General features: G+C 68.2%; 38 protein-coding genes, 5 tRNA genes and 1 pseudogene. 29 read left to right on the forward strand and 15 right to left on the reverse strand.

The annotated features are described in order from the left end of the window. The first annotated feature begins 115 nt into the window (after positions 1 to 115). Positions 116 to 901, forward strand: coding sequence for an alpha/beta fold hydrolase (locus ACWGE0_RS42375; RefSeq protein ID WP_452266529.1), 786 nt, complete (start codon positions 116 to 118; stop codon positions 899 to 901). On the opposite strand, the gene ACWGE0_RS42380 is transcribed toward ACWGE0_RS42375, so the two are convergent. Both ACWGE0_RS42380 and ACWGE0_RS42385 read right to left on the reverse strand, forming a co-directional pair. Beyond that, complete coding sequence (locus ACWGE0_RS42380; protein ID WP_452266530.1) at positions 887 to 2464, reverse strand: solute symporter family protein; 1578 nt, start codon at positions 2462 to 2464, stop codon at positions 887 to 889. The two genes, ACWGE0_RS42375 and ACWGE0_RS42380, sit on opposite strands and share 15 nt — an antisense overlap. Then, positions 2461 to 2871, reverse strand: a complete 411-nt coding sequence (locus tag ACWGE0_RS42385; RefSeq protein WP_452266531.1) for a DUF485 domain-containing protein — start codon at positions 2869 to 2871, stop codon at positions 2461 to 2463. Before ACWGE0_RS42385 ends, ACWGE0_RS42380 begins: the two co-directional genes overlap by 4 nt. Before the next feature lie 333 nt (positions 2872 to 3204). Here ACWGE0_RS42385 and ACWGE0_RS42390 point away from each other — a divergent pair, with 333 nt between their 5' ends. The 5 genes from ACWGE0_RS42390 to ACWGE0_RS42410 all read left to right on the forward strand — a co-directional run bounded on the left by ACWGE0_RS42390 (position 3205) and on the right by ACWGE0_RS42410 (position 8061). Next, entirely contained in the window at positions 3205 to 5808 is a 2604-nt protein-coding gene (locus ACWGE0_RS42390) for a nitrate- and nitrite sensing domain-containing protein (protein WP_452266532.1), read from the forward strand. After that, positions 5805 to 6224, forward strand: coding sequence for a roadblock/LC7 domain-containing protein (locus ACWGE0_RS42395; RefSeq protein WP_093601335.1), 420 nt, complete (start codon positions 5805 to 5807; stop codon positions 6222 to 6224). The genes ACWGE0_RS42390 and ACWGE0_RS42395 overlap by 4 nt, the downstream gene beginning before the upstream one ends. A gap of 79 nt (positions 6225 to 6303) precedes the next feature. Further along, complete coding sequence (locus ACWGE0_RS42400) at positions 6304 to 6777, forward strand: DUF742 domain-containing protein (RefSeq protein WP_452266561.1); 474 nt, start codon at positions 6304 to 6306, stop codon at positions 6775 to 6777. A gap of 130 nt (positions 6778 to 6907) precedes the next feature. Continuing rightward, the gene (locus tag ACWGE0_RS42405; RefSeq protein WP_452266533.1) at positions 6908 to 7375 is read left to right on the forward strand and encodes an ATP-binding protein; all 468 of its coding nucleotides are present in this window, start codon (positions 6908 to 6910) and stop codon (positions 7373 to 7375) included. A 119-nt stretch (positions 7376 to 7494) separates the two neighbouring features. Next, entirely contained in the window at positions 7495 to 8061 is a 567-nt protein-coding gene (locus tag ACWGE0_RS42410) for a Uma2 family endonuclease (RefSeq protein WP_452266534.1), read from the forward strand. Between the two features lie 5 nt (positions 8062 to 8066). Here ACWGE0_RS42410 and ACWGE0_RS42415 read toward each other — a convergent pair whose 3' ends face one another. Then, complete coding sequence (locus ACWGE0_RS42415; RefSeq protein ID WP_452266535.1) at positions 8067 to 8543, reverse strand: hypothetical protein; 477 nt, start codon at positions 8541 to 8543, stop codon at positions 8067 to 8069. Positions 8544 to 8697: 154 nt separating this feature from the next. On the opposite strand from ACWGE0_RS42415, the gene ACWGE0_RS42420 reads away from it, so the two are divergent. Further along, the gene (locus tag ACWGE0_RS42420; protein ID WP_319971145.1) at positions 8698 to 9162 is read left to right on the forward strand and encodes a GbsR/MarR family transcriptional regulator; all 465 of its coding nucleotides are present in this window, start codon (positions 8698 to 8700) and stop codon (positions 9160 to 9162) included. 9 nt (positions 9163 to 9171) lie between these two features. Beyond that, positions 9172 to 10275 (forward strand): ankyrin repeat domain-containing protein, encoded by a 1104-nt coding sequence (locus ACWGE0_RS42425; RefSeq protein WP_452266536.1) that lies wholly within the window; start codon positions 9172 to 9174, stop codon positions 10273 to 10275. Here the strand turns inward: ACWGE0_RS42425 and ACWGE0_RS42430 are convergent. From ACWGE0_RS42430 to ACWGE0_RS42440, 3 genes are read right to left on the reverse strand one after another with little or no spacing between them, the layout of a single operon-like run. Next, positions 10254 to 11171 (reverse strand): COX15/CtaA family protein, encoded by a 918-nt coding sequence (locus ACWGE0_RS42430; RefSeq protein ID WP_452266537.1) that lies wholly within the window; start codon positions 11169 to 11171, stop codon positions 10254 to 10256. The two genes, ACWGE0_RS42425 and ACWGE0_RS42430, sit on opposite strands and share 22 nt — an antisense overlap. A 19-nt stretch (positions 11172 to 11190) precedes the next feature. Then, a complete protein-coding gene (locus tag ACWGE0_RS42435; RefSeq protein WP_452266538.1) occupies positions 11191 to 11949 on the reverse strand; it encodes an ABC transporter permease in 759 nt (252 codons plus the stop codon). Then, complete coding sequence (locus tag ACWGE0_RS42440; protein ID WP_452266539.1) at positions 11946 to 12875, reverse strand: ABC transporter ATP-binding protein; 930 nt, start codon at positions 12873 to 12875, stop codon at positions 11946 to 11948. Before ACWGE0_RS42440 ends, ACWGE0_RS42435 begins: the two co-directional genes overlap by 4 nt. A 177-nt stretch (positions 12876 to 13052) precedes the next feature. On the opposite strand from ACWGE0_RS42440, the gene ACWGE0_RS42445 reads away from it, so the two are divergent. Continuing rightward, on the forward strand, positions 13053 to 13628 hold the full coding sequence (locus tag ACWGE0_RS42445) for a DUF998 domain-containing protein (RefSeq protein WP_452266540.1): 576 nt from the start codon (positions 13053 to 13055) through the stop codon (positions 13626 to 13628). Beyond that, positions 13625 to 15610, forward strand: coding sequence for a glycosyltransferase (locus ACWGE0_RS42450; protein WP_452266541.1), 1986 nt, complete (start codon positions 13625 to 13627; stop codon positions 15608 to 15610). The genes ACWGE0_RS42445 and ACWGE0_RS42450 overlap by 4 nt, the downstream gene beginning before the upstream one ends. A 4-nt stretch (positions 15611 to 15614) precedes the next feature. Here ACWGE0_RS42450 and ACWGE0_RS42455 read toward each other — a convergent pair whose 3' ends face one another. Next, a complete protein-coding gene (locus ACWGE0_RS42455; RefSeq protein WP_452266542.1) occupies positions 15615 to 19271 on the reverse strand; it encodes a patatin-like protein in 3657 nt (1218 codons plus the stop codon). An 88-nt stretch (positions 19272 to 19359) separates the two neighbouring features. Continuing rightward, complete coding sequence (gene mptB / locus ACWGE0_RS42460; RefSeq protein WP_452266543.1) at positions 19360 to 20892, reverse strand: polyprenol phosphomannose-dependent alpha 1,6 mannosyltransferase MptB; 1533 nt, start codon at positions 20890 to 20892, stop codon at positions 19360 to 19362. Between the two features lie 94 nt (positions 20893 to 20986). Between mptB and ACWGE0_RS42465 the strand changes: the two genes are divergently transcribed. From ACWGE0_RS42465 to ACWGE0_RS42530, 14 genes are all read left to right on the forward strand, one after another. Continuing rightward, the gene (locus ACWGE0_RS42465) at positions 20987 to 21706 is read left to right on the forward strand and encodes a helix-turn-helix transcriptional regulator (protein WP_452266544.1); all 720 of its coding nucleotides are present in this window, start codon (positions 20987 to 20989) and stop codon (positions 21704 to 21706) included. Continuing rightward, complete coding sequence (sufB, locus tag ACWGE0_RS42470) at positions 21703 to 23157, forward strand: Fe-S cluster assembly protein SufB (protein ID WP_402912694.1); 1455 nt, start codon at positions 21703 to 21705, stop codon at positions 23155 to 23157. Before ACWGE0_RS42465 ends, sufB begins: the two co-directional genes overlap by 4 nt. Before the next feature lies 1 nt (position 23158). Beyond that, entirely contained in the window at positions 23159 to 24316 is a 1158-nt protein-coding gene (sufD, locus tag ACWGE0_RS42475; protein WP_452266545.1) for a Fe-S cluster assembly protein SufD, read from the forward strand. Then, positions 24313 to 24627 (forward strand): non-heme iron oxygenase ferredoxin subunit, encoded by a 315-nt coding sequence (locus ACWGE0_RS42480; protein WP_319971158.1) that lies wholly within the window; start codon positions 24313 to 24315, stop codon positions 24625 to 24627. Before sufD ends, ACWGE0_RS42480 begins: the two co-directional genes overlap by 4 nt. Before the next feature lie 33 nt (positions 24628 to 24660). After that, complete coding sequence (gene sufC / locus ACWGE0_RS42485; protein WP_452266546.1) at positions 24661 to 25434, forward strand: Fe-S cluster assembly ATPase SufC; 774 nt, start codon at positions 24661 to 24663, stop codon at positions 25432 to 25434. Between the two features lie 26 nt (positions 25435 to 25460). Next, positions 25461 to 26738: a cysteine desulfurase gene (locus ACWGE0_RS42490; RefSeq protein WP_452266547.1), complete on the forward strand. Its 1278-nt coding sequence runs from the start codon at positions 25461 to 25463 to the stop codon at positions 26736 to 26738. A gap of 1 nt (position 26739) precedes the next feature. Beyond that, positions 26740 to 27180, forward strand: coding sequence for a Fe-S cluster assembly sulfur transfer protein SufU (gene sufU / locus ACWGE0_RS42495; RefSeq protein ID WP_452266548.1), 441 nt, complete (start codon positions 26740 to 26742; stop codon positions 27178 to 27180). After that, positions 27177 to 27563 carry a metal-sulfur cluster assembly factor gene (locus ACWGE0_RS42500; RefSeq protein WP_093601376.1) on the forward strand — a complete coding sequence of 129 codons (387 nt, stop codon included), beginning with the start codon at positions 27177 to 27179 and terminating at the stop codon, positions 27561 to 27563. The genes sufU and ACWGE0_RS42500 overlap by 4 nt, the downstream gene beginning before the upstream one ends. 260 nt (positions 27564 to 27823) lie before the next feature. Next, the gene (locus ACWGE0_RS42505; RefSeq protein WP_452266549.1) at positions 27824 to 28351 is read left to right on the forward strand and encodes a hypothetical protein; all 528 of its coding nucleotides are present in this window, start codon (positions 27824 to 27826) and stop codon (positions 28349 to 28351) included. 408 nt (positions 28352 to 28759) lie between these two features. Further along, a tRNA-Gly gene (locus tag ACWGE0_RS42510) sits at positions 28760 to 28832 on the forward strand. Positions 28833 to 28836: 4 nt separating this feature from the next. After that, a tRNA-Leu gene (locus tag ACWGE0_RS42515) sits at positions 28837 to 28910 on the forward strand. 1 nt (position 28911) lies between these two features. Beyond that, a tRNA-Leu gene (locus ACWGE0_RS42520) sits at positions 28912 to 28984 on the forward strand. 86 nt (positions 28985 to 29070) lie between these two features. Further along, positions 29071 to 29148: transfer RNA gene (locus ACWGE0_RS42525), tRNA-Ile, on the forward strand. Position 29149: 1 nt separating this feature from the next. Further along, positions 29150 to 29224: transfer RNA gene (locus ACWGE0_RS42530), tRNA-Val, on the forward strand. 395 nt (positions 29225 to 29619) lie between these two features. Here the strand turns inward: ACWGE0_RS42530 and ACWGE0_RS42535 are convergent. The 3 genes and pseudogenes from ACWGE0_RS42535 to ACWGE0_RS42545 all read right to left on the reverse strand — a co-directional run. Further along, positions 29620 to 30282 (reverse strand): annotated as a pseudogene (locus tag ACWGE0_RS42535) (NAD-dependent epimerase/dehydratase family protein); the annotation flags it as partial. After that, positions 30279 to 31001, reverse strand: coding sequence for a DUF998 domain-containing protein (locus ACWGE0_RS42540; protein WP_452266550.1), 723 nt, complete (start codon positions 30999 to 31001; stop codon positions 30279 to 30281). The pseudogene ACWGE0_RS42535 and the gene ACWGE0_RS42540, both read right to left, overlap by 4 nt. Continuing rightward, complete coding sequence (locus ACWGE0_RS42545; RefSeq protein WP_452266551.1) at positions 30998 to 32047, reverse strand: aldo/keto reductase; 1050 nt, start codon at positions 32045 to 32047, stop codon at positions 30998 to 31000. The genes ACWGE0_RS42540 and ACWGE0_RS42545 overlap by 4 nt, the downstream gene beginning before the upstream one ends. A gap of 104 nt (positions 32048 to 32151) precedes the next feature. On the opposite strand from ACWGE0_RS42545, the gene ACWGE0_RS42550 reads away from it, so the two are divergent. The 4 genes from ACWGE0_RS42550 (at position 32152) to ACWGE0_RS42565 (ending at position 36084) form a co-directional block, all read left to right on the forward strand. Next, positions 32152 to 32736 (forward strand): TetR/AcrR family transcriptional regulator, encoded by a 585-nt coding sequence (locus ACWGE0_RS42550; protein ID WP_452266552.1) that lies wholly within the window; start codon positions 32152 to 32154, stop codon positions 32734 to 32736. Between the two features lie 155 nt (positions 32737 to 32891). Next, on the forward strand, positions 32892 to 34169 hold the full coding sequence (locus ACWGE0_RS42555) for a hypothetical protein (RefSeq protein WP_452266553.1): 1278 nt from the start codon (positions 32892 to 32894) through the stop codon (positions 34167 to 34169). Beyond that, positions 34166 to 35266 (forward strand): cytochrome P450, encoded by a 1101-nt coding sequence (locus tag ACWGE0_RS42560; protein WP_452266554.1) that lies wholly within the window; start codon positions 34166 to 34168, stop codon positions 35264 to 35266. The genes ACWGE0_RS42555 and ACWGE0_RS42560 overlap by 4 nt, the downstream gene beginning before the upstream one ends. Continuing rightward, positions 35254 to 36084: a UbiA prenyltransferase family protein gene (locus tag ACWGE0_RS42565; RefSeq protein ID WP_452266555.1), complete on the forward strand. Its 831-nt coding sequence runs from the start codon at positions 35254 to 35256 to the stop codon at positions 36082 to 36084. The genes ACWGE0_RS42560 and ACWGE0_RS42565 overlap by 13 nt, the downstream gene beginning before the upstream one ends. Here ACWGE0_RS42565 and ACWGE0_RS42570 read toward each other — a convergent pair. The 4 genes from ACWGE0_RS42570 to ACWGE0_RS42585 all read right to left on the reverse strand — a co-directional run bounded on the left by ACWGE0_RS42570 (position 36081) and on the right by ACWGE0_RS42585 (position 41159). Next, a complete protein-coding gene (locus tag ACWGE0_RS42570; RefSeq protein ID WP_452266556.1) occupies positions 36081 to 36881 on the reverse strand; it encodes an SAM-dependent methyltransferase in 801 nt (266 codons plus the stop codon). The two genes, ACWGE0_RS42565 and ACWGE0_RS42570, sit on opposite strands and share 4 nt — an antisense overlap. An 81-nt stretch (positions 36882 to 36962) precedes the next feature. Then, positions 36963 to 38051 carry a carboxylate-amine ligase gene (locus ACWGE0_RS42575; protein ID WP_452266557.1) on the reverse strand — a complete coding sequence of 363 codons (1089 nt, stop codon included), beginning with the start codon at positions 38049 to 38051 and terminating at the stop codon, positions 36963 to 36965. Between the two features lie 130 nt (positions 38052 to 38181). Next, the gene (locus ACWGE0_RS42580) at positions 38182 to 39858 is read right to left on the reverse strand and encodes a GGDEF domain-containing protein (protein WP_452266558.1); all 1677 of its coding nucleotides are present in this window, start codon (positions 39856 to 39858) and stop codon (positions 38182 to 38184) included. Between the two features lie 326 nt (positions 39859 to 40184). Beyond that, positions 40185 to 41159, reverse strand: a complete 975-nt coding sequence (locus ACWGE0_RS42585; protein WP_452266559.1) for a lycopene cyclase family protein — start codon at positions 41157 to 41159, stop codon at positions 40185 to 40187. Between ACWGE0_RS42585 and ACWGE0_RS42590 the strand changes: the two genes are divergently transcribed. Beyond that, complete coding sequence (locus tag ACWGE0_RS42590; protein WP_452266560.1) at positions 41158 to 41628, forward strand: nitroreductase/quinone reductase family protein; 471 nt, start codon at positions 41158 to 41160, stop codon at positions 41626 to 41628. The genes ACWGE0_RS42585 and ACWGE0_RS42590 overlap by 2 nt on opposite strands. The last annotated feature ends 246 nt before the right edge of the window (positions 41629 to 41874 follow it).

Consider the following 41874-nt stretch of genomic DNA (forward strand, 5'->3'; position numbering starts at 1 on the left):
CCCCCATACGATCTAGTATGAGGACGCGGGGGCGGCACCACGATGCGCCCGTCTGACCGCGAATTCCCACGGCAACGTTTCGAGCCACGCCACTAGCCGGCGCTACGGTCAGATCATGACCACAGCGAACGTCAACGGCATCACCATCGGCTACGACGACGAAGGCACCGGCGCCGACGTGCTGGTGCTGGTGCACGGACACCCGTTCGACCGCACGATGTGGCGCCCGCAGGTCGAGCACTTCGCCGCCGCAGGATGGCGAGTGATCGCCGCGGACCTGCGCGGCTACGGCGAGAGCACCGTCATCCCCGGCATCACGCCGTTGCCGGTGTTCGCCAACGACATCGCCGCGCTGCTCGACCACCTCGGCGTCGAGAGGTTCGTGCTCGGCGGCCTGTCGATGGGCGGGCAGATCGTGATGGAGTGCGCACGCCAGTTCCCGCAACGGATTCGCGGCCTGATCCTCGCCGACACGTTCGCGCAGCCGGAAACCCCGCAGGGCCACCAGAACCGCAACGACATGGCGGATCGGCTGTTGCGCGAGGGCATGGCCGGCTACGCGGACGAGGTGCTCTGGAAGATGGTGGCACCGCACAACGTCGCGGCCGGCGAGCACGTCGCGAGGATGATGCACAACGCACCGCCGGAAGGTGCCGCGGCGGCGCTGAGGGGCCGTGCGGAGCGACCGGACTACACCCCGGTGCTCGGCACCATCACCGTGCCGACCCTCGTGGTGGTGGGCAGCGATGACGAGTACACACCGGTCGACGACGCGAAGTACATGCACGAGCGTGTTCCAGGCTCGACGCTGGTCGTGGTCGACGGCGCCGCGCACATGCCGAACCTGGAACGCCCTGAGGTGTTCAACAAGGCTGTAGCTGAACTTCTAGCGCAGACCTGAGCCGATCCCGGTCAGGCCGCGGACCTCCATCTCCGACTGCTTCGCGGGGTCCGCGGGCTCGCCGCCCAGGATCGTGCCCAGGAACCCGGCCAGGAACGACAGCGGGATCGACACGATGCCGGGGTTGGAGAGCGGGAAGAACGCGAAGTCGGCGTCCGGGAACACCGACGACTTCGACCCCGAGATGGCGGGGGAGAAGACGATGAGCAGCACGCACGACGTGAGACCGCCGTAGATGCTCCACAACGTGCCGCGCGTGTTGAACCGCTTCCAGAACATCGAGTACAGCAGCGTCGGCAGGTTCGCGGACGCCGCCAGCGCGAACGCCAGCGCGACCAGGAAGGCGACGTTCTGACCGTTCGCCGCGATACCACCGACGATCGCGAGCACGCCGACGCAGACCGCGGTGATGCGGGCGACCCGCACCTCGTCGCGCGGGTCCGTCTCGCCGTGCTTGATGACGTTCGCGTAGACGTCGTGCGCGAACGAGGCCGAGGCGGTCAGCGTCAGACCGGCGACCACGGCGAGGATCGTCGCGAACGCCACCGCGCACACGATGCCGAGCAGCACCGTGCCGCCGATCTGGAACGCGAGCAGCGGGGCAGCCGAATTTTCGCCTCCGGGAGCACCGGTGATCTTGTCCGTGCCGACCAGCGCCATCGCGCCGAAGCCGATGACCAGCGTGCACGAGTAGAAGATCGCCATCATCCAGGTGGCCCACACGACGGACTTACGGGCTTCCTTCGCGTTCGGCACCGTGTAGAAGCGCATCAGCACGTGCGGCAGGGAGGCCGTACCGAGCACCAGAGCGAGCGCCAGGGACAGGAAGTCGATTTTCGAAAGTCCCGTGGCGCCGTACTTCACGCCCGGCGCCAGCACCGCTTCGCCCAGCGGTGACTGCTGCGTCGCGCGGTCGAGCATCGAGGAGAAGTCGAAGCCGAACTTGCCGATCAGGAAGATCGTCAGCAGCGACACCGACAGGATCAGCAGGACGGCCTTGATGATCTGCACCCACGTGGTGCCCTTCATGCCGCCGACCAGCACGTACAGCACCATGACGATGCCGACGACCGCGATGATGATGGCCTGGCCGATCTTGCTGTGCACGTCCAGCAGCAACGCCATCAGGCCGCCGGCGCCCGCCATCTGCGCGATCATGTAGAACAGCGAGATCACCAGGGTCGCGTTCGCCGCGGCCGCGCGCACGGGGCGCTGGCGCATGCGGAACGCCATGACGTCGCCCATGGTGAAGCGGCCGGTGTTGCGCAGCCGCTCCGAGATGAGCATCAGGCCGATCAGCCAGGCGACGACCCACCCGATCGAGTACATGAAGCCGTCGTAACCGTTCACGGCGATCGCACCGGAGATGCCCAGGAACGACGCCGCGGACAGGAAGTCACCCGAGAGTGCGATTCCGTTCTGCGTGCCCGTGAAACTGCTGCCTGCCGCGTAATAGTCCGACGCGCTGACGTTGCGCGTCGACGCCCGGTACACGATGTACAGCGTCAGCAGCACGAAGATGCCGAAGACGGACAGGTTGATCGCGGTGTTCGCCCCGGTCACGCGAGCTCCTCATCGGTTTCCACGAGCGCGCGCACCTTCTCGACCTGGGGGTCGAGACTCTTCTTGGAGTAACGGGCGTACGCCATTGTGATGATGATGGTGGTGACGAACTGGAGGAATCCCATCGTCAGGCCGACGTTCACCGTTCCGAACAGCGGAGTGCTCATGAAGTCGGCGGCGTAAGCCGAAAGCAATACGAACGTCACATACCAAGCGAGGAACAGCAGCGTCGCGGGAAGAATGAATCGCGTCACCCGCCGCTTCAGCGCGAGGAAATCCTCACTCGTTTGGATGGCACCGAAATCAGGCTCACCGTCACCATCTATGAGCAATGAGTGAGCAGGCTCGTCAAAGGTCGCGAATCCGGGCGTGGCCGGGCGTGACACGGAGGGCAACGCCTTCGTCATCAACCGCTCGCATTCGTTACGGGGAGTACCCGGCGCGGCTCTGTCGAGAGGGCGCGGCTGAACCGGGGGTGGAGGGCGCCAGCGTAACCACGCGTGGCGACGAGTCAATCCCCTGAACTCGCAGGACCACCCCATGAGGTGGGCTGTCACTGTGGGTGATCAATCGTACACGCCCCAGGTCGTTGTCGCGTCACGCTCTCTGGCCTACTATCCGCTCACACCCGATACCGCTGATCTCGATATCTTGCGGCGGGTGTCTCGACTCGCGGGGATTCACCAGGCCAGGAGGTAGCCGATAGTGGGGCACTTCGAGCGCGCCTTGGGGATCATTTCGTGAATGTCGAGTGGAGAAAGATCAGCGACTGGCGCAACTGGCGCCTGCCGGTCAAGCTCGGCGTCGTGCTGCTCGTCCCGGTGGCCGTCGCCGTCGGCGCGGGCGCACTGCAGATCTCCGGTTACGTCGACCGGTCGAACAACTACGTGCAGATGCAGGGCCTGGTTCGGTTGCGGGCGGATCTCGCGCCATTGATCTCCAGCGTCCAGCAGGAACGCACGCTCGCCGCCCAGAGCGCGACCAGCGGTTCCGGCGTCGGCGCCTACCAGAACCAGATCAGCGCCACCGACAACGCCGCCGCGACCGTGCGCCGCCGCGTCGACCGCACCGACGGGCTGGGCGACGTCGCGCGCAACCGCTTCTCCGAGCTCGGCGGTCAGCTGGAGACGTTGAAGAACCTGCGGGAGAAGGTGGCCCAGGGCGGCGACGGCGGCGACCCGTCCGGCGGCACCACCGGCTACACCTCGGTCGTGAAGGCGTTGCTGGACTTCGAACAGGCGCTCATCGGCCAGTTCGGCGACGAGGCCATCTCCGGTACCGCGATGGCGCTGCACAACATGGTCATCGCGCAGGAGCAGGTCTCGCTGCAGCACGCGGTCGTCTTAGCCGGGATCGGCCGGGGCAAGCTGCTCGGCCCCGAGGTCCGCACGCTGGAGCAGTCCGACATCCGCCTCCAGGACCGCCTCAACGACTTCCAGGCCATCGGCACGACAGAACAGCGCCGCGCCTACGACCAGACCGTCACCGGTGCCGCCGTCGCGAGCCGGACCGCTCTGGTGGAACGCGCGCTGACCCAGCCCGACGGCACCCCGGTGACGACGCGTCCCGGCCAGCCGAAGCCGCCGCCGTCGTTCGGCATCGCCGTCGAGGACTGGAACAAGGCCTCCGGCACCACCGGCCGTTTCATGGAGCAGGTCGTCCGCGAACTGCAGGACGAGCTCGCGAACTCCGCCGCCCGGCTGCAGGACGACACGTCCAACAAGGCGGGCGCCGCCGCGGTCATCCTGCTCGCGATGCTGATCGTCGCCGGCACGCTCGGCTTCGTCATCGGCCGCTACCTGCTGCGCTCGCTGTCCGAGCTGCGGCGGTCCGCGCTCGACGTGGCGCACCACCACCTGCCGGAGGTCGTCGCCGCGATCCGCGCCGACCGCAAGCCGGACACCGAGATCGAGCCGGTGCCCGTGCACACCAGCGAGGAGTTCGGCCAGCTGGCGCGCGCGTTCGACGCCGTGCACGAGCAGGCGATCCGGTCCGCCGTCGAGCAGTCGTCGCTGCGGTCGGGCATGAAGAACATCTTCGTCAACCTGTCGCGCCGCTCGCAGGGCCTCGTCGAACGCCAGCTCAAGCTCATGGAGGAGCTCGAGCGGCACGAGGAGAACCCCGAGCAGCTCGCCAACCTCTTCAAGCTCGACCACCTCGCGACGCGCATGCGCCGCAACAACGAGAACCTGATGGTGCTGTCCGGCACCGACGTCGCCCGCCGGTTCCACCAGCCCGTGCCACTGGCCGACGTGCTGCGCGCCGCCGCGTCGGAGATCGAGCACTACCAACGCGTCGTGGTGAAGTCGACGCCGTCGGTCGAGATCGTCGGCTACGCGGCCAGCGACCTCGTGCGCCTCGTCGCGGAGCTGCTGGACAACGCCACCGCGTTCTCCGCGCCCACCACCCAGGTCATGATCGGCTCCCGGATCGACCAGCAGGGCTCGGTGCTCGTCGAGGTCGCCGACCAGGGCATCGGGATGGGCCCGGCCGAGCTGACCGAGGCCAACGAACGGCTTTCCTCCGGTACCGAGGAAGACGTGCCGGTGTCCCGCCAGATGGGCCTGTTCGTCGTCGGCCGGCTCGCGGCCCGCCACGGCATCACCGTCCGGCTGCGCGGAGCGGGGGAGAGCAGGGAAGGCCTGCGCGCCTTCGTGCTCGTGCCGTCGGAGCTCGTCCGTTCCCACGAGGAAGCCCCCGCGGCCGCCCAGCCGCGCCACGCCGCGCTGCCCCAGCCGAAGCAGATCGCCAACGCCAGGCAGCCGCACCTGGTTGTGAAGACCCCCAACCTCGCCCCACCACCCGCGCCCGCACCGGCCATCGAGCACCCTCGTGAGTCGGGCGAGTGGACCTCGTTCCGCGGCGCCGCGATCGACGAGTCGCTGCCGCAGCGCACCCCGCGCCCGGCGCCCGTCGTGGAAAACCCCGTGCCGGTCGAGACACCAAATGAGACGACGTCTTCCTGGTTTTCCGGGAGCGGAGCCTCCAGCGAAACGGTCAACGGTGACCATTCGCCCCCACCTGCGTCGTCACCGTCCGTAGTGGCGTCCTGGTTCGGCAAGAAGCCCGGCGGGACGGTCTGGGAACAGGCCGGCGACCCCGCCACGGACGCCGGCGAGACGGATGCCGGGTTGCCGAAACGCGCGCCGCGTAAGAATCTGCTTCCCGACCTCGCGGAACGTCCCGAGAACGGCACACGGCCCGCCGTGGCCCAGAAGCGCGATCCGGAACGAGCACGAGGGTTTCTCGCGAGCTACCAGACGGGCCTGCGCCAAGCCCCGCTGGGCAGCGGCGGGAACGGAAACGGCCAGGGGAACGGCCTGTGGAACGGGGAGAAGGCATGAGCACGCCTCAGTCGCGCCAGGTGGACCAGTTCGGCTGGTTGATCACGAACTTCACCGATCGCGTGGCCGGAGTAGCCCACGCGATCGTCATCTCGGTGGACGGCCTTCTGCTCACCAAGTCGACAGGCCTGCCGCCGGACCGCGCCGAGCAGCTCGCGGCCATCTCGTCGGGCGTCACAGCGCTCACGATGAGCGCGTCGCGTTGTTTCGAGGGCGGCGGAGTGTTGCGCACCGTGATCGAGATGGACTACGGGATCATGCTTCTCATGTCCATTCGAGACGGGTCTTGTTTGGCGGTTCTCGCCGCGCCCGACAGCGACGTCGGCCAAGTCGCCTACGAGATGACCGTGGTCGTCGACCAGGTTGGCCAGATCCTCACCCCCGAACTGCGAGCGCAGCTGCACAGCGTGAGGTGAATCCATGAGTTCGGCCGCTGACGCGCACCGACGACGCAGGCGGGCTGAGACGCCCGCCGAGCAGACGTTCGCCGACCTGATGAACGGGTTTTCCCTGGACTCGGGCCGGAAGCGACCACGCACGCCGTCGTCCCCGGTGCCCGAGCGGGAAGCGACTCCCGTTGTACCGCAAGAAGAATTGCTTGCGTATGAGTCTCCGGCACTGGAGCCTCAGGACGCCTCGATCGTGCGTGCATATGCCTGGACGGGCGGGCGCACTCGGTCGAACATCAGCCTCGAGATCGAGACACTTGTCTCCGCCAATGATCAGACTCGGCAGTCTGCAGGTATCTTGCAGGCTGAGCACCAACACGTCGTCGAGTTGTGCCGCTCACCGCGATCCGTCGCGGAGGTGGCCGCACTGATGCGCCTCCCACTGGGAGTCGTCAAGGTGTTGCTCGGCGACATGGCGGAACGAGGTCTGGTGGACGTGCACCAGACCGCTTCCGCGGGCGGTGACACGCCGGACCTCGGGTTGATGGAGAGAGTGCTTAGTGGACTACGTCGGCTCTAGATTTCCCGAATTCGGGCCCCCCGGGCCGCCCGGACGGGAGCTGACCTCGGCCAAAGTCGTCGTCGCCGGTGGATTTGGCGTCGGTAAGAGCACTTTCATCAGGACGATCATCGAAAACGATCTGCTGACGATGACCGCGCTCCCGCCGGAACGCGCCGGCCTGGTGACCGAACTGGTGCGCATCCAGTTCGGCCGGGTGTGGCTGGACTCCGGTCTGGCCCTGCACCTGTTCGTGGCCCCGCAGTGGCAGGACCCGCGCGCGGGCTGGAACGACGTGGTGCGCGGCGCCGTGGGTGCCGTGGTGCTCTTCGACGTGATGCGCCCCGCGGACTCCGTGGACGCCATGCGGTACTTCGAGGACCACCGGATTCCTTACGTGCTGGCGTTGAACAACGTGCACGACTCCGTCCGGTCGGACGTGAAGGCCATCATTCGCGGGATGGGCATCGATCCCGCGGTGCCGGTCGTGAACTGCGACCCGCGCGTGCGCTTTTCCGTGCGGGAGGCGCTGATCTCGCTGGCCGAGCACGCGAAGCTGGACCGGTGGCGGCGGAGGCCGGGGCCTGACGAAACGACCCCGCTCGCGCCTGTTTGCTGACTTGGAGCTTCTCCAAGCGCTCACACTTTCTGGTTGACGTACTGACGAAACTCGGGCTGGGAGACATTTGTCTTCTAGCCTGAGTTTCGTTGGGGCGTGCTTCGGGGCAAGGGGGTGAGATGACCACCGCGCGGCGTCTGGAGAGTTACACGCTGAACGACTGGGAGAGTCTCGACCCTCAGCCCGGCCGTCGGGTCGAGCTCCACCACGGACGTTTCGTCGTCACCGGTGTACCGGCGGTGAAACATCAGCGAGCAGGCGACAGGCTGGCGACAATTCTCGACGATGCTGTTTTCTCGGACGGGATGGAAGCCGTCACAGCTGTTGGCGTCCGCGTCGGCGAGCACTTCGGCTACATCCCGGACATCGTCGTGACGACCGAGCGCGTCGAGACCGTGTCCGTCGACGTCGCGAACGTCGCGCTGGTGGTCGAGATCGTCAGCCCGTCCACGAAGAAGAGCGATCGCCTGGAGAAGCCCGCTGCTCTCGCCGCAGCCGGCGTGCCCGCGTACTGGCGAGTCGAACTCGATGGCGCGGACGGTCCGGTCATCTACTGCCATCGGCTGAACGGTGACGTGTACTCGGACGTCGTGACGCTGACGCCGGGCAGTCAGGTGCCGGTGCACGTCGCGGGCACGATCTCCGTCACCTTCGACCCGGCCGATCTCCACAAGCCTCGTCGCTGACGGAATCACCTTCCGCGAGCCGGCCCCAGGTCGAGAAGCTGCTGCGTGTGCCCCGGCACGTGGCTCTCCGCGAGCCCGTTGACGAGATCGGCGAGCGAGACCGGCTGGTCCAGCACGAGCTCGTCGTTGGACATCAGGAACGACGGCACCAGGACCGCGGCCGCCTGCTCGGTCAGCTGGTCGGCGACGTCGCAGAGGACGGCCGCCTGCCAGCGGACGCGAGTGATCAGGCCGGCCCGCCCAGGGTGCTCGGCGATGATCCGGTCCAGGTTCCAGCTGTCGAGGCAGGGCCGGTTGTCGAAGGTGGGGCGTGAGCCGGACACGACGCCGAGCGCGACGGCGGCGGTCGCGGCGTCGACGCTGAGGACGTGGGCCAGCACCTGGTCCGCGTTCCACCCTCCGTCGGCGGCGTCGCCGAGGTCGGGTGCCGCTGCCGCGTCGAGGAACTTCTCGTAAGCGCTGCGAAGTGCGGTCGTGTCCATTGGTACGTCCTTGGAAGTCGTCGGGAGGTTGACGTGCAACCAATGGTTGCACGTCGCACACCTGAGTCGCAACCATGAAGTTGCACATCGAATGTTGACAAGATCGCTACGATGACTTCAGTGTTGACCGAAGGGAATCTTCGAGAGGAACGCTGTGAGCGTCGGTAGGGAAACCAGGCTGTCCGCCTGGATCGAGCGGTTCGCTGCCCACTTCGCCGAGGAGGGCATTCCGCTGATCGGCGGCCGCATCCTCGGCTACCTGCTGATCTGCCAGCCGGTCGAGCGCACCGCCGCCGAGCTGTCCCAGGAGCTGGAAGCCAGCAGTGGGTCGATCAGCACGAACCTCAAGTACCTCGTCAACGTCGGCCTGGTGACCAAGCGGACCCGGCGCGGCAGGCAGGCCGCCGAGTACCGGATCAACGAGAAGGCCTGGTCGGAGTTCGTGCAGCGCAAGCTCAACGCGATCGCCAGCGTCCAGATCCTGACCGACGACGGCATGCGGTTGCTCAGCGGCGACCCGGAGCGTTCGATGCGGCTCAAGACCGTCGACCACCTCTACGGTTGGCTCTCAGAGGAACTTCCCGCTTTGTGGGAGCGCAGGCCCGCTTCGCCGAAGTAGCGTGGTGCCATGTGGCACCCGTTTCGCGATGACATCGAGTACTACGAGGAGCGAGCCAGAGGTCTGCTCGCTTCCGCGTGGGACGGCGTGCCCGGTGCGCTCGAGGTCTTCGACGACGTGCCGCTGACGGACGAGGGCGCGCACAGCGTGCTCGCCCAGGCCCACGGCTGCGAGGACTGGAAGGCGCTCAAGGCCAACATTCGCAAGCCGCGGCCGTTCGCGCGTGCCTACCAGGCCATCGAGATGCAGAACCCCGGTGAGCTCAAGGCGATCATCACGCGCGACCCGTGGCTGGTGAAAGCCAGCGGTACCAACGGGAACGACCTGCTCGGGCTCGCCACGGCCAAGTGCGACGAACGGCTGGTCGAGGTGCTGCTCAACGACGGCGCGGACATCGACCACCAGAACGTGCACGGCTGGACCGCGTTGCACCAGACGGCCTACGCGAACCTCCCCGGCCTGGCCCAGTTGCTGCTCGGCAAAGGTGCCCGGATCGACCTGGACGCGCGCGGCGAGGGCGGCACGCCGCTCACCGTCGCGTTGTTCTGGGGCAACAGGGAAACAGCCGAACTCCTGGCACAGCACGGAGTTCACCCGCCGAACCTGCGCACCGCCGCCGGCCTGGGCGACCTCGACCTCGCCACCGAACCCGAGGCGAAGCGCGGCTATTACCGGCCGCACAGCGGTTTCCCGCGCTGGTGGCCCACGAACGACCCGCAGGAAGTACTCGACGAGGCGCTGTCCTGGGCCGCCCGCAACGACCGCACCGAGGTGTTCGGCGATCTGCTCAAGCGCGGGGCCAGGATCGACGCGGACGTCTACCGCGGCACGGCGCTCGCGTGGGCGGCGTGGTGCGGGCTGGAGAACGCCACCCGCACGTTGCTCGACCTGGGCGCGAATCCCAACCAGCGCACGGGTTTCGGCGGCCCGATGCACGGCGAGGGCGTGACGGCGCTGCACCTCGCGGCCGAACGCGGCCACCTGCCGGTCATCCGGATCCTGCTCGACGCGGGCGCCGACCGGACCATCACGGACGCGAACTTCGATTCAACGCCCGCGAACTGGGCCGGGCACAACTCGCAGGACGACGCTCAGGCCTTGCTGAGCGCCTGATCGTCCGAAGCAGGCAGCTCGACCTCGTGCGTGCGCTCCCGTGAAGACGTCCAGAGTGCCGCCGTGGCAACGACAACCGCGCCTGCACCCAGCACGTGGATCGACACGAGCACCTCGGGCACACCGGTCCAGTACTGCACCATCCCGAGAGCGCCCTGGGCCAGCACGACGCCGACGAGCGTCCAGTACGCGCGGGTCCGGGTGAAGAACCCGACCGCGATCAGCAGACCGAGGAACAGGAACAGAAGGTCCGCGTGGATCTGCGCGAGCGTCGCCACCTCGATGCCCAGGCGCGGAGTCGAGGCGTCACCGGCGTGCGGCCCGGCGGCCGTCACCCAGGTGCCCGCGAGCAGCAGCGCGCTCAGCACGGCGGCCATGACGACCTGGAGCTTCATCAGCGGGGCCGGCACCAGCAGGCGCGCCGGGCCGTCGCCTTCGGAGAGCGAGCTGACCAGCAGCACGGCCATCCACACGAGGGCCATCGAGATCATGAAGTGGATCGACACGGTGTACCAGGCCAGACCGGTCAGCACCGTGATGCCGCCGACGACTGCCTGCACGGCCACGCCGACGAGCTGGACGAGCGACAGCTTCAGCACCCGCTTGCGTCGCGGCAGGTTGAACCACGCCGCCAGCACGCACAGACCCGCGATGACACCGACGACACCCGTCAGCGTCCTGTTGCCGAACTCGACCCACTGGTGCAGTGCCGCGACCTCGGGGTGCTGCACCGGGACGACACTGCCCTCGACGCATTGCGGCCACGTCGGGCAGCCGAGCCCCGACCCGGTCACGCGGACGATCGAGCCGGTGACCGCGATTCCGGCCTGCGCGATGACGACGGCAATCGCGAACACGCGCTGCCAGGACACGAGGAAGGCGGTCAGCTTCGACACGCCTTGATGGTAGGTCCCGTCAGGTAAGACGAGTCGTCCGGGTCGCCAGTGCGCCCGCGACAACGCCCCAGGCCACGAGCACTGCGACGGGGCCCACACCGGGCGCGGTGCCGTGCACCACAGCGGTTTCCAGCGCCTGGGCCAGCGCGGCGGACGGCAGCAGGTGCACGAACCCGACGGGCACGCTCAACGCCACACCGCCGACCATCAGCAGCACGAACCAGATGATGTTGGCCAGCGCCAGCACGATGTCCGCGCGCAGGGCCCCGCCCAGCAGCACGCCCAGCGCGCCGAACGTCAGCGTGCCCAGGACGATCAGCAGCACCACCCACGGCAGTCCGCTCAAGGGGAAGCGCCAGCCCAGGACCAACGCCGTGACAGCCAGCATCGCGATCTGGAGCGCGACCACGACCAGCGCTCCGCAGACCCGTCCGGCGACCAGCAGCCACCGGGGCAGCGCGGAGGCCGAAAGCCGTTTCAGCACGCCATAACGCCGGTCGAAGCCCAACGCGATGGCCTGCCCGGTGAACGCCGAGGAGATGATCGCCAGCGCGAAGATCCGGGCGGTCGCGGAACCCACGCGCGGTTCCGGCATCGGGATCACCGACATCAGCGACAGCGCCACCAGCAGTGCCAGCGGGATGATCACCGTCAGCAGGATCTGCTCACCGTTGCGAAGGGTCAGCGTCGCCTCGGTGCGGGCGTGCACGAACAGCATGCGCGGCAACGAACCGCGGCCGGGCGCGGGCTTGAACGTGCCGGGAGCGAAGGTCTTCACGAACGCAGCTCCCTGCCGGTCAGCTCCAGAAAAACGTCTTCGAGGCTGCGCCTGGCCACGGTCAGTTCCTCAGCCAGCACACCCTGCTGCGCGCACCACGACGTCACGGTCGACACGACCTGCGGGTCGATCAGACCTTCCACGACGTACGCGCCCCGCGTCGCCTCACGCACCTTCAAGCCCTCGGGCAGCGCGGCGGACAGCAACGACGTGTCCAGGCCCGGCCGGGCGCGGAACCGCAGCTGCTGGTCGTCCGGGCGTTTCGCGGTCAGCTCGGCGGGCGAGCCCTGGGCGACCACGCGGCCCTCGTCGATGATCACGACGTTGTCGGCCAGCGCCTCGGCCTCGTCCATGAGGTGCGTCGTCAGCAGCACGGACACACCGTCGTCCTTGAGCGCGTTCACGAGGTCCCACACCAGATGGCGTGCCTGCGGGTCCATGCCCGCGGTCGGCTCGTCCAGGAACACCAGCTCCGGCCGTCCGATCAGCGCGCAGGCCAGCGAGAGCCGCTGCTGCTGACCACCGGACAGTCGCTTGTACGGAGTGCGTACGGCGCCGGACAGCCCGAGGATCTCGATCAGCCACTTCGGATCGAGCGGGTGAGCCGCGCACGCCGCCACGAGGTTCAGCATCTCCTCGGCGCGGATGCCCGGATAGCCGCCACCGCCCTGCGGCATCACGCCGATGCGCGGCCGCAACGCCTCGGAGCCGGGTTCGAGACCGAGGACGCGCACCGAGCCGTCGTCGGCGGTGCGGAAGCCCTCGCAGATCTCGACGGTCGTCGTCTTGCCCGCACCGTTGGGCCCGAGCAGGGCGAGAACGGTGCCGGGCTGCTGGACGAGGTCGAGGCCGTCGACGGCGGTCTTCGAGCCGTACCTCTTGACCAGCCCCGACACTTCCACCGCAGGCTGGGGATTCGGGCTCACGGACAGGAAGCCTAGGCGGTCCTGGCAATCCGCCAGAAGGCAGGGCTCACCGTCGTTTCCTGAAGGACGGCTGAAAAAGGTGGGGCTGGCCCTACCCCGGGTACTCAGGGACACCTCAGGGTTTGCTCGGGGGAGTTCCCCATTGGTTGATCGCCGAGTTCGCAAGAGACTTTTGTCGTGATCGTGGTGGGGGAGAAAAGACGGGGCTTGGTGGTCGGGGGACTGGTGTTCTCACTGGTTCCGATTTTCTACCTGCATGTGATGTCGGCAGGTCAGCTCAACCCGGTCACGGACGTGATCAGCGACTACGTGTTCGTGCGCAACGGCACGGGCTGGCTCGCGGCGACTTCTCTTAGCCTCGCGGCCGTTTCCGCGTTGCTCGCCGTCAACCTGCGGGGTGTAGGCAGGTCAGCGCAGTGGCTGATCGGCATCTGGTCGGCAGGTCTGACCGTGTCGACGATCTTTCCGACCGACCCCACGGGAGCGCCAACCTCTGTGTCCGGCTACGTCCACCGGTACGCCGGCGCGGTGATGTTCGTGGCGTTGCCCGCCGCCGGAGTGCTCATCGCCCGCAAATTTCCGGCTCTGCTCGGTATCGCAATAACGGCGAGCGTGTCGAGCGCGGCGTTTCTGGTCAGCCACGTTTCCTTCGCCGGTTTCGAGGCGCGCGGGCTGACCGAACGCGTTTTGTTCGCATCGCTTTACGGACTCCTTTTCGCCATCGCGGCACTACAGGTGAGGCGCACGTCATGACCATGCTCGCCATCACGCTCGCCGTGTTCGGTGCCGTGTGCTTCGCGCTCGCGGCACGCCTGCAGCACGACGCGGTCGCCGAGACCGGTGCCCGCGTCGGTGTCCTCAAGCAGCCGCGCTGGCTGGGCGGGCTCGCCCTGCTCATCGCCGGTGCGGGGGTGCACGCGGCCGCGCTCGGCATGGCGCCGCTCACCGTCGTCCAGCCGATCGGTGTGCTCGCGATCGGGATGACCGCGTTGCTGGACCGCCGTCTGCGCGAGTTGCCTGCGATCCTGATCACGACCGTGGGCGTGGGTGCGTTCGTGTTCCTCGCCTCTGGCAGTGCGACCGCAACGCAGGTCGCGCCCGATGCCGAACTCACGGCCGGTTTCGTCGTCCTCGGGGCGATCGCGGTGCCAGGGATTGTTGCCGCTCTCACGACGAACGCGCGCACTCGTGCCGTGGCGTTCGCATCGGCCGGTGGCGTGGCCTACGGGTACGTGTCCGTGCTCATGCGCGCCGTCTCGCAGTCGGTGCAGCAGGGCGGGTTCGGGCTCTCCCACGTCGCGTCCGTGCTCGGTATCGCTCTTTCGCTCGCTGTCGGCGGCTGGCTGGTCCAGCACGCCTACGCCGGCGGGCCCCCTCATCTCGCCGTCGCCTGCCTGACCGTGGTGGATCCGCTGGTCGCGGTCGGCATCGGCGCCTTCCTCCTCGGCGAGGCCGCGCACCTGTCCGTGTGGACCGGTGCCGCGCTGATCGCCTGCGCGTTCGCCGCAGCCAGCGGTGTGTTCGCCCTCGCTCGTCAACCTCGTGTCTCTACTCGATCGGAGCTTCCCGTGAACACCTCCAGCGCGTTGCGCGTCGTGATCGCCGCCGACACGTTCCCGCCGGACGTCAACGGAGCGGCGCGGTTCGCGCAGCGCCTGGCGGTCGGCCTGGCCGAGAAGGGTCACGACGTCCACGTCATCGCCCCGGACTCGCCGAAGGCCACCGGGATCGAGGGCGTCACGGTGCACCGCCTGCGCTCGCACCGGCTGCCGTTCTACCCGGACTTCCGCTTCTGCCTGCCGTGGCAGGCGTCGAAGGAGGCCGACGAGCTGATCAAGTCGCTCAAGCCGGACGTCGTGCACGTCCAAGCACACTTCGTGGTGGGCCGGTTCGTCCTGAACTCCGCCGTCGCTCAGGGCATCCCCACGCTCGCCACGAACCACTTCATGCCGGAGAACCTGTTCAGCCACGCGCATGTGCCTGCGTTCCTGCAGGGCATGGCCAGCAAGTTCGCCTACCGCGATCTGGCGCGCGTGTTCGGACGGGCCGACATGGTGACCGCCCCGACGCCGCGGGCCGTGCAGCTGTTGCACGAGAGCGGCTTCCCTGAACGCGCGGTGCCGGTGTCGTGCGGCATCGACATCTCTCGCTACCAGCGTTCGGTGACCCACAACGACCGTCCCACGGCGTTGTTCGTCGGGCGGCTGGACGAGGAGAAGCGCGTCGACGAGTTCCTGCGCGCCCTGGCCCGCGTGCCCGGCGCGTTCGGCGAGATCGTCGGTGACGGCACCTGCAAGGCCGAGTGGGAACTGCTGGCCCGCGACCTGGAGATCACCGACCGCGTGCGGTTCCACGGGTTCGTGTCCGAGGACGACCTCCTCGACGCCTACGCCCGTGCGGACCTCTTCGTGATGCCCGGCGTCGCCGAACTCCAGAGCCTCGCCACCATGGAGGCCATGGCCGCGGGCAAGCCGGTGATCGCCGCGAACGCCATGGCGCTGCCGCACCTCGTGCACCACGGCCGCAACGGCTGGCTGTTCGAGCCGGGCGACGTGAACCAGCTCGCCCAGCGCCTGCACACGCTGGTGCACGACGAGCCCATGCGGGCCCGCATGGGCGCCGCCAGCAGCGAGATCATCTCGCACCACACGCTGGCGACGACCCTGGAGCGCTTCGAGGCGCTCTACGCACGGGCGATGGGCCGCACCGTGCCGATCGTGGCGCTGGCCGCCTGAGCGATCACCCCGTCCGCTGCCGCAGCTTCTGTTCGATCCGTTGCGCGACAACGAGTCCGGTGTGGGAGAGGGTGAGCTTCGAGGGATGCTCACCCTCTCCCTTGATGAGGAACCGGTACAGCGACGCGTGGCCCTCCAGCCGTTCGTGCAGCGTCTGCGCGATGTCGGAGCCGTCCGGGTAGATCGCCGGGATCGCCTCGCTGACCAGCTGCTCGCGGATCCTCCTGCGTTCCAGTCGCGGCACGTACCAGGACGTGATCAGCAGCAGCGTCAGGCCGAACACCAGCGCCGTGCCGATCACCGCCTGCCAGCCCCAGCCGCGCGGCCCGATGATCAGCAGCACGTCGGCGATCGCCAGGTAGACGACGCCGTAGACCACGGCCCAGCCCGCGGTCGCGGCGGCCGGTGGTTCGGCGCGTTCGGTGCCCCAGACGCCTTCGACGCGGCGCCAGCGTTGCAGCGACTTGCCGCCGGACAACGCCATCCAGATGCCGAACGCTCCACAGAGGACCGAGGTCGGGATCACCAGCCACGGCTTGGTGTGCAGCTCGAACTGCCAGACCGCCCAGACCAGGCCCGCGGCGGCCAGCACCACGGCCACCTTCTTCCAGCGGCGCCTGATGATCCGCAACGGCTTGAAGTCGGCCAGCACCGCGAGCGGTGTGCGGATCGGCGCGGGTAGCGAACCGAGGACCAGCAGGGCGGTGACGACCAGGGCGACTCCGGCCACCGTGACCGTGCCGGTGGTGATCTGCGAGCGATCGCCGGGAAGTCTGTCGACGGCGATGGCCACCAACGGAAGCACCGGCGACAGCAGCACCAAACCGTGCAGCATGGTGCCGGAACGCAGTGCCGCGTAACCGAAAGCGGCGAGCAGGCTGGCGGCACCGATCGCCGCGCCCGGCCCGGCCGCCCACGCCGGCAGCATGCCGAACAGCGCCATCACGACCAGGGCGCCGCCGACCGCGAGGCCGAGAAGTCCCAGGAACTGCGCGAGTCTGCCGCCTCTGGTGAGACCGGTGATCGTCCAGTAGGGGAGGAGTGCCGCTCCACGCATCACGCGAGTCACCGGGCGGACCGCGGCGAGCCCTGACCGTTCGGAGTCGGCGACCGTGACCGCGACGGCCGCAGCGGTGGCGGCCGTGCGGATCATCTGGTCCGACGCGGCCTCCTGGGTGAGGGGCTCGCGGCCGATCCCGGCGCGGTCGAAGGCGTTGAGCGCGGCCATGCCCGTCGTGACCGTGTGCTCCTCGGGATATTCCAGGCGCCGCAACAGGTCCGCGTGCTCCTCGAGGAACAGCTCACCGCGTGAGCGCGCGTCCGCACCGTCGCCGCGGTCGGCGATGATCGCCGCGCGGAGCCTCGGCAGCTCCTCGCAGATGATCCGCCAGTGCAGGCCCCACGCGGCCAGTTCGGCGAGCTTCATCGACGACGGCGACAGCTCGCCCTCTGCCTTGTAGATGCCCGCGAGTTCGTTCTTGGCTTCTTCGGCGCACGCCGCCACCTTGATCGGCAGCTCCAGCCCGAACATCGCCTCGACGACCTCGTCGACCACGGCCGCAGCGCGTTCCTCCGGCGTGCGCTGATCGCCTTCCGGCCGTCCGAGGGTGTCCATCCGGCGCAGCCTGCGCGGGTCGAACAGCACCCGGCACAGCATCGTGGCGCCGTCGAGGCGGCCCCAGATCCAGTCGTTGACCCGCCACGACCGCTTGAGGAACCCGGAGAACCGCGACAGCGACGCCCCGCCGGCCTTGTCGTCGGCGGTGATCGACTGCTGGGCGAACGCGTTGCGCGTCTGCAGCGACACCTGCACCAGCTCGACCGGCGTGTCCAGCCCGGTCGACGCGTCGTCGGACAGGCAGGTGCCGGCGATCTCCAGTGCGAGCAGCCGGCTCAGCCACCGTTCGTTCGGCCGCAGCCCCGCCTCGCCCGTGGTCTCGGGGCCGAGCAACGCCTTCCACGGCGCGAGCCCGCCGAGCTCGAGCCGGTGCGGGTCGAGGGCGTTGATCACTTCCTGGGCCTCGCCGACGATCCGGCCGATCTCTGCGACCTGCGCCTTGACCTCCAGACCGAGGTGCCCGTCGATCATGTGCTCGTGGTAGCTCGCGAGCCGGCCGGTCCAGTACGTCTCACCGAGCGAGTCGGACGGCTTCCACGCGAAGAGCTCCTCCCGCAGCCGGCGCAGTTCCGCCCGCACCTGGTGCAGCTCGCGGCGTGCCTCGGCGATCTTGTCCGCACTGCCGTCCGGCGCCACCCACACCAGCCGCTTGAGCAGGTCGAGTGCCGACGCCCCGAGGCGTTCGGCCATCGTGATGCCCCACTCCCAGCCGACGTCCTCGCGGCACACCGGCGCGGGCAGCCGCACACCGGGAACGTACGGGAGCACCCCCAGCTGCTTCTTCCACTTGCGCTGCGCCGTCTCCGCCGCGCGCCGGGCCCGTTCGAACGACCAGTTGCAGGGATTGCCGCCGGGAACGGTGAACTGCTGGGTGGTCACCTGCCGGGCCGCGAGCCGGATCTCGACGTCCTCGTAGTGCCCGAAGAGCTTGTCCGCCAACGAATAGACCTCGTCGACCACGTCGTCGTCGTTGGTGTGCAGGCGTTCCAGCAACGCCATCCGCCCACCCCGGCTGCTGGCCGCGCGCCGGTTGTGCTCCTCGATCTTCTCCACGTACGTGCGGTTGGCCTGGCTGGACATCGCGCCGAGCAGCCTGGCCCCGGACCCGACCGTCGTCAGCCCCTTGCCGAGGGTGTCCGCGACCGGCTCCGAACCCAGCGGCTCGGCGTGCGGGAAGACCAGCAGCATGACCCGCCGCACCGGCCCGTCCGCGGGCATGCGGTCGATGGCCTCGAGGGCTTCCTTCGTGGGCGTGTTCACCAGGACCCCGCCGTCGACCGCGAACCTGCTGCGATCGCCGCCGTTGGCCCAGCTCGCGACGTCCGCCATGTCCGGCCGGTCCGGTGACGCCTGGCCACCGACCGGAATGAAGCTCGGCTCGAACGCGAACGGGAAGCTGGCACTGCTCCGCGCCGCCAGCGCGAGCTGCTGCACGCGGTCGTTCAGCGTCGCGGGTGTGAAGTCGTCCCTGGTCTGCTCGCTGACCCAGGTGTACGGGTCGCGCCGGAACGAGAACGAGCCCTGGTGCACCGACTGGGTCAGCGGCTGGCCCAGATCGTCGTAGGTGATGGTCGGGACGCCACCCAGCAGCGTGGTCGTGATGCGCAGGTCGATCGGGCGCTCGTAGGCCTCGGTGGGCTCGAAGTCGCTGGTCAGCCGCGCCAGCGCTTCCTGAAGTCGCGGGAGGAAGAACTCGTCGCCCTTGAGCAGCGACGCCGGCTCACCGCGGAACGGCGTCCTGAGCAGCTGCTCCATCCGCCCCTGCTCGGCCCACAGATCTCGGAGCCTGCTCAGGTCGGCCTGCTTGTTGACCTGCGACAACGCCAGCGCGGCCCCGTTGATGCCACCCGCCGACGTGCCGGAGATGACGTCCGCCCGCGCCGTGCAGCCGACCAGGTCCAGCAACGGCTGGTACGTGGTTCCCGCCCTGGTCAGCCGGTCCAGCTCCAGCACCACGCCGCCCATCCAGACGGCCAGGCTGACGCCGCCGTTGAGCACCACGGCGAACCGGACCTCTTCCCGCGACATGGGTTTCCCGGTCACGTCGCACCACCCCCTCCGGCGTTCGATCTTCCCCCTTGATTACAGGGTCGTCCGCCGAAGGGTTGTGGTTACTGACCCGATTGCTCCATCACGCGGGGTCGGACTTGAGGAACTGCCCCACCCGCTTGCGCGCGATCAGCACGCAGATCGCGAACGTGATCACCGCCCCGGCCACGGCCTGCGGCACCGTGTACGCCCGCCCGTCGAAGGCCGACCCGGTGGGCGGCAGGATCACCGCGATGACCGCAGAGGTCACCATGGCGAACATCCGGAACTTCGGCCCGACCACGGCTGTGGCCAGCGGAATCGCCGCCCACAGCACGTACCAGGGTTGCAGCACCGGGCCGAGCACCAGGATCGCGCCGAGTGCCGCGCCCAGGCCGTTCATCGCCTTGATCCGGCCCTTGAAGCTGCGCCACAGCAGGCCCACGGTGATCACCACGTAGGTGGCCTGGCCGAGCATGCGGGTCAGCGCGATCATCGACTCGGTGTGGTTGCCCAGCCCGAGCATGATCCCGGTGCCCGCGCCCAGGAAGCCCAGCGCGGTCGGCGGCGACATCCACGACTTCACCGTCGAGGCCACGTTCAGCGTCTCGATCCAGCCGAACCCGAACCCCGTGCCGAGACAGATCGCCACGATCCCGACCCCGGCTATCGCCGCCATCACCCCGGCCACCAAAGCCAGGTGTTTCAGCTGCCCGCCGAGTTTTCGCGCCACCATCACGCCGAGGAACCCGAGCGCGGCCAGGGCGGGGATCTTCACCATCGCGCCGCACACGATTATGGCCGCGCCCAGCGTGATCCACGACCATCGCAACGGTTCCAGCCCGCGCATCGCCAGCTCCAGGCCGACCAGCATCAGGCCGAGCGCGAGACCGTCGTTGTGCACGCCGATGACGATGTGGAACAGCACCAACGGGTTCAAAGCGCCCAGCCACAACGCGCCGACCGGCGGCACCCCGAAGCGTGCGGCCAACCGCGGAAGAGCCCACACGATCATCGCCAGGCCGCACAGCACCAGCAGCCGGTGCACGAACACGCCGGACACGACGTGATCGCCGGTGATCATCGCGGTGACCCGGCCGAACGCGAGGAACAGCGGCCCGTACGGCGCGGGCGTCTCACGCCAGATGTTCGGCACACCGCGCGTGAGGATGTGGTCGACGCCCAGCGCGTTGGCCGGGCCCAGGACGTACGGGTCGAGGCCGCGCGCCGCGATCTCGCTCTGCGCCAGGTACGAGTAGACGTCGCGGGAGAACATCGGCACGCAGAAGACCAGCGGAACGGTCCACATGAGCAGCGTGCGGTCCATCTGGCTCCGTGAGACGAGCCTCGGTCTGCCGGGACGCACGAACCGGCCCAGCGCCAGCCAGGCCGACACGATCATGAAGATGCCGGTCCAGACGACCCCCATCGCGACACTGGGCATCCTCGAGAAAAGCCCGAGAACAGGCACTCCGTACAGCGGCGAGTAGATGGGCGCGGCGCCTCCGCCGAGGGATCCCACGGTCAGGAGCAGGGCGCCGATGGTGCCCCAGCGGCGGACGATGTCCAGCTGACGACGCTCTCGACCGTTCAAGAGGTCGCTCTCCGGAGTCACTACTCCGCCGTTGGTGGGCATGTCAGGAGAGTATCTAGCCCGACTCAGCCGTGAGTCAGGTCACCCTGTGACCGCGATCTTTGCTACCTCCGGCTAAATACGCAACACTGGTGTTGTGAAAAACGCCGAGAGCTACCTTGACGCCGTGCCGCAGCACGACGGCAAGACTCGGCGTGCTGTCGCCAGGCTCCTTCTGGAGCAGGGCCCGGTCACCGCGGCGGGTATCGCCGAGGAACTGGGCATCAGCCCCACGGCGGTACGTCGTCACATCGACGGACTGCTCGCGGACGGCGAGGCGACGACCAGGGACGCACCGCGGCAGACCCAACGTGGTCGTGGCCGTCCCGCGAAGCTCTTCCTCCTGACTGACGCCGGACGCGCCCGGTTCGGCCACGCCTACGACGACCTCGCGGTCGCCGCCCTCAGGTTCCTCGCCCAGACGGGTGGGGAAGAGGCAGTGCGCGCCTTTGCGCAAAGTCGGGTCGACGCACTCGTGGACGGTCATCGCTCGACGATCGTGGCCCAGGTCACGCCCGCCGAACGGGCCAAGGCCCTTGCGACCGCGTTGACCAGGGAGGGCTACGCTGCGGCGGCGCGAAATGTGGGTACGGGCGAGCAGTTGTGCCAGCACCACTGCCCGGTCGCCCACGTTGCCGCCGAGTTCCCCCAGCTGTGCGAGACCGAGACGGAGACGTTCGCGAATCTCCTCGGAACCCACGTGCAGCGCCTCGCGACGATCGCCCGCGGCCACGCCGTGTGCACGACGCACATCCCGAACGTTCAAACCGGCTCTGCCGGAAAGCTCATCCCAGATGATGGAGGGGAGCCCGCATGACTGCCGCTGCCGAGCAGCGCACGCCCACCACGGTGCAGTCTCCGCTCACGCAGGAAGAGACCATCGCGTCTCTCGGCAACTACGAGTTCGGCTGGGCCGACTCGGACACTGCCGGCGCGAGCGCCCGCCGAGGCCTCAGCGAGGACGTCGTCCGCGACATCTCGGCGAAGAAGAGCGAGCCCGAGTGGATGCTCGAGTACCGGTTGAAGGCGCTCAAGCTCTTCGACCTCAAGCCGATGCCGAGCTGGGGCGCTGACCTCTCTGGGATCGACTTCGACTCGATCAAGTACTTCGTGCGATCGACCGAGAAGCAGGCCACCAGCTGGGAGGACCTGCCAGAGGACATCAAGAACACCTACGACCGCCTGGGCATCCCGGAGGCGGAGAAGCAGCGCCTCGTCGCGGGTGTCGCCGCCCAGTACGAGTCCGAGGTGGTCTACCACCAGATCCGCGAGGACCTGGAGCAGCAGGGTGTCCTCTTCCTCGACACCGACACCGCTCTGAAGGAGCAGCCGGAGCTCTTCAAGGAGTACTTCGGCTCCGTCATCCCCGCGGGTGACAACAAGTTCTCGGCGCTCAACGCCGCGACGTGGTCCGGCGGCTCGTTCATCTACGTGCCGAAGGGTGTCCACGTGGACATCCCGCTGCAGGCCTACTTCCGGATCAACACCGAGAACATGGGCCAGTTCGAGCGCACGCTGATCATCGTCGACGAGGGTGCCTACGTGCACTACGTCGAGGGCTGCACGGCGCCGATCTACTCCTCGGACTCGCTGCACTCGGCCGTGGTCGAGATCATCGTGAAGAAGGGCGGCCGCTGCCGCTACACGACGATCCAGAACTGGTCGAACAACGTCTACAACCTGGTCACCAAGCGCGCCAAGGCAGAAGAGGGCGCGACCATGGAGTGGGTCGACGGCAACATCGGCTCCAAGGTGACCATGAAGTACCCGGCCGTCTTCCTGATGGGCGAGCACGCCAAGGGCGAGGTCCTCTCGATCGCGTTCGCGGGCGAGGGCCAGCACCAGGACGCCGGCGCCAAGATGGTCCACATGGCACCGCACACCTCTTCGACGATCATCTCGAAGTCGGTGGCGCGTGGCGGTGGCCGCACGTCGTACCGCGGCCTGGTCCAGGTCAACAAGCGGGCGCACCACTCGAAGTCCACGGTGAAGTGCGACGCGCTGCTGGTCGACACCATCAGCCGCTCGGACACCTACCCGTACGTCGACGTCCGCGAGGACGACGTGCAGATGGGTCACGAGGCCACGGTCTCGAAGGTCTCCGAGGACCAGCTGTTCTACCTGATGTCGCGCGGCCTGAACGAGGACGAGGCCATGGCGATGATCGTGCGCGGGTTCGTCGAGCCCATCGCGCGCGAGCTCCCCATGGAGTACGCCCTCGAACTCAACCGCCTGATCGAACTGCAGATGGAAGGGGCCGTCGGCTGACATGGCCGCCCTGTCGACTCAACCTCACTCCCACGGAGCTGTCGTTCCGGTTTCCTCGCGCGCGGCGCATTTCACGTCCTACGACGTGGACGCGTTCGAGGTACCGGGCGGCCGTGAGGAGATCTGGCGCTTCACACCTCTCAAGCGTCTTGCCGGTCTGCACTCCGGCGCTGCGGCAACGGGTTCCGCTGCCGTCGAGGTGAAGGCCTCCGAAGGCGTCACCGTCGAGACCGTGGGTCGTGACGACTCGCGGCTCGGCACCGCCGGCGTTCCCGGTGACCGCGTCGCGGCGCAGGCGTACTCGTCCTTCGAGAACGCCACGATCGTGACGCTGCCCGGTGACGCGAAGTCCGAGCCGACCACCGTCACGGTGACCGGCGCGGGCGTCGGTGCCGTCGCCTACGGCCACATCCAGGTCAAGGCCTCGCAGTTCGCCGAGGGCACCGTGATCCTGGACTTCCGCGGTTCCGGCGCGTACGCGGACAACATCGAGTTCCTCGTCGCGGACGGTGCTCACCTCACGGTGATCACCATCCACGACTGGGCCGACGACGCCGTGCACGTCTCGCAGCACCACATGAAGCTCGGTCGTGACGCGACCCTGCGGCACACGGTCGTGACGCTGGGCGGCGACGTCGTCCGGGTCACCCCGGTCGTGCAGTACGCGGGCCGCGGCGGCGACGCGGAGCTGTTCGGTCTGTACTTCGCGGACGCGGGACAGCACCAGGAGCACCGGCCGTTCATCGACCACGGGCAGCCCAACTGCCGCAGCAACGTCGTCTACAAGGGCGCGTTGCAGGGCGAGGGCGCGCACACCGTGTGGATCGGCGACGTGCTGATCCGCGCGGCGGCCGAGGGCACCGAGACGTTCGAGCTGAACCGGAACCTGATCCTGACCGACGGCGCGCGCGCCGACTCGGTGCCGAACCTGGAGATCGAAACCGGCGAGATCGAGGGCGCGGGCCACGCCAGCGCCACCGGCCGGTTCGACGACGAGCAGCTGTTCTACCTGCAGGCGCGCGGCATTCCGGAGGAGCAGGCACGGCGTCTCGTCGTGCGCGGCTTCTTCCAGGAGCTGATCGCGAAGATCGCCGTCCCCGAGGTGCGCGAGCGTCTCGAGGCCGCCATCGAGGCAGAGCTCGAGGCGGTCGGCACGTGATCAAGGTGTGTGCACTGTCCTCCTTGGACGACCGCAAGCCGTTCGCTGCCAGCGTCGACGACGTCGACGTAGTGCTGGTCCGCGACGGCGAGCGGGTGCACGCGCTCGCTGATCTGTGTTCGCACGCCGCGGTGTCGCTGAGCGAGGGTGACGTTTCCCGCAAGGGAATCGAGTGCTGGTTGCACGGGTCGTGCTTCGACCTGGAGACCGGCAAACCCTCCTCGCCGCCCGCCACCGAACCGGTCGACGTCTACGCCGTCGACATCCGTGACGGCGATGTTTTCGTCGACGTCACCGTCACCACGAACTGACTTCTAGTTAGACCACCAGGAGAAGTACGAGTCATGGCCACCCTTGAGATCAAGGACCTGCACGTCTCGGTCGTCAGCGAGGACGCTCCCAAGGAGATCCTCAAGGGCGTCGACCTGACGATCAAGGCCGGCGAGACCCACGCCATCATGGGCCCCAACGGCTCCGGCAAGTCCACGCTGTCCTACGCGATCGCCGGTCACCCGAAGTACACGATCACCTCGGGCACCGTCACGCTCGACGGTGAGGACGTCCTGGAGATGTCCGTCGACGAGCGCGCCCGCGCGGGCCTCTTCCTCGCGATGCAGTACCCGGTCGAGGTTCCCGGCGTCTCGATGTCGAACTTCCTGCGCACCGCCGCCACCGCCGTCCGCGGCGAGGCCCCGAACCTCCGCCACTGGGTGAAGGAGGTCAAGGGTGCGATGGCCGAGCTCGACATCGACCCGGCCTTCGCCGAGCGTTCGGTGAACGAGGGCTTCTCCGGCGGCGAGAAGAAGCGCCACGAGATCCTGCAGCTGGGCCTGCTCCAGCCGAAGATCGCGATCCTCGACGAGACCGACTCCGGTCTGGACGTCGACGCCCTGCGCGTCGTGTCCGAGGGCGTCAACCGCTACAAGGCCTCCGGTGAGGTCGGCGTCATGCTGATCACGCACTACACCCGGATCCTCAAGTACATCTCCCCGGACTTCGTGCACGTGTTCGCCGGTGGCCGGATCGTCGAGTCCGGTGGTCCCGAGCTCGCGAACCAGCTCGAGGCCGAGGGTTACGTGAAGTACACCGGATCCAAGGAAGCCGCAGCCCTTTCATAGCGTTGCAGGTGTTGAGAGGAGGCGCTGTGACCACCACCGCAGCACCATTGGACGTAACCGCTCTCCGAGCGGACTTCCCGATCCTGTCTCGCACCGTTCGTGACGGGAAGCGCCTGGTCTACCTGGACTCCGGCGCCACCTCGCAACGCCCGACGCAGGTTCTGGACGCGGAAAAAGCTTTCCTGCAGCAGCACAACGCCGCTGTGCACAGGGGTGCTCACCAGCTCGCGGAGGAAGCGACCGACGCGTACGAGGGTGCGCGTCAGCGCATCGCGGACTTCGTCGGCGCCGACTTCGGCGAGCTGGTGTTCACCAAGAACGCCACCGAGGGCTTCAACCTCGTGGCGTACGCGATGGGCAACGCCGCGACGTCGGGTCCCGAGGCCGCACGCTTCGTCGTGGGTCCCGGCGACGAGATCGTCGTGACCGAGATGGAGCACCACGCGAACCTCGTGCCGTGGCAGCAGCTCGCTGCCCGCACCGGCGCGACGCTCAAGTGGTTCCAGCTCACGCAGGACGGTCGTCTCGACCTGTCCGATGTGGACAGCGTGATCACGCCGCGCACCAAGGTCGTCGCGTTCACGCACCAGTCGAACGTGACCGGCGTGATCAACCCGGTCTCGGTGCTCGTCGCGGCCGCGCAGAAGGTCGGCGCGCTGACCGTGCTGGACGCGTGCCAGTCCGTTCCGCACAGCCCGGTCGACTTCCGCGAGCTGGGTGTCGACTTCGCGTCGTTCTCCGGCCACAAGATGCTCGGCCCGTCCGGCATCGGTGTCCTTTATGGACGTCGTGAGCTGCTGGAGGCGTTGCCTCCCTTCATCACCGGCGGCTCGATGATCGAGCTGGTGAAGATGGAGGGCTCGACGTTCGCGCCGCCGCCGCAGCGCTTCGAGGCCGGTTCGCCGATGACGTCCCAGGCCGTGGGCCTGGGTGCCGCGGTGGACTACCTGAGCGTCGTCGGCATGGAGCGGATCAACGCTCACGAGCACGCGCTGACCGTTGCCGCGCTGGAGGGATTGTCCGCGATCCCCGGTGTTCGCCTGATCGGCCCGCAGGACGCGGTCGACCGGGGCGGCGCCGTGCCGTTCGAGATCGAGGGCGTCCACCCGCACGACGCCGGCCAGGTGCTCGACAGCCTGGGCATCGCCGTCCGCGTGGGTCATCACTGCGCGTGGCCGCTGCACCGCTGCCTGAACGCCCAGTCGTCGGTGCGCGCGACGTTCTACCTGTACAACACGCTGGACGAGGTCGACGCACTGGTCGACGGCGTCCGCGAGGCGCAGAAGTTCTTCGGGGTGGCCTGAGATGCAGCTCCAGCAGATGTACCAGGAGATCATCCTGGACCACTACAAGAACCCGCACGGCCGAGGCCTGCGCGACCCGTTCGACGCCGAGTCGTTCCAGGTCAACCCGACCTGCGGCGACGAGGTGACGCTGCGGGTCCACGTGGTCGACGACGTGGTCAAGGATGTCTCGTACGACGGCCAGGGCTGCTCGATCAGCCAGGCCTCGACGTCGGTGTTGACGGACCTCGTCGTGGGTAAGCCCGTGGGTGAGGCGTTCAAGAAGATGGACGCGTTCGTCGAACTCATGCAGGGCCGCGGCAAGGTGGAGCCGGACGAGGACGTCCTCGAGGACGGCATCGCTTTCGCCGGAGTCGCGAAGTACCCGGCGCGCGTGAAGTGCGCGTTGCTGGGCTGGATGGCCTTCAAAGACGCAGTAGCACGAAGCCAGGGAGCAGCATGAGCACCGAAGAAGTCGTCCGGGGAGCCGAAGGCATGCCGGTCTTCGAGCCCAAGGCTGACGTCGCCGCGCTCGACGACCTCGAAGAAGCGATGCGCGACGTCGTGGACCCCGAGCTCGGCATCAACGTCGTCGACCTCGGCCTCGTCTACGACATCCACGTCGACGAGAAGAACGTCGCCACCATCGACATGACGCTCACCTCGGCGGCCTGCCCGCTGACCGACGTCATCGAGGACCAGACCCGCGCCGCCCTCACCGGCGGCGGGAGCGGCGGCCTCGTGGCGGACTTCCGCATCAACTGGGTGTGGATGCCGCCGTGGGGCCCGGAGAAGATCACCGACGACGGCCGCGAGCAGCTGCGCGCGCTGGGCTTCACCGTCTGATTTGTTCGCTTGCAAACGGCGCGCACCCTGCGGGGTGCGCGCCGTTTTGCTTTTAGGCCGAAAGCGCTAGTGACGATCCTGGGTACACCTGGAATGGTTGATGATGCCAGTCGGCCTGGGGGGCTTCCGGTTCTCACCTTCATTTCTGAAGGTTTATTCTCGCCTGCCCTCCGTGCCGTCACGACACCTGGGGGAGACGCATCGTGCAGGTAGGGACCCGTGTCGCTGTCTATTTAACGACCATTCTCGCGTTTGTCGGCGTGCTGGCTGCACCCGCGAACGCCGATATCGAAAAGCCGCCTCCCGGAATCAGTGCCGAAGCGTGGCGGACCCGTCCCGCCTTCCCGGTCTTCAGCACCTCGGCCGGTCCCGTCGTGTGCTTCGCCGGGCACGTGCAGGGCGTCGGTTGGCAAGCCGTGGACTGCAGCGACGACGGGGACTGGGCTGAGGCTGGGACCGTGGGCCAGTCCCGGAGCCTCGAAGCCATCCTGATCGTCGCTCACAACACCAGCGGCAGGACGTGTGCCCAGGCGCACAGCAAGGACATCGGGTGGGGAGCCTTCGTCTGCGAGGACGACGCGCGGGAGTTCGCGGTCGGCACGACCGGCCAGAACCGTCAGATGGAGGCGTTCAAGTTCGGCAGCACCGCCCAGACCTCCTGCAACGAGGCGCACGTCCAGAACACCGGGTGGCAGGGCTACGCCTGCGTCATCGCCGGCCAGTACAGGACGGCGGGCACCGTCGGTAAGTCGCTCCGTCTCGAGGCCGCGAGAGCCACCTTCCTGTGATGCGTTGATCATGTCGTGGAGGGGCCGCCCGAAGGGCGGTTCCTCCACTGGGATCCACTGTCTGGACACTTCGCGAAACTCGATTAAATGCGTTGCGACACCCTCCGCCGCTCACCTAGCTTGGTGTCATCACGAACGACAGAGATCAACCGGAGGAAGACATGCTTGCCAACGCACAGCTCGCGGGATGGCGAATTCTCGCCCTCATCGCTGGCGGTCTGCTGGCGGTGGCGTGGGGCTCCACGCCATGACCTGATCCCCAGGTCATGACCTCGGAGCCGCCCACGGGAAACCTGGGCGGTTTTCTTTTTGTCCTGCGCCAATGCCGATGAGCTTTGGAAGCGGAACGGATTCCAAACCCGTTTCCCGAGGGTTCGACTCCTTCCATCGGTGCTGCTCGAAAACAATGCGGTCGTGGTGAACTCGGCGGACACGTCGGTCTTCCAAACCGAAGCAGAGGGTTCGATGCCCTCCGGCCGCTCCGCGTGGATCTAGCCCAACTGGTAGAGGCACATGGTTGAGGGCCATGACAGTCAGGGTTCGAATCCCTGGATCCGCACGCCCCGGTAGCCCAACGGAAGAGGCAACGCGCTCAGAACGCGTCCAGTGCAGGTTCGAATCCTGCCCGCGGCACTGCACAACTGAATCGGGGGACGCGCCGGCGCGCAGGTGATCCTTGCAAGATCGCCCTGGAGGGTTCGACACCCTCGTCTTCCACCCGTCCCGTAGCTCAGTCCGGTGAGAGCGTCCGTCTGATACGCGGTAGGTCCCAGGTTCAAATCCTGGCGGGACGACCAACGTCTGGTAGCTCAGTGGGAGAGCGTCTGCCTTACAAGCAGAGGGTCCCAGGTTCGAACCCTGGTCAGACGACCAATCTCGAGCACGGTGTCAGCCGGCCGCGCCGACGGACCGCACGAGTGTGTTGTGAGCGAGCAGGTACTCGGCGGTGTCGGCGACGGTGTCCTCGATCGGACGTGGCCGCCACCCCAGCATTCGTTCGGCTTGGCGCTGGTCGCGTCGAAGTCTCGCCCCAGCTGCGGACGCAACGCTCGCAGCTGCGGGTTGACCACGCTCAGGGCGCGGGCGAGCGCCAGTGGGATCTCGCGTGTGGGAGCTTTCGCGGCCCGCTCACCGAGCCGTGCCCGCAGGATCCGCGCGATCTCCACCACCCTCAGGCTGCGGCCCGCGGTGGCCAGGAACCGTTCGCCGGCCGCGGCGGGATCGGTCATCGCCCGCAGATGCAGGTCGGCGACGTCCCGCACGTCGACCCAGCCGGTGCCGAGCGGCGGGCAGGCGGGGAGGTCCCCGTTGAGCATGCCGCGAACGATGCGCAGGGAGGGCGCGTCGTCCGGGCCCAGAGCCGGGCCGATCACCGTGACCGGGTGCACGGCGGACAGTTCCAGGCCGTCGCCCTCGGTCTCGACGAACTGCCAGGCGGCGCGTTCGGCCAGGGTTTTCGACTTCTGGTACGACGGGATGCCGCCGTCGACGTTCGTCCAGTCCTCCTCGCTGAACGGCGCCGAACGGCGCGGGTGCCCGTAACCGACGGCACCGAACGAGCTGGTGAGCACGACGCGGCGCACGCGGGCGGCACGCGCCGCCCGCAGGACGCGCAGGACGCCGTCGCGGGCAGCCGTGATCATCGATTCCTCGCTTTCGGGCGCGTTGCGCAGTGTGGGCGACGCGACGTGCAGGACGTGGTCGCACGCCGCGGCCGCGTCCTCCCATCCGTCGTCGGTCTGCAGGTCGGCGCGGACGACGGTCAGGCGCGTGTCGTCGAAGTCCGCCGCGGCGTGCAGCTGCGCCCGGAGTGCGGGCTCCCGTCCGAGGTCGCGGACCGTCGTGCGCACGTCGTGACCGGCCTGCAGCAGAGTCAGGGCGCACCAGCTGCCGATGAATCCGGACCCGCCGGTGACGAGGGTGGTTGTCATGCGTGACTCCTCAGGGTGCTGGCGATGAGCGGTGCGGCGACCTGTTGCCGGCGCCGGGCGAGGACGAGGGCGCTGCCGAGGAGCACGTGGCCGATCATGATCGGGTAGATCACGGCACGCTCGAACAGCCCGATGTTCCACAACCAGCCGGTGAGCGCGTTGGCCATGAAGGCCGGGAACGCGACCAGGCCGGCGACTCCCAGCACGATGCCCGCGATGCCGCGGCCACGGCTCAGACCGATCCGCGCACCACTGGCTCCGACGACGATCGTCATGAGGTTTCCGGCGACCATCACGCTTTGCGCGCCGAGCGTGTGGAAGGCGATCAGTCCGTTCGCGACGTTCTCGTTGGACCCCTGGAAGATCCCCACGAGGGACACGCCGACACCGGACAGGATCGCCAGCGCGACGATCGCGATCGGCCGCGGACCCCTGCGCAGATCGAAGGTGAGCAACGCGCCGACGATGAGCATCGCGCCGTAGATGACCCAGCCGGCGTCCATGACGACCCCCAGCGGGGAGTTTCCGACCTGTCCGAACGCGACCTGGCTCGGGCCGGTCAGACCCAGGTGGCTGACCCAGTTGTGCAACGGCGAGTAGTGAGGCTCCTGCCAGGCCGCCGCCGTGATGAGCTCCGCCACCCACGAGACCAGCGGACCGAGGAAGATCAGGACTGCTCCGGCGCGGGCAGCGGGGCCGGAGTGGACGATCGGCCTCACGCCAGTGCCATTCCAGGGACACGGGCGCGGATCGCGTTCATCGTCGCCTCGTCGGAGACTCCCTGCCAGTCGTGGCGCGGCGTGTAAGGGGAGGCGAGGGCGCGCATGTCGTCGTCGGTGAGTTCGACGTCCAGTGACGCGATCGAGTCGTCGATCTGCTCGGTCGACCTGGCCCCGACCAGCGGGGCGGTGACGACCGGCTGACGATGCAGCCAGGCCAGGGCGATGGACGCCCGGCTCACGCCGTGCGCTGCCGCGACCTCGCCGACGGCGTCGACGATGGCGCGATTCGAGGCTTCCTGCTCCGGCGAGTAGAGCAGGTCGGCGTAGGAGCCGTCGGTGTCGGAACGCGCGGTGGACCTCGCGTCGTCCCAGCCGCGGGCCAGCCGGCCGCGGGCGAGCGGGCTCCAGATGATGGTGCCGACTCCCTCGTCCAGGCAGAGCGGGATCATCTCGCGTTCTTCCTCACGCGCGAGCAGGTTGTAGTGGTTCTGCATCGATGCGAAGCGGGTCCAGCCGTGCAGCTTCTGCAGGTGCAGGGCCTTCGCGAACTCCCAGGCGAACATCGACGACGCGCCGAGGTACCGCACCTTGCCGGCCTTGACCACGTCGTGCAGCGCTTCGAGGGTCTCCTCCAGCGGCGTCGTGTGGTCGTTGCGGTGCACTTGGTAGAGGTCGATGTGGTCGGTGCCGAGCCGGCGCAGGGAATGGTCGACCTCGGTCATGATCGCCTTGCGGGACAGTCCTTTCCCGTTCGGCCCGGGGCGCATGGGGTGGCGCAGCTTGGTCGCGATCACCACGTCGTCGCGGTTCGCGAAGTCGTGCAGCGCGCGGCCGAGGATCTCCTCGCTGGAGCCGTTCGAGTACATGTTCGCGGTGTCGAAGAAGTTGATGCCCGCGTCCAAGGCGTGCTTGATCAGGGGGCGGGCGTCGTCCTCACCGAGGGACCAGACGGGGTGGCCGCGCCCGGGATCGCCGTAGGTCATAGCGCCGATGGCGACGGGCGAGACGTCGAGGCCCGTGGACCCGAGCTTCACATAAAGCATGGAGGGTGCCTTCCGAGAGGCCGAACTTGCGGAGGATCCTCCGCAAGTGCTCGTCAAACTAGCGGAGGATCCTCCGCGAGTCAATCGGAGGGCATCATTGATCCATGACCGACGAGACGCCGAGCACCTACGGCACGCAGCGCAAGGCCGCCGCGCGCAACCGTGTCGCGATCATCGAGGCTGCTCACGAGCTGTTCGCGGACAACCCCCTCGTGCCGCTGAGCGAGGTTGCCAAGCGCGCTGGCGTCGGTGCGGGGACGCTGTACCGCCACTTCCCGACCCGCGAGGATCTGATCCTGGCGGCCTACCAACACGACATCGAACGTCTGACGGTCGCCGCCGACGAGGTGCTGGCACGCCACTCCTCGGCCAAGGCCGCGTTCATCGAGTGGTTCGAGACGCTGTCGGCCTACATCCGCATCAAGCACGGCCTCGGCGACGCGTTGCACAGCGCCGCGGCGCAGGAGCTGATCAGCGCTTCCTGGGCGCCGGCCACCGCGGCGGTGACGAAGCTCGTCGACGCCTGTGTGGCCGAGGGTGTCATCGCCCCCGGCCATGACCCGGCGGACATCATCATGCTCATGAGCTTCCTGTGGCGCGTCCCGAACAACGACGAGGGCGTGACCCAAGGCAGGCGTTTGATCGCTGCCGTCTTCTCCGGCCTCAAGGAAGCGCCCCAGCCGATCTGAGGCTCAGGCGTGGTTTCGCGTTCCTCGGCATCCGCCTCGCTAAACCACTCGGCAGGGTGGTCCGCTGAACGGCCTAGAGCCTTGCGGGCCGGATGACGCAGAGTGCTACTCTCTGTGGTCGTAGGGTTACGCAGTTGCTATCTCCGGGGGCCGCGATGAGCCTGTTAGCGCAACTGGCCGACGATCCCTTGAGCGGCGTCACACCGTCCGTGTACGAGACCGGCAGACTCGTCGCACTCGCACCCTGGCTGAAGGGCCACCACGCCCGAATCCGCTACCTCCTCGACACTCAGCACGCTGACGGCACGTGGGGCGGACCCGGTGAATACGCGCTGGTCCCGACGCTCAGCGCGGTCGACGCGCTCGGCCGGCATCCAGCAGCGCGCCGAGGTCTCGAAGCACTCCGCAAGCTGCTCATCCGTCCGCTCAAGCTGCCGGACACGGTCGCGGTCGAGCTCATCGTGCCCGCGCTCGCGGAGAGACTCGGCCTGCGCACGCCACTGGACCCACGCCCGTTGCACGTCCTCAGACAACGCCCGCTGCCGGAGAAGCTCTGGCACACCCTGGAGATCTTCGGCCCGCGCCCCGAGGTCGGAGCGGTCGGCGGCATCGTCGCCGCGAGCCCCGCCGCGACCGCCGTCCAGCTGCAGGGCCCCAGACCGGGGGACGGCCTCGACTACCTGGAGGCCGTCCAGCACCGGCACGGCGGACCGGTGCCCGCGGGAGTGCCGGTCCCGTTGTTCGAACGGTCGTGGATCATCGTCGCCCTGAAATCCGCGGGCCTCGACGTGCCGGACGCGATGGCCTACCGGCTCATGGCCGCGTTCACCGAGGCCGGCGCGGCCGGCGGACCAGGACTCCCCGCTGACGCCGACGACACCGCCACCGCACTGCACGCGCTCGCGTTGTGCGACAGCCCTCGCCCGACTGATGCCCTCGACCGGTACCGCGAAGCCCGCCACTTCGCCTGTTTCCCGAACGAGCGCACACCGTCGACCAGCACGAACGCCCACGCGTTGCAGGCGCTCGGCCACGACCGGCAGCTCGAGGAGTGGTTGCGCGACATGCAGCAACCCGGTGGCTACTGGCTCGACAAGTGGCACGCGTCGCCCTACTACGCGACCGCGTGCGTGACGAACGCCCTGCACGGCAACGAAAAGGCGGCCGACTGGGTGCTGGCGACGCAACGCCGTGACGGCTCGTGGGGCCGATGGGAAGGCACGTACGAGGAGACCGCGTACGCCATCCGAATCCTGTCGTGGTCCCGGCAGGACGTCAGCCAGGCCATGGGCCGCGGTGCGAGGTTCATGCACGAGTGGGGAGACCGCCTGCATCCGCCGCTGTGGCACGACAAAGACCTTTACACCCCAACGAGAATCGTGCAGGCGGAAGGCATGGCGGCGCTGCACCTCGCGTGCGCGGTGTCCCGATGAACCGCACCGAGCTGAGGTTCGCGCTGCGGCTGATCCCGTTCCTCGACTCGGTGGAGAACTTCGAGGACGGCCTGGTCAAGCTGCGGGACCGGCGCTGGCTCGTCTGGCACCCGGACGTGATGGCCGCGCTGTTCCGCAACGACCGTCACCTGCGGCACCCGCCGAGCCGCACGCTGAGTCCGTTGCTGGGCAACCGTTCCGTGCTGTGGCTCGACGGCGCCGAGCACACCGCCTATCGCCGCACGCTCGCACCCATGTTGCGCGGCAACAGATATCAGGCGTTGGTCGCCGAGCTGGTCGAACGCTCTGTCGCCGAGCTGCCGAGCGATCCCGTCGGCCTCGCGGCGTGGACTCGCCAGGTCACGCTGAAGATCACCGGCCGCATCGTCTTCGGGGTGGACGACGATGAGCTGCTCGCCGCGTTCACGCGCTGGCTCGACCGCCGCCTCGGCAGCCGCGTCCGCACCCTCGCGCACCGCTACCTGACGCCCGGCACCACCAGGTTCGACCCGGAACTCGACCGGAAACTCCTGCACCGCGCTAGCACCGCCGAACCACCCGCGCTGGCCGCCTGCCTGCCACCCGAGGACCTGCGCGACCAGGTCGTCTCACTGCTGTTCGCCGGCCACGAAACCACTGCGTCGGCAACGGCGTGGACCGTGTTCTGGATCGAGCGGACACCAGGCCTGGCCGAGCGGGTGCTCGACGACGGGGACCTGCTCGACGCCACGATCATGGAGTCGCTGCGGCTGTCCCCGCCCGCGACGCTCGCCGGGAACCGGATGAGCGACGACGGCATGGTGCTCACCCCGAGCATCTACCTGGCCCACCGCCGGGCCGCGACCTACGAACACCCGCACGTCTTCGACCCGGCCAGAAAACCACCACCGCCCGGCGCGTTCTTCCCGTTCGGCGGGGGAGTGCGGCACTGCCCAGGCAAGGACCTGGCGCTGCTGGAGATCCGCACGATCGTGAGAGCTCTGCTGCGGCACCGGCGGATCCGGCTCAGCGTCCCCGACCCCCGCTCACCCCAGCTGCGGGGCGCCGCGATGGCGCCGCCGCCGAGCCTCGCGATGGTGGCCACTTGCCGGCGTTGACCTACCTCCATCGACTGGAACACCCCTTCGGCGCGCACTACGCGTGCTGCGCCGCCTGGGGTGCCTGCTACGCGACGAGATTCGACCTCGCCGTGGTGATCGCGGTGCTCGCGAACTTCGTCGCGATCATCTCCGGCAACCCGCTCAACGCCTACGCCGACCTCCGCAACGACATCCACACCGCGGAGAAACGCCATCTGGCGCAGGCGGTGCGGGAGATCGGCGCGAAGAAGGTGCTCGCGCTGGCGATCTTCGAGATGATCTTCGCCGAGGCGCTGGCGATCGCGGTGTCGTGGCGGGTCGCGGTCGGCGTCGGGCTGATCCTGGTGCTGTACCTGGCGTACAACCTCGAGCCGATCAGGTTGAAACGGCGTGGCTATTCCGGTCCGGTGGTGCTGGCGATCGCCGCCGGGCTGTTGCCGAGCATCACCGCCTACGCGGCGGCCGGGGGACAGGCGGACCCGGCGGTGTGGCTCGTCTTCTCCGGTGTCGCCGCTCTCGCGACCGGCCGGGCGCTCTGGTGGGCGGTGCCGGATCGCGTGGGGGACGCCCGAGTCGGGTCGAGGACGCCCGCTGTCGTGTACGGCACAAGGCATGCGGTCAACGCGACCACGCAGCTGACCGTGGGCGGGCTGCTGCTGGTCGGCGGTGGATTGTGGTTCAGGTTCGGGCTGTTGTGGGCGGCCGTCGGTGTCGCGGCGTGCTCGGCGTTCCTGCTCGCGCGAGACCTGCCGACAGCCCGGCAGCAGCTGCGGTACGGCATGTCGATGGCCGTCGTGTCGACGATCGTGCTGGCCGCGATCCCTCTGCTCGCCTAGGTCTTGCGGGCCAGGCCGCCGCATCCCTGGAAGTTCTCCGGATTGCGGTCCTGAACCTCGTCGGGATCCGGTTCCCACAACGGAATCGGCACCACACCGGGCGAGAGGATCTCCATGCCGTCGAAGAACTGCACGACCTGCTCCGGGTACCGGAACGTGAACGCGGGCAACGGCTGGTCTTCGTACATCGCGCCGAACAGCCCCACGGCGGCCAGCATGAACGGGTCGCGGCACGTGTGCGAGAGCCCGAGATAGCTGCCGGGCGCCAGCGCGTCCATGTACTGGGCGAGCACCTTGTACGGCTCGGCGCTGTCCGGGACGAAGTGCAGCACGTCCAGCACCAGCACGGCGACCGGCTCGGACAGGTCCAGCGTCGTGCGGACCTCCTGCGACTCCAGCACCTTCTCCGGTTGACTGAGATCCGCGCACAGGTACGAGACGCGCGGGTTGCCCGCGACGATCTCACGGCCCTCGCTCGCCACCGCGGGGTCGATCTCCACGTACACCACGCGCGCGTCCGGCGCGACGAGGTGCACGTTGCCCGCGGTGGGCAGGCCGGAGCCGAGGTCGACGAACTGACGGATCCCCAGCGCGGTCAGCCTTCTGACGACCCTGCCGAGGAACGCGCGGTGCGTGCGGCACAGATACGGCAGGTGCGGTGCCGCGGACACGAGGTGGGCCGCCAGTTCCTGGTCGGCCTCCGTGTTGCGGGTGCCGCCGAGCCAGTAGTCCCTGACCCGCGCGGTGTTGGGTTTGTCCGGACCGTTCACTCCCGGTGCCCAGATGGGGGTGGCCACGGGGACTACCTACCGGATCCGGCCTTGGAGGCACACCAAGTCGACCCGAGATGTACCTGATCGAGTGAACCGGCCCGGCTTTCAGGCCGGCGCGGTCTGCGCGACCAGGAATCCCACGACGTCGTCCAGCCGGCCACGCCGCGCGAACGCCCTGCGCTGCCTCGCCGCGCCCGTTCCGTCGAGCAGCAACCGGTCGATGCCGTCGGTCACCATTTCGTAGTCGCCGGCGAACTCCAGCATCGGCCGCACCCAGCGCAGCAACGACGCGGCGATCGTGGACGCGGGCGTCGGCGCGCCGGTGACCGGGTCGATGCCGAACCCCGCCAGGCCGTCGCGCGCGGCACGCCACATCGCGACCTTCAGCAGGTGCGGCGGGACTTTGATGGGCGTCGCGCCGGAACTCAGCGCGGTGGCGGCGATCGCCCGCACCAGCGCGGCCATCAGGACGGCCTCCTCGACCGTCGGCGCGACGTCGGACACCCGCAGTTCGAGCGTGGGATGGTTGGCGGAGAGCCGGATGTCCCAGTAGAGCATCCCGGCGTCCATCGCCGCGCCGCTCGCGACGATCTCCTCCCGCGCCGAGTAGTACTCGGCCGCGGAGTCGAAGTGCGGCGGCGCACCCGAAGTGGGCCAACGGTTCCAGACGACGTAGCGCCAGCTCGCGTACCCGGTGTCGCCGTCGAGCCAGTACGGGGAGTTCGCGCCCAGCGCCAGAATCGTCGGCAGCCACGGCCGCAGGTGGTTGCTCACGAAGATCTTCGACTCGTCGTCCGGCAGCCCGATGTGCACGTGGCAGCCGCAGATCGCGAGGTCGTTGGTGAGCGCTCCCATCTCCTGCGCCATCCGGTGGTAGCGCGGGGAGTTCGTGAGCGGCGTGGGCATCGTCAGGCCCAGCACCGGCGTCCCGGTCGCGGCGAGCCTGGCGTCGTGACGCGCGGCCCGTTCGATCAACGCCCGGCGCGCGGCGGCGAGTTCGTCGCGCAACGCGGTCATGTCCGTGCAGATCCCGCTGGCCGATTCCACCTGATACTGCGCGATTTCCGGCTGCAGGTCGACCTCGTACCGGTCCGCTCCGGCGAGCACTTCCTTGGCACGGTTGGCCAAATGGCCGGTGGACGCTTCGACGAGAACGAATTCTTCTTCCACGCCAACGGTCAGGAGGCCGTCCATGCTCGTGCGTTGCGCGGGTACCGGTTGAGTTCTGCTGCCGACGTGCACGCCGAACCTCCTGTGCGCTGAGTAGCGACCTCGATGCTATGAGTGATCAGGTCGTCGCACAGGAGGCGTTCGGTTGTACTTGTTAACTCACCGCGCGTTGCGCGACACCACGCAGCACATCGCGTCGATCACTGCCCGGCCGGCCCATCACCCAGCTGGACCCGGCGAGCGACTTCGCGTGTTCCTTGACTGGTGCCAGCAACCGCGACACCTCGCGATACGACCCCACTGACCCCGGAGCACAGATAAGGGTCGCAAGAGAGAGGGTCACGTGTCGTCCTTCAGCCGTGTACGACTTGTCGAGCAAACGGGCGGACAACGGCACCGTCTCGTCGAGTCCGGCGAGAATCAGGAAGTCGTCGCCACCGACGTGCCCGACCTGCACGCCGGGAAACGCGTGCGCGAGGTCCGCCAGGTCGTGCCCGATCTCGCGGATCAGGTCGTCGCCTGCCGCGAACCCGACCGAGTCGTTCACGAGCTTGAAGCTGTCGACGTCGAGCCACGACACCGCGAAGATCTCGTGCACCTCGATGCGCCGCTCGACCTCCTTGGCGATCGCGTCGCTGCCCGGCAGACGCGTCAGCGGGCTCAGCGCCGCCGCCTGCTCCACCTTCAGCTCGGCAACACCGCGCACAACGTCCGCAACGCGCACAACACCCATGCACCGCTCGTTGTGGTCCACGACGATGAGGTCGTCGTTGGTGCGCTCACGGTTCGCGTGCGCCACCACGTCCAGCAGATCGAGCGCGGACGCCTCAGTGCCGATCACGTGCGGCTTGTCCGCGAGCCGCGCCGCCTCACGCTTGGCGTGTAGCGCATGCCCGTACGGCCCGGTCACCGCGAGCAGGAACCGGTTGCGGTCCACTGACCACTTCGGCCGCCCCTCGTCGTCCACCAGCACCACACCCGTGACCGACGGCTGTGACGCCAGAACCTCGCGCACCTCTTCGCTCGTGGCATGTTCCGGCAGCGTCGTGGCGGGGTGCAGGAACGCCGTGATCCGCGGACCCGTGTTGCTGCGGCGGATCTCCCCGGTCTCCGTGACCGCCTCGGGCGCGATGCGGGCGTTCACCGCCGGCCTGCGCTGCGGGGGCGCGAGCATGTTGCCCTGCGCGTGCCCCACCCCGAGCTTGCGCAGGTACGCCAGCTCAGCCTCGGTCTCCACCCCCTCGGCCACGACCTGACTGCCCGTGTACTCGCCCAGGTGCACCAACGACTTCACCAACGCACCCCGCGCGGCGTCACCGGGCAACGTCCGGACGATCTCGCGGTCGAGCTTGATGTAGTCGGGCGAAGCGCTCGTCAGCATCCCGAGCGGCACGTCACCCTCGCCCACGCAGTCGAGCGCGATGCGAAAGCCGTTGTTCCGCAACGTCTGCATCCCCCGGGCCAGCCGCGCGCGGTTGGCCCGCGAATACGGCTCGCCCACCTCGATGACGATGCTGTCGGGCGACCGCCCGGCATCCCGCAACGCCCCGTACAACGGACTCATGATCTCGGGCTTGTCCGCCACCGTGATCGCCAGCAAGTTGACGTGCAACGGCAGCATGAGGTCGAAATCGGCCGCGGAACGAACGGCGCGGCAAGCGAGTCCGACGTCGGCATTGGTCAGCAGGCCGGCCTGGAAGGCGGCCTGGAGCAGATCCTGCACGCTGCCGTCGTGCGGCCGGGCCAGAGCCTCCACCGCGACGACGCCCCCGGTGTTCAGGTTGAACAGCGGCTGGAAGGCGAACCTGACGTCATCCAGCAAGGCGGGCACATCTCAAATCGTGCCGGTGCGAACGACTCCCACCAATAGGGTTAACCAGCTGTTCACGAGGTTGGCGACGATCCGCCATGGCACGGCTGCGCTCGGTGATCCGGCGCTCACGCTGGGAGTTTCGCCCCGGCCGGCTTGGAATACGAATACGCCGTTCGGTTGGTAGGCCCGTTTCGCGGAAACGCGCGATGGCAGCTGCCGATGAGCGCTGTACGCCCGGGCGAACGGAGTGATCAATGGCAGCGGGTGCGAAGGTGATCGGAATCGCGCTGACAGGCGCACTCTCGGGTGCAGCGATTACCGCAGCTGGGGTGGAGCTGGGACGTCTAACGCATCAGCTTGACGCGTAGCCGCCAGGGCGCTCGGCGGAACAGCGCGGTCATGGCCGCGACGGTGCCCCTTACGTCCTCGCGGCCCGAGAGGTAGGCGCGCTGCAGTCCCCCGTCGAGCTGGAAGAAGAGCTCGAAGAAGTCCCTGGTCTCGTCGGCGTCCATGCGGAGCAGTGCTTCCAGGCCTCGCCGCCGTAGGGCGTGCACGATGCGCGCCTTGCGGGACCAGATGACGTGCTTGGGGTCCTCGCCTGCCTTGACGGCTTGGGCGACTTTCGGCGCGAGGGCCAGCGACGTGGCGACGCTGTAGCCGGTGGCCGGGTGGATGAAGCCCGCTGCCGCGCCGAACGCACGGTCTGTTGCTCGTGGTGCGTCTAGGGGGAAGCGGACGCGTTCCTCTTGTGGTCCTGCTTCTAGCCGTGTGTGGAGCCTCGCGCGTAGTTCGCTGAGCGGCATGCCTGGGCGTCTGGCCAGGCAGGTCTCCTCGACCAGGAGCTTGTTGCCGCCGAGCGGGACCTTGTAGAGGAACGTGTCGCCGTTGCGCCAGTCCATCAGCGTGGTCTCTGTGCTGTCTGACTCGATGACCGTGCCCACGGCCGTTTGTTCGGCACGGCCCTTGCGTGCGCCGGTGGCGTTGAACGTATAGCGCGCTTCTGCTGGTTGTTGGAGCGCTGGTTGTTGGAGCACCGTTACGTCGTGCGGCAGTTCGTGAAGGCGTGCGTTGTCCAGGACGACGTAGGTGCGGGGGATGAGGTGTTCCTCGCGCGCGTAGGCGCGAACCACTGTGCTTGTGGCGGCCACCGGTGTGTGTGGTGGGAGCTCGTCGGCCCACGCGCCGTAGGTGGCTGTCCAGGTGCGGTGCGGGTGACGGTCGACGATCGCCGTGTGGAGTCCCTCCTGTGCGCAGGCGCGAGCAAGGGCGCGGCCGGCTGGGCCGCCACCGATCACGAGCACGTCGAACATGAGGTCCATGATTGACGTTGTGGCCAAAACCTTCCGCTCGACCCTCATCCGCCGTGTTGGCAACGTCGTGATCAGTGGCGTCGTGAAGCTCGGCGTCGGTCCCTCCTACTACGTGTTGCTGTCCATCCGTGGGCGGCGCAGTGGTGTTGAGCGGACGATCCCCATCCGGCTGATGCGCCATGACGGTCAGGAGTGGTTCGTCGCGCCGTACGGCGTTCGCGACTGGGTGCTCAACGCACGGGCTGCTGACTTCGCCGTCGTGCGAAGGGGACGTAGGTCACGTCAAGTGCGTTTGGTGGAGGTTTCCGCGGCCGTTGCGGCGCCGGTGCTGGCCGCTTATGTGCGCAAGGAGCCGGTGACTAGGCCTTTCTTCGACGCACGCGTCGGTGACCCGGTCTCGGCGTTCGAGGCCGAGGCTGACCGCCATCCGGTCTTCCAGGTGGAGAACGTGCAGGTCAGCGGTGGTTCCGGGGCTTAGGTGACCCCCCGATTTGGAGATCGAAACGGGCCTGTGTAATCTTCTCCAAGTCAGCGCAGAACGGGCCGGGAAACACCGGAACGGAGCGGGACGAAAAGCCGGAAGACAAAGAGCCTCTAAGAGGCCGATTTGACACCGGCCAGCGAGACCAAATAAGCTTTGCAACACAAGCCCCGGAAGTAAGTCAGCGTAAAGCTGATGTGACTGCGGTGTGCGCGTGTTCTTTGAGAACTCAACAGCGTGCCG

The sequence above is a fragment of the Lentzea sp. NPDC054927 genome (genome assembly GCF_053610285.1).

Coding starts and splice junctions, on each gene's coding strand:
- ACWGE0_RS42375 (WP_452266529.1), top strand. CDS start 116: ATGACCACAGCGAACGTCAACGGCATCACCATCGGCTACGACGACGAA.
- ACWGE0_RS42385 (WP_452266531.1), bottom strand. CDS start 2,871: ATGACGAAGGCGTTGCCCTCCGTGTCACGCCCGGCCACGCCCGGATTC.
- ACWGE0_RS42395 (WP_093601335.1), top strand. CDS start 5,805: ATGAGCACGCCTCAGTCGCGCCAGGTGGACCAGTTCGGCTGGTTGATC.
- ACWGE0_RS42400 (WP_452266561.1), top strand. CDS start 6,304: ATGAACGGGTTTTCCCTGGACTCGGGCCGGAAGCGACCACGCACGCCG.
- ACWGE0_RS42405 (WP_452266533.1), top strand. CDS start 6,908: ATGACCGCGCTCCCGCCGGAACGCGCCGGCCTGGTGACCGAACTGGTG.
- ACWGE0_RS42410 (WP_452266534.1), top strand. CDS start 7,495: ATGACCACCGCGCGGCGTCTGGAGAGTTACACGCTGAACGACTGGGAG.
- ACWGE0_RS42415 (WP_452266535.1), bottom strand. CDS start 8,543: ATGGACACGACCGCACTTCGCAGCGCTTACGAGAAGTTCCTCGACGCG.
- ACWGE0_RS42425 (WP_452266536.1), top strand. CDS start 9,172: ATGTGGCACCCGTTTCGCGATGACATCGAGTACTACGAGGAGCGAGCC.
- ACWGE0_RS42450 (WP_452266541.1), top strand. CDS start 13,625: ATGACCATGCTCGCCATCACGCTCGCCGTGTTCGGTGCCGTGTGCTTC.
- mptB (WP_452266543.1), bottom strand. CDS start 20,892: ATGCCCACCAACGGCGGAGTAGTGACTCCGGAGAGCGACCTCTTGAAC.
- sufB (WP_402912694.1), top strand. CDS start 21,703: ATGACTGCCGCTGCCGAGCAGCGCACGCCCACCACGGTGCAGTCTCCG.
- sufD (WP_452266545.1), top strand. CDS start 23,159: ATGGCCGCCCTGTCGACTCAACCTCACTCCCACGGAGCTGTCGTTCCG.
- sufC (WP_452266546.1), top strand. CDS start 24,661: ATGGCCACCCTTGAGATCAAGGACCTGCACGTCTCGGTCGTCAGCGAG.
- sufU (WP_452266548.1), top strand. CDS start 26,740: ATGCAGCTCCAGCAGATGTACCAGGAGATCATCCTGGACCACTACAAG.
- ACWGE0_RS42500 (WP_093601376.1), top strand. CDS start 27,177: ATGAGCACCGAAGAAGTCGTCCGGGGAGCCGAAGGCATGCCGGTCTTC.
- ACWGE0_RS42545 (WP_452266551.1), bottom strand. CDS start 32,047: ATGCTTTATGTGAAGCTCGGGTCCACGGGCCTCGACGTCTCGCCCGTC.
- ACWGE0_RS42550 (WP_452266552.1), top strand. CDS start 32,152: ATGACCGACGAGACGCCGAGCACCTACGGCACGCAGCGCAAGGCCGCC.
- ACWGE0_RS42555 (WP_452266553.1), top strand. CDS start 32,892: ATGAGCCTGTTAGCGCAACTGGCCGACGATCCCTTGAGCGGCGTCACA.
- ACWGE0_RS42560 (WP_452266554.1), top strand. CDS start 34,166: ATGAACCGCACCGAGCTGAGGTTCGCGCTGCGGCTGATCCCGTTCCTC.
- ACWGE0_RS42575 (WP_452266557.1), bottom strand. CDS start 38,051: ATGGACGGCCTCCTGACCGTTGGCGTGGAAGAAGAATTCGTTCTCGTC.
- ACWGE0_RS42590 (WP_452266560.1), top strand. CDS start 41,158: ATGATTGACGTTGTGGCCAAAACCTTCCGCTCGACCCTCATCCGCCGT.
- ACWGE0_RS42585 (WP_452266559.1), bottom strand. CDS start 41,159: ATGGACCTCATGTTCGACGTGCTCGTGATCGGTGGCGGCCCAGCCGGC.